The organism is Apibacter sp. B3546 (assembly GCF_009827885.1).
Taxonomy (GTDB): domain Bacteria; phylum Bacteroidota; class Bacteroidia; order Flavobacteriales; family Weeksellaceae; genus Apibacter.
Map to the genome: position 1 here is coordinate 1 of NZ_WINW01000032.1, position 57,671 is coordinate 57,671.

Annotated in this window: 46 protein-coding genes, 1 tRNA gene and 1 riboswitch (1 of these 48 running past the window's edge); of the genes, 29 read left to right on the plus strand and 18 right to left on the minus strand. The window is 30.6% G+C overall.

The annotated features are described in order from the left end of the window. The coding region (locus tag GFU93_RS05620; RefSeq protein WP_221411558.1) for a toxin TcdB middle/N-terminal domain-containing protein at positions 1-6,502 on the minus strand (6,502 nt) is incomplete at its 3' end. A 23-nt stretch (positions 6,503-6,525) separates the two neighbouring features. Then, positions 6,526-9,603: a T9SS type A sorting domain-containing protein gene (locus tag GFU93_RS05625; protein WP_160567913.1), complete on the minus strand. Its 3,078-nt coding sequence runs from the start codon at positions 9,601-9,603 to the stop codon at positions 6,526-6,528. A gap of 310 nt (positions 9,604-9,913) precedes the next feature. Between GFU93_RS05625 and GFU93_RS05630 the strand changes: the two genes are divergently transcribed. Next, positions 9,914-10,549, plus strand: coding sequence for a DUF6348 family protein (locus tag GFU93_RS05630; protein ID WP_160567915.1), 636 nt, complete (start codon positions 9,914-9,916; stop codon positions 10,547-10,549). A gap of 137 nt (positions 10,550-10,686) precedes the next feature. Then, complete coding sequence (gene leuS, locus GFU93_RS05635; RefSeq protein WP_160568045.1) at positions 10,687-13,542, plus strand: leucine--tRNA ligase; 2,856 nt, start codon at positions 10,687-10,689, stop codon at positions 13,540-13,542. 69 nt (positions 13,543-13,611) lie between these two features. Here the strand turns inward: leuS and GFU93_RS05640 are convergent, their stop codons facing one another. Then, positions 13,612-14,379, minus strand: a complete 768-nt coding sequence (locus GFU93_RS05640) for an SDR family NAD(P)-dependent oxidoreductase (RefSeq protein WP_160567917.1) — start codon at positions 14,377-14,379, stop codon at positions 13,612-13,614. A gap of 121 nt (positions 14,380-14,500) precedes the next feature. On the opposite strand from GFU93_RS05640, the gene GFU93_RS05645 reads away from it, so the two are divergent. From GFU93_RS05645 to GFU93_RS05655, 3 genes are all read left to right on the plus strand, one after another. After that, entirely contained in the window at positions 14,501-14,809 is a 309-nt protein-coding gene (locus GFU93_RS05645; RefSeq protein ID WP_160567919.1) for a MerR family transcriptional regulator, read from the plus strand. A gap of 319 nt (positions 14,810-15,128) precedes the next feature. Further along, positions 15,129-15,226, plus strand: a riboswitch (SAM riboswitch). Between the two features lie 158 nt (positions 15,227-15,384). After that, the gene (locus GFU93_RS05650; protein WP_160567921.1) at positions 15,385-16,521 is read left to right on the plus strand and encodes a PLP-dependent aspartate aminotransferase family protein; all 1,137 of its coding nucleotides are present in this window, start codon (positions 15,385-15,387) and stop codon (positions 16,519-16,521) included. Between the two features lie 28 nt (positions 16,522-16,549). Beyond that, positions 16,550-17,731, plus strand: coding sequence for a homoserine dehydrogenase (locus GFU93_RS05655; RefSeq protein ID WP_185150471.1), 1,182 nt, complete (start codon positions 16,550-16,552; stop codon positions 17,729-17,731). 30 nt (positions 17,732-17,761) lie between these two features. On the opposite strand, the gene bshA is transcribed toward GFU93_RS05655, so the two are convergent. The 4 genes from bshA to GFU93_RS05675 all read right to left on the minus strand — a co-directional run bounded on the left by bshA (position 17,762) and on the right by GFU93_RS05675 (position 21,484). Then, positions 17,762-18,886, minus strand: a complete 1,125-nt coding sequence (gene bshA / locus GFU93_RS05660) for an N-acetyl-alpha-D-glucosaminyl L-malate synthase BshA (RefSeq protein WP_160567923.1) — start codon at positions 18,884-18,886, stop codon at positions 17,762-17,764. A gap of 1 nt (position 18,887) precedes the next feature. Next, positions 18,888-19,517 carry an alpha/beta hydrolase gene (locus tag GFU93_RS05665; protein WP_160567925.1) on the minus strand — a complete coding sequence of 210 codons (630 nt, stop codon included), beginning with the start codon at positions 19,515-19,517 and terminating at the stop codon, positions 18,888-18,890. 248 nt (positions 19,518-19,765) lie between these two features. Continuing rightward, positions 19,766-20,416: a protein-L-isoaspartate(D-aspartate) O-methyltransferase gene (locus GFU93_RS05670; RefSeq protein WP_105297009.1), complete on the minus strand. Its 651-nt coding sequence runs from the start codon at positions 20,414-20,416 to the stop codon at positions 19,766-19,768. 153 nt (positions 20,417-20,569) lie between these two features. Further along, a complete protein-coding gene (locus GFU93_RS05675) occupies positions 20,570-21,484 on the minus strand; it encodes a DMT family transporter (RefSeq protein WP_160567927.1) in 915 nt (304 codons plus the stop codon). Between the two features lie 237 nt (positions 21,485-21,721). On the opposite strand from GFU93_RS05675, the gene rpsL reads away from it, so the two are divergent. Genes rpsL through rpsJ form a run of 4 tightly spaced genes read left to right on the plus strand, consistent with a single transcriptional unit; the run spans position 21,722 to position 25,058 of the window. Then, positions 21,722-22,102, plus strand: a complete 381-nt coding sequence (rpsL, locus tag GFU93_RS05680; RefSeq protein WP_055425682.1) for a 30S ribosomal protein S12 — start codon at positions 21,722-21,724, stop codon at positions 22,100-22,102. Between the two features lie 25 nt (positions 22,103-22,127). Continuing rightward, the gene (rpsG, locus tag GFU93_RS05685) at positions 22,128-22,604 is read left to right on the plus strand and encodes a 30S ribosomal protein S7 (protein ID WP_055425681.1); all 477 of its coding nucleotides are present in this window, start codon (positions 22,128-22,130) and stop codon (positions 22,602-22,604) included. 7 nt (positions 22,605-22,611) lie between these two features. Continuing rightward, positions 22,612-24,741, plus strand: coding sequence for an elongation factor G (gene fusA / locus GFU93_RS05690; RefSeq protein WP_105297011.1), 2,130 nt, complete (start codon positions 22,612-22,614; stop codon positions 24,739-24,741). An 11-nt stretch (positions 24,742-24,752) separates the two neighbouring features. Beyond that, the gene (gene rpsJ / locus GFU93_RS05695; RefSeq protein ID WP_055425679.1) at positions 24,753-25,058 is read left to right on the plus strand and encodes a 30S ribosomal protein S10; all 306 of its coding nucleotides are present in this window, start codon (positions 24,753-24,755) and stop codon (positions 25,056-25,058) included. Between the two features lie 678 nt (positions 25,059-25,736). Here the strand turns inward: rpsJ and GFU93_RS05700 are convergent. From GFU93_RS05700 to GFU93_RS05715, 4 genes are all read right to left on the minus strand, one after another. Next, positions 25,737-26,432 (minus strand): formyltransferase family protein, encoded by a 696-nt coding sequence (locus GFU93_RS05700; protein ID WP_160567929.1) that lies wholly within the window; start codon positions 26,430-26,432, stop codon positions 25,737-25,739. Between the two features lie 142 nt (positions 26,433-26,574). Next, positions 26,575-27,702 (minus strand): metallophosphoesterase, encoded by a 1,128-nt coding sequence (locus GFU93_RS05705; RefSeq protein ID WP_160567931.1) that lies wholly within the window; start codon positions 27,700-27,702, stop codon positions 26,575-26,577. Between the two features lie 227 nt (positions 27,703-27,929). Then, on the minus strand, positions 27,930-29,315 hold the full coding sequence (gene glmM, locus GFU93_RS05710) for a phosphoglucosamine mutase (RefSeq protein WP_160567933.1): 1,386 nt from the start codon (positions 29,313-29,315) through the stop codon (positions 27,930-27,932). A 24-nt stretch (positions 29,316-29,339) separates the two neighbouring features. Then, positions 29,340-29,894 (minus strand): TlpA disulfide reductase family protein, encoded by a 555-nt coding sequence (locus tag GFU93_RS05715; RefSeq protein WP_160567934.1) that lies wholly within the window; start codon positions 29,892-29,894, stop codon positions 29,340-29,342. A 213-nt stretch (positions 29,895-30,107) separates the two neighbouring features. Here GFU93_RS05715 and GFU93_RS05720 point away from each other — a divergent pair, with 213 nt between their 5' ends. The 3 genes from GFU93_RS05720 to GFU93_RS05730 all read left to right on the plus strand — a co-directional run bounded on the left by GFU93_RS05720 (position 30,108) and on the right by GFU93_RS05730 (position 31,453). Then, the gene (locus GFU93_RS05720) at positions 30,108-30,368 is read left to right on the plus strand and encodes a hypothetical protein (protein ID WP_160567936.1); all 261 of its coding nucleotides are present in this window, start codon (positions 30,108-30,110) and stop codon (positions 30,366-30,368) included. Between the two features lie 48 nt (positions 30,369-30,416). Further along, complete coding sequence (locus GFU93_RS05725) at positions 30,417-31,046, plus strand: YceI family protein (protein ID WP_160567938.1); 630 nt, start codon at positions 30,417-30,419, stop codon at positions 31,044-31,046. A 333-nt stretch (positions 31,047-31,379) separates the two neighbouring features. Continuing rightward, positions 31,380-31,453, plus strand: a tRNA-Asp gene (locus GFU93_RS05730). Between the two features lie 182 nt (positions 31,454-31,635). Here the strand turns inward: GFU93_RS05730 and GFU93_RS05735 are convergent. Both GFU93_RS05735 and GFU93_RS05740 read right to left on the minus strand, forming a co-directional pair. Next, positions 31,636-31,785 carry a hypothetical protein gene (locus GFU93_RS05735; RefSeq protein ID WP_160567940.1) on the minus strand — a complete coding sequence of 50 codons (150 nt, stop codon included), beginning with the start codon at positions 31,783-31,785 and terminating at the stop codon, positions 31,636-31,638. A 482-nt stretch (positions 31,786-32,267) separates the two neighbouring features. Next, a complete protein-coding gene (locus GFU93_RS05740) occupies positions 32,268-34,298 on the minus strand; it encodes a dihydrofolate reductase (protein ID WP_160567942.1) in 2,031 nt (676 codons plus the stop codon). A gap of 487 nt (positions 34,299-34,785) precedes the next feature. Between GFU93_RS05740 and rlmH the strand changes: the two genes are divergently transcribed. The 5 genes from rlmH to asnB all read left to right on the plus strand — a co-directional run bounded on the left by rlmH (position 34,786) and on the right by asnB (position 39,619). Continuing rightward, the gene (gene rlmH, locus GFU93_RS05745; RefSeq protein ID WP_160567944.1) at positions 34,786-35,259 is read left to right on the plus strand and encodes a 23S rRNA (pseudouridine(1915)-N(3))-methyltransferase RlmH; all 474 of its coding nucleotides are present in this window, start codon (positions 34,786-34,788) and stop codon (positions 35,257-35,259) included. After that, the gene (locus tag GFU93_RS05750) at positions 35,252-36,061 is read left to right on the plus strand and encodes a CPBP family intramembrane glutamic endopeptidase (protein ID WP_160567946.1); all 810 of its coding nucleotides are present in this window, start codon (positions 35,252-35,254) and stop codon (positions 36,059-36,061) included. Before rlmH ends, GFU93_RS05750 begins: the two co-directional genes overlap by 8 nt. Then, complete coding sequence (rdgB, locus tag GFU93_RS05755; protein ID WP_160556342.1) at positions 36,046-36,618, plus strand: RdgB/HAM1 family non-canonical purine NTP pyrophosphatase; 573 nt, start codon at positions 36,046-36,048, stop codon at positions 36,616-36,618. The genes GFU93_RS05750 and rdgB overlap by 16 nt, the downstream gene beginning before the upstream one ends. A gap of 161 nt (positions 36,619-36,779) precedes the next feature. Further along, positions 36,780-37,724 carry an MBL fold metallo-hydrolase gene (locus GFU93_RS05760; protein WP_160567948.1) on the plus strand — a complete coding sequence of 315 codons (945 nt, stop codon included), beginning with the start codon at positions 36,780-36,782 and terminating at the stop codon, positions 37,722-37,724. 230 nt (positions 37,725-37,954) lie between these two features. Further along, a complete protein-coding gene (asnB, locus tag GFU93_RS05765; RefSeq protein ID WP_160567950.1) occupies positions 37,955-39,619 on the plus strand; it encodes an asparagine synthase B in 1,665 nt (554 codons plus the stop codon). 48 nt (positions 39,620-39,667) lie between these two features. On the opposite strand, the gene GFU93_RS05770 is transcribed toward asnB, so the two are convergent. Then, entirely contained in the window at positions 39,668-40,510 is an 843-nt protein-coding gene (locus GFU93_RS05770; protein WP_160567951.1) for a glycosyltransferase, read from the minus strand. A gap of 428 nt (positions 40,511-40,938) precedes the next feature. After that, positions 40,939-42,225 carry an N-acetylmuramoyl-L-alanine amidase gene (locus GFU93_RS05775; protein WP_160567953.1) on the minus strand — a complete coding sequence of 429 codons (1,287 nt, stop codon included), beginning with the start codon at positions 42,223-42,225 and terminating at the stop codon, positions 40,939-40,941. A gap of 22 nt (positions 42,226-42,247) precedes the next feature. On the opposite strand from GFU93_RS05775, the gene GFU93_RS05780 reads away from it, so the two are divergent. Genes GFU93_RS05780 through GFU93_RS05790 form a run of 3 tightly spaced genes read left to right on the plus strand, consistent with a single transcriptional unit; the run spans position 42,248 to position 45,699 of the window. Further along, positions 42,248-44,860: a putative LPS assembly protein LptD gene (locus tag GFU93_RS05780; protein WP_160567955.1), complete on the plus strand. Its 2,613-nt coding sequence runs from the start codon at positions 42,248-42,250 to the stop codon at positions 44,858-44,860. A 23-nt stretch (positions 44,861-44,883) separates the two neighbouring features. Next, positions 44,884-45,261 (plus strand): RidA family protein, encoded by a 378-nt coding sequence (locus GFU93_RS05785; protein ID WP_370456881.1) that lies wholly within the window; start codon positions 44,884-44,886, stop codon positions 45,259-45,261. Between the two features lie 6 nt (positions 45,262-45,267). Beyond that, entirely contained in the window at positions 45,268-45,699 is a 432-nt protein-coding gene (locus tag GFU93_RS05790; protein ID WP_160567959.1) for a hypothetical protein, read from the plus strand. Between the two features lie 3 nt (positions 45,700-45,702). Here GFU93_RS05790 and GFU93_RS05795 read toward each other — a convergent pair whose 3' ends face one another. Continuing rightward, entirely contained in the window at positions 45,703-46,191 is a 489-nt protein-coding gene (locus GFU93_RS05795; RefSeq protein WP_160567961.1) for a YkgJ family cysteine cluster protein, read from the minus strand. 38 nt (positions 46,192-46,229) lie between these two features. Continuing rightward, on the minus strand, positions 46,230-47,138 hold the full coding sequence (gene xerD / locus GFU93_RS05800; RefSeq protein ID WP_160567963.1) for a site-specific tyrosine recombinase XerD: 909 nt from the start codon (positions 47,136-47,138) through the stop codon (positions 46,230-46,232). A 451-nt stretch (positions 47,139-47,589) separates the two neighbouring features. On the opposite strand from xerD, the gene GFU93_RS05805 reads away from it, so the two are divergent. From GFU93_RS05805 to GFU93_RS05825, 5 genes are all read left to right on the plus strand, one after another. Further along, positions 47,590-47,916, plus strand: coding sequence for a nucleotide pyrophosphohydrolase (locus GFU93_RS05805; RefSeq protein WP_160567965.1), 327 nt, complete (start codon positions 47,590-47,592; stop codon positions 47,914-47,916). Beyond that, positions 47,913-49,106: a 3-phosphoshikimate 1-carboxyvinyltransferase gene (locus tag GFU93_RS05810; protein WP_160567967.1), complete on the plus strand. Its 1,194-nt coding sequence runs from the start codon at positions 47,913-47,915 to the stop codon at positions 49,104-49,106. The genes GFU93_RS05805 and GFU93_RS05810 overlap by 4 nt, the downstream gene beginning before the upstream one ends. Positions 49,107-49,194: 88 nt before the next feature. Then, positions 49,195-50,160 (plus strand): glycosyltransferase family 2 protein, encoded by a 966-nt coding sequence (locus tag GFU93_RS05815; RefSeq protein ID WP_160567969.1) that lies wholly within the window; start codon positions 49,195-49,197, stop codon positions 50,158-50,160. Positions 50,161-50,164: 4 nt separating this feature from the next. Continuing rightward, the gene (locus GFU93_RS05820) at positions 50,165-51,313 is read left to right on the plus strand and encodes an EpsG family protein (protein ID WP_160567971.1); all 1,149 of its coding nucleotides are present in this window, start codon (positions 50,165-50,167) and stop codon (positions 51,311-51,313) included. A gap of 265 nt (positions 51,314-51,578) precedes the next feature. After that, the gene (locus GFU93_RS05825) at positions 51,579-52,745 is read left to right on the plus strand and encodes a glycosyltransferase (protein ID WP_160567973.1); all 1,167 of its coding nucleotides are present in this window, start codon (positions 51,579-51,581) and stop codon (positions 52,743-52,745) included. 84 nt (positions 52,746-52,829) lie between these two features. Here GFU93_RS05825 and GFU93_RS05830 read toward each other — a convergent pair whose 3' ends face one another. Next, positions 52,830-53,714 carry a T9SS type A sorting domain-containing protein gene (locus GFU93_RS05830; RefSeq protein ID WP_160567975.1) on the minus strand — a complete coding sequence of 295 codons (885 nt, stop codon included), beginning with the start codon at positions 53,712-53,714 and terminating at the stop codon, positions 52,830-52,832. A gap of 373 nt (positions 53,715-54,087) precedes the next feature. Between GFU93_RS05830 and GFU93_RS05835 the strand changes: the two genes are divergently transcribed. The 4 genes in view from GFU93_RS05835 to GFU93_RS05850 are tightly spaced (at most 25 nt apart) and all read left to right on the plus strand, a layout consistent with a single transcriptional unit that may run on beyond the window. Next, the gene (locus GFU93_RS05835; protein ID WP_105297037.1) at positions 54,088-55,209 is read left to right on the plus strand and encodes a glycosyltransferase family 4 protein; all 1,122 of its coding nucleotides are present in this window, start codon (positions 54,088-54,090) and stop codon (positions 55,207-55,209) included. Then, positions 55,202-56,320 carry an aminotransferase class I/II-fold pyridoxal phosphate-dependent enzyme gene (locus tag GFU93_RS05840; protein ID WP_160567977.1) on the plus strand — a complete coding sequence of 373 codons (1,119 nt, stop codon included), beginning with the start codon at positions 55,202-55,204 and terminating at the stop codon, positions 56,318-56,320. Before GFU93_RS05835 ends, GFU93_RS05840 begins: the two co-directional genes overlap by 8 nt. A 6-nt stretch (positions 56,321-56,326) precedes the next feature. After that, the gene (locus GFU93_RS05845) at positions 56,327-57,373 is read left to right on the plus strand and encodes a polysaccharide biosynthesis protein (protein ID WP_160567979.1); all 1,047 of its coding nucleotides are present in this window, start codon (positions 56,327-56,329) and stop codon (positions 57,371-57,373) included. Between the two features lie 25 nt (positions 57,374-57,398). Continuing rightward, positions 57,399-57,671 carry the 5' portion of a polysaccharide biosynthesis/export family protein gene (locus GFU93_RS05850; RefSeq protein WP_105297040.1) on the plus strand. 534 nt of this gene lie beyond the right edge of the window, so 273 of the gene's 807 nt are visible here — the first part of the coding sequence; it begins with the start codon at positions 57,399-57,401; the stop codon falls past the right edge of the window.

Sequence of the window (57,671 nt, forward strand, 5' to 3'; positions counted from 1 at the left end):
TGAAATATCCGTTGATATCTTTACTAGTTAACGGTATTCCATAACGATAATCATAATTTTCCAATAAACCGGTATATCCATAAGCATCATCAATACGCTCTACATACATATGGTAATCTTTATCGTATCGATATTTATACCACATTCTTTGGCCTTTAGTATTGGCCGGTAAAGTTTTTTGGGTAATATTTCCGTACTTGTCATAAGTAATATCAGTTACCGATTCTTCTTTATCATTGAGTTTTTGACGAACTCGGGTAATATGATTAGCATAGTTTAGATCATATTCTGCCGTTACTTCTCTTTGAACATTTCCACCGGATCCTTTGACTTGAACTTTTACCGGTAATCCGAAAATGTTCTTATTAGGATTAGAGGTATAGGAAATGGATGTTTGATAGTTATAGCTTCCTGCTCCGTTTTCGCCTAAGTTTCCGCTATCACTGTATCGGTAGTTGGAAAGTTCACCGTATTGATCTGCCAAGTCATATGAATACCAGATTTCATTGGTTATAATCCCTTGATCTTTACCTTCAAACACCATATTGCGGGTATATTGTAGTGGAGTAAAGGAAGCTTGGTCATCAGAACATACTATGTTGGAAGAAATGCTATAGTTGTTTCTATCCTTTTGTTTTACTTCGTATTGATAGTATTTGTTTTCAGTTTGGGCATATTTTTTCCCTTGAGCATCGGTGATGGTTGTTTTTAATAAATTACCTGAAGTATAGTAATTCGTAACATCATATTCTTCAATGGTTTTCCTATATACTTGATTGTTATTTTCGGTATTTATATTAATTTTTTCAACTTTTCCAAAACCTAAAAACTCTCTTTCATGTCTGTCTTGTTTTCCTTCCAGGTAGCGATATTCCGTACGCATATTCGCACCATCATCATGAATTCCGTCATCAATTTCTACGGATGATAACACCCATTTTCCTCCCGGATGTTCATAAGTAGCTTCGGAACGGTTATAATCAAGCATGAATTTTCCCCCTATGGAATTGGATACTTTGCTCAATTTATTGGTTCTTCCAATGGTAGAGCGCTTCACTTTTATACTTCCCGAATTATCCGTCCATACCATATCAGGATATCCGTCACCGTCAACATCTTTGATTTCGAATGTTGTGTGACCGGTGGAATTGGAAGAGTTTACTCCGGGATTTAAAGATATCTTTATTGGTGGTGCCACAAATAGAGGGATCACTATATTCATGGTATAGGATACATTGGTAGAAATACTTACGGAAGAATTTTTATTTATACGATTCATCTCTTTCCACTCTTGTTCCGGAGCAAAAGAGGCTCCTTTATTTAGTGATACCCATGTTTTTCCCTCGTTAACGCGCACTTTATCTATTAAACCATCGCTGTTTACATCCATTAACTTAAAGTTGGATGTATTGGTTACAGTTGTTACATTAACTCCCCCTGAAAAACTGGATGAAGCTTTATCAAAAGATTTTATAGGCATATCCGCACCACCAGTAAAAGTTTCAGATTTTCCGGTTTGTATTTCGTTTATATCCCAATCTACTTCAGGAGTAAAGCTGTAACCTAAATTAAAACGTACTTTACCATTCTTATATACTTTATCCGGCAAACCGTCTCCATTAATATCCATTAAAGTATGTTCAACCTTTTCTTTCATTTTTGGAGGATTATCTACGGAAAGACTTAGAGCCCCTATACCCAATTGAGCCGATTTAATATCTATAGCGTTTTTCTTTGCTCCTAACGTTAGTTTGGTATCAATTGAAGAAGCTGTAATCGGAATTGATCCCAAAACATTCGCTTGACTACTACTGGTACTTCGATGATTTCCTTCAAATCCGTTACGTGAATCAATCACTTCACCGTCAAATCCTCCTCGGGTATTGGTGAATTGTATCTTATTTTTGGTTATAATATCCGGATATCCGTCTCCGTTCATATCGGAAAAAGATAATGTGGTTTCATCGCTACCCTCAGATTCATTGTAGTTTACTCCAATACCAAATGAGGCTCCCACTTGTTTAGTCGTATTTTTTGACTTGCTGGTTAATTTTATCCCTATAGCCGAAGATCCTTGTAAACAGTTTCCTGATGAAGACGGATTGTTACTTAAACCTTCCAATGGATTGGTAAGTTTAACCTCTTTTTCACCTAATCGGGATGCACTCATACTTGAATCTTTAGTATATACATAGCGGTCTGCTCCCGTCCAATAACTCTTGGTCTCATTATCTAATCCCATCGGAATAAAAATCATGGTACGAGGATCCATATCAGCATTTTCATTCTGCGGCAATTGTAATTCCTTTTCATCTATAGGACGTGCATAACGTCCGGCATTGGCATTGTAGATAAATTGACCCCAACCGCGATACATAGGTCCAAAACCTTTGTCTGAATCTTTTACAAAAATATTTGCATATCCATTAGACGACAATCCGTTTTCGGTTTGCAAAGTAAAAGTTAAAGCTTTCAAATTTTTGATGATCGTTGCATCCTTGGTAAATGCTTCCACCCAAATATGTTCAGATAAAGACCCATTTTCCTCAACTTTCAAATCCGTTAAAGGTGGAGTAACAACAATTCCATTTTCAACTCTGATTTTATATCTTCCCAATAACCCGGTTTTTTTCTTAATGGTAATCGCAAGATCTCCATTCAAAACGGAAGAATTCATAGGATCATTTGCCAGCGCTTGAAATGTAAGCGATATATTTTTAGTTTGGCCGGCATTTTCAAAAGTTAATGGATAGTAACTTCCTTCCCATTTTTGATGGTAAATGCTGTAATTAACACTTCCCGTTTCAGCCTCTTGCCCGTTATCTAATTTTATTTGCGGTTTCCAACTAATTTTTTTCCAATTCACTTGACTGGGTGAACTCAAAGTAAAATAAAAGTTTTTCCAATTATTTCCCTCAGGTACAGGTATTTCTAAATTTCCTTGATGAGTTTCGTTCCAATTAAACGTTTTTTCATAAACTATAACTTCTTCGGAACGACTGTCATTGGTTTGAATAACTTTTACCGTAACATCATCAGATGTGATCGGTTTTTCAAAAGTTCCAAATATTAAGGCTTTTTTAAAATCACCGACACTGGTTGCTACATCCTGTGAAGCTATGTGGGATTCTGAGGATGAAAAACGATACATTTTTTGCCCGTCTGGATTTATACTGTTTAAGTCTGCTTCAGCAAGGGCGGTTTGTTCGTAGGTTATAACAGGATTCCATTGTACTTGATCAAAGCTTCCATTAGACATTTCCTGGTTTCCGGATTGTACTCGGAAATAAATTTTATCTCCTTTTTTTATAGTCTCGGATAATTTAATATTTGCAGGATAATTAGTAAAATCACCTTTATTTATACTCTTATTCCATTTTTCTTTTCCTTTATATTGGATAGCTACCCTCACCCCGTCGGCTTTTTCATACTCTTCAGTGTCGTAATCTCCCGTTGGTGCTTGTAATTGTACATTTCCTTCTATTCTTATTTTCCCGTCAAAAGGCGCTTCCCATACTTTTACAACATCATAAAGTGGAGAATTATAAATAAGATCTTTTTGTTCCTGAGGATCTATCGCAGTATCGGAACTGTCAATAGTTCCTCCACCCATAATCGGGCTTGGAGTTAATGAACTTTCTAATGTAAAGGAAGGAATCAAATTACCATCACTATCTCGGGTAATACGATTAAAATATACTTTTCCATTAGATACTACATCGATCAATCCATCACTATTTACGTCTGCAAAATAGACGGTTGTAGTTGTATTAGTTGTCCCTCCGTTGATGCCGACAGTTGCAGTAGCCAATCCAATTCCTGCCCGGGCAGAACCACCTCCATTAGAACTGGTTGACTTGGTTTTAGAAAATTTATTTATACCCTTTATAGCTATTGGCTTACCAAATTTTTCCCCCTTTAAAGGTGTTAATAAATGAGGTTCATAATATAATACTCCATTTTTTTGATATACTTTATCCGTTAATCCATCACCGTTGATGTCTATAAAAGTCGATTTACCTTCTGTAACACTAGTGGAATAGCTGTAACTTCCTCCCAAGGTTCCACTGCTAAATATGGGATCTCCATTAAAAATACCCACTCCGGTATAGAAAGATCCTCCATAGGATGTTGTGGAACTTTCGTTAATCTTTTCTCCTTTTTTTGCCCAAGTTTCTTCATTTTGACTAAAGGCTATATATCCCTCTTGAGATTTAACATCATCATAATATTCAAAACGATTGGAAGTAAATTCTTTTCCTTGATCGTCTTTGTGCGTTATTTGGTCTAAAAGATCTGTATAAAATGCTCCGGATTTATATTTTAATTCATATTCTCTTAATTTACTTCCTTCAAAGTCTATCTCAACATGGGTAAGTAAGCGATTAGAAGAGGTAAAAAATCCATATCGAGCTGAATTTGTTTCTTTTTGCTTAGTTTTAGCAGAAGTAAATTTAACTACTGTATGCGCATTTTGTCCTTTGTTACCGGCATGTACTTCTTTAAGATATAAAGCTTTGGATTTCAAACCTCCTTTTACCGGTTCTTCCACTTGTTCATAAATATATTCAATCCAATCTCCGTGAAGTTCTTCTACTCTGGAAACTTTCCATTCCGTAATTACGTCTTTGCTCTTTCCGGATATATCGGTAACAGTTCCTTTAAGTATTCCTCCATTTCCTCCGTAAGTATATTTAACCCCTTTTCTATTGGTTACTTCCCAGGTATAATTTCCCGGATTAGTTCCTTTCCTTTGAATGGTAGCAAAGCTCCCTTCTTTTCTGGAATAAAATAATCGGTCTGATTTTCTGGCTATTTTTTCTCCTCTGTGGGCTAAGGACGTATTTCCATCGGCTCCCAGGGTTACCAACTGGGTTCCATCCATCGTATAGGTTTCGGTTTCTTTTGAAGTATCGTATCTCGGTACCCCCCAACGAGTATCTACTGTTATACTCGGAATATTCATATCCCAGCCTTCGCCTAACCATCCGCTACCTCCATCACTGTTATACTGAATACCTAGAGACGGACTCATTCCATTACGAGCGGGAGGCATTTCAAAGGTATAACTTAACGCTGCGGATCCACGATTATTGGCAGTCGGTGCGCTTATTAAATTCACCTTTGACAACGGATCGGCAACTTTAATATCGCTCATGGTTGTGGGTGTAAAACCATTAGTTTCCGGCGATTCCGGTACTTGTATCACCCCGTTAATCATATCGGTGAAATGTGTAGTTCGGGATATAATTACTTGATTTTTGGTATCTATACTGTCTCGTTCCAAAGCTACCCAATGATGGCTTTCCAAATCAAAATAGAAAGTTCGGATATCTTTTTCGGTATAGCCGTTCGGAATTTTGGAGCGGTCGTAAGCCAACTTGAGTATTGCCCCTTCATTAAAATGCTCTCCATGAGGTAAAAATTTATACCCGTCTGCTTTTCCCGTCACATTTTTCATACCCATATCCAGTGCGGGAATATCAATACTTCTTAATCCACGGATCAGTATTTGCTTGTCACTTAACAGATTCTTACCATTTACACTCAATTCAGCTCCTAAAAGATGTATTATATTATTTGTCTTATCTTTTTTAAACCAAATTTGCTCTTGTGCTGTGTTTGATTGCAAGGAATACGAGTAATCTTGTTTTCCGGTTACAATTTTGGTTTCTCTGACATTTTTAATTCCTTCGGTAACCAATTCAACGGTAGAAACTTTACCGGAAAGTACAGCTTCAAATTCACCTTGACAGGTAGAAATTTCTGTATTGTTAATAACTAATTTGCGATCTTTTCCGTCTGCAAAATATCCTTTTACATAGGTATCTCCTCCTTCAAAAGCAAATGCCTCCCAGGTAATAGTACCTACAGGAGATTTTTGTTTTTCTACTTCAATTTTTAAGTTCTTTATTTTATATCCGTATCCGGCATCCTGCGGAATAGCAAATTGAATCGTGTTATCACCGGTTTTCAGCCAATCTGAATTTATTTCTTCTTTTTGATGAGTCCATCCGGAATATTTTTTCACTAAATATCCTCCTCTGCTCATTCGGTCGTTGATACTTTTGGAAATTCCGTTTTTATCGGAAACTCCATACAACTCATAAGTCAAATATACTTTTTGATCTTGCTGCGGTTTTTGATCCAGATATATCGTGAAAATATTATCTTCCGGATTATCAAAAATTTTATTTTCTAAAGTACCGATTACTCCTTCTGAAATATTAGCACTGTAAAGAATAGAGCTTGAAGTAATTAATTTTTCTGATTTACTATTTTTTTGGGTTTCCTCACCTTTATTCATTACCGATTTTTGAGGGTTTCCAGATTCAGAATTCTCATCAACGGTTTTAGAATGCTTAGTAAGTACTAAACGTTTCTCCCTTAATTCATACTTCTTATGTTCAATTAAAGGAATATATGGGGAAAAGCTCTGTAATGCCATCGTGGATAGTAACACGAGTGAAACAAAACGGGCTTGCTTTGAATTTAATTTCATAATGATGTACTTATTTTAGTAATTTAGTTTATTGAAATCTTCTTGGTAAATTCACCTTCATCGGAAAATATTTTCACTATATACACACCTTTGGAAAGTCCGGTAAGATCGAAGGTATGTTCCGTATCGATTTTGTTCATATGTTTATTCAAAACCATATTTCCTGAAAAGTCGAAAACTGAAATCATAATTCCGGATGGCTGTTTTAACTTAATAGTACCGGTTATTTCAGATTTGTTTTTAAAATCTTTATAATAAAATTGAACATTCTTATTGGTTTTATCCGGTATGTCTTGATTTTCTGTTTCTTCCTCTTTTTTCGTACAATCATCTTTCAAAATGATTGTTTGTTCCAAAATACTCTTAGATAGATTTTCAGATTTAGGATAGGAATGAGTCCCTTGATACTTCCAATAATTAGGTTGAGATTCATTAAATCCGTCTGTGTTTCTTATATTATAAACACCTCCCACATTATTGTTTAATTTAATTGCAAAGAAATGGTAAAGGGTAATATATTCCGTATAAAAGGTTTCACCGTTTATTTTATAGTATACTTTATACGGCGATTGTCTTTCGTTAAAGTCTTTATATATTTGAACCCGATCTCCTTCCTTAAGCACAACATTTGCTAATGGAGTGTTGCTTTTTTCATAGTCTTTTATTATATATATGCGTCCTTGATTGATTTCAAATCCTGCATGGATTGCAATGTCGGCTACTGAATTCGATCTTGGATTTAGAGTTAATCCCATCTGGAAATTTTGATTGGTACCTTTGATAGTTGTTTCAAAAAATCCTCCTCTATCCCAATCGATACTTTGTATACTATGTGCTTTTGCTTCCACACCGGTAGAATCGGATAGAATATTGAAACCGCCCAATTCTTTTAATCTCAAGGTGTATTCACCGGTTGAAAGTCCGCTTAAATTTAAATCTTTACCATAAAATACTCCGGATTTTTTTACTTCCTTATCACTTTTATCAACTAATTCATATTCAAATCCTTCATCTCCTCTAAGAATTTTCACTTGTACGGATCCGTCATTATTACTATGAGAGGAAGCATCACAAGTTGGATTGCTTTTATTTATTTTAGCAATTATATTGGTTGGCCGGTATCCGAAAGTAAATACATCTTTTCCGTTGTAATCCGTATCAAAGAATACATTATTAAATATTATTTTTTGTCTGTATGGGTCGTATTCATCCGATAAATAAAAATCGGTATTTTCTAATTTAAAATCTCCTTTTCCGGATCGGTCAATTAAAAGATACGTTCTTCCGTCTTTATACTCCGAGAATTCTTCAGCCCGATGTTGAATATATCCTAATTCAACTTTGTTACCGCTATTCACAAATCCTCCGGTCCTTACATCTTTGACTAACGATTCTAAATTCCACTTATACATGACCAGACTGACATGGAATGGTTGATCTATATCTTCCTTATCCAAAGGTATATTGGGAGAATCTAACCCGGGAATAGGGGGGGCATATCCGTTAAATCGTATTATAAAATCATCTTTAGTTTTATCGATTTGTACCCGATCTCCAACATTTACTTTGTGATTGATATAATGTGTTACTATACCTCTAATAATGGTAAATACTTTTCCTTGATGGTCTATGAATACTCCATAATCAGCACTTGGTTTTTGTTGATTTGTAACCTCTTTTGTACCGAACTTTAACATAACTCCTCCAAAAGGATTGCCTAAGGTTAAAGAGGCATGACCTTCATATCCTTTCAAGGGATCTTGAGTATACATGATCGCTGTCTCAGAATCTTTGCTGCGCTCATTAACCATCTTTACTTGGGAAAATTTATATTTTTCTTTTACTGCATCTAAATTTTCTGGCAATTTCCAAATTACGTCTTTTTCTTCTGTATTACTGATATTACCGGTATTTACTAACCAACGACGATTCATAATATTCATTCCGGCAATGCTTTCAATCTGAGATGTTTTAATATCATTATTATTATCACCCCAAATCACATATTCAGAATCAGACATGGAATTAGCCGGGAATTTTTCAATAACCAATAATTTATTTTTATTGGGTAAATTGTAATTATTGGACTCATCATAGGAGTCTCCTTGTGCTGAATAAGTAAAATAAGGACTTTCTTCGTAGGATGTGGTACTTCTTCGTTGATATAATCCACTTATATCATCTCTGTAAATACCTGTAACTCGATGATTATACTTTATATTCTCATCTTTGTCCCAAAGTAATTTATCATAACTATTTATCAAGGAATTTTCTAACATAAAACCGTATTTTAAGGCTAAATACGATTCTACTTTAATTTTTTCAAGCGGATTTAATATACGATCGTACATGATTAATTCCGGCATATACGCTCTGTATATCGAATTAGGATCAAAAAGATCTGTATTATAAGTCGAATTGTTATATTTATTGAATGAATAAAATTTTTCTCCTATGGATAAGGTAGAACTCATTCTTTCACCCCATACGTTAGTTGCTCGTTTATTTGCACGAAAATAAGTGAACAAACGCATGGTCTTTTCTTGATAAGCCGTTAAATCTGAATTTGAATTCCCGTTCGGGTGATACATTAAATCATAGCCTTCTTCAGAACCATAGTCTAAAATTCCTTTGTTGCTTTCATTACTGTGTATAATTTTATCTTTATTTAAGACAAATCCTTTTCCTTCAACCCCGTTAAGTGTAAAAATATAATCCGGATATTCAAATTTACTTCCAAGTATACTAGCTTCAGCATAAGTACCCAGAATAGTGGCTGTAGATAAATTTCCACTTTTAATTTGAATTTCTTTACTGGAGCTTGGATTAGTTAGGAGTATCGATGGATTAAAATTAATGGATCTACCGAATGGATTCCATTCAACTATATACTCTCCTCCACTATCATAGTAATTTAGCCGTAAAGAATCTCCAGAAAAATCTTTCCAAAGATATCTACCGTTAAGATTCTTTGTTTCAGGGACTGTTTTCATCCATAAAACAGCACCGGGAATACCTCCCGGCCCGATTACCCTACCTTTTTGCGCAGATGTAAATATGGAATTAGCCCCTATAAGAAATATTAAGTATAATTTTCTCATAGTAATATGATTATTTTTTAATTAAAGCAACAAATATATTATTTTATTTTTATTAAATATACACATTATGGTTTTACAACTAAAAAAATTAATATTTTTAATTAATTATATTGTAGAATTGATAATTTTAAATTTAATAGACATAATAGACATAATATAAATTTTTGGTTATTTAAATTTTGTATCAAAATATTTTTATAGTATCAACGCGATTTATAATAAATATATGAAGCGGTATTCATGAGTTACGTACTTGTACTAGTTGTAGTATTAAATAAAGATATTATGTAATTTTGAAGAAAAATAATCTATGTCACCTCAAGAAATTCTCGCTAATATGCTTCTTGCTCATGACCTACCCAGCATTGAATATAAAGACTGGCTTTTGGTTGATGAACAACTTCCTGCCATGCGTGCTGAAACATTTGATTTTAAAGAATATGAAAACGGAGCCGGCATACGTTTAGATATAACCTTACTTTTAGCCAATAAAAAAACTATCTCGGAAAGCTACTTAGGTATTGGTAAAAATAAAATTAGTGCCATACAAAATGCTTTTCAAAATTTTGTCGCTAATTCATTTCATGTGTTTTTATCTGCTTTTTGGCAAATTACTAATGATGATCAAATCGGAATTGAAGAATGGGAGATCAAAGGCAACAAATGGAAGGTATATATCGGTAATTTTGGGTGCAAAGGCGATTTCAATATTCCCGAGAATTTATTTAAAATCATAGAGGAACAAATTCAAGAGGAAAATCTAGAGGAAGATTTATATTGGCTACGCATCTATTATGCTAATGTAAACAGCCGAGAGATTATGATTGAAACTTTAAAAAATAATGAAGTATGGCCGGAAATGGAAAATAAATTGAAAACAGTTGCATGGGACAATTCCGATAAATTTTACAGTCTAAGAAATTTTATAATACTAAAGCGTAAGTAAGTTTGAAAGAATTATTATATATATTTCTTATAATATATCTTTTACAATTGTAATTAATACATATGCTTTGAGCTGAAATACAATTTTAAAAATTGAATAAATCATTACCTTTGCAAAAAATTAATTCAATTTTACCCATGCAATATAATTTTCAGGAAATCGAAAAAAAATGGCAAAAAAAATGGAAAGAGCAACAAACATTTGCTGCTTCAAACCATACAGATAAACCCAAGTTTTATGTATTGGATATGTTTCCGTATCCTTCGGGAGCAGGTTTACATGTAGGTCATCCACTGGGTTATATTGCCTCTGATATTTATGCAAGGTTTAAACGCCACCAAGGTTTTAATGTACTTCATCCCATTGGTTATGACAGTTTCGGGCTACCTGCTGAACAATATGCTATTCAAACAGGCCAACATCCGGCGATAACCACAGAAGTTAATATCAACGGGGGTATAGATAATAAAGACAATGTTATAGCAGGATATAACAATCAGTTGAAAAAATTGGGATTTTCTTTTGACTGGAATCGTGAAGTGAGAACATCTGATCCCGACTATTATAAATGGACCCAATGGATTTTCATCCAACTTTTTAACTCATATTACAATACTTCTTCGCAAGAGGCTCGTCCTATTACTGAATTAGTAGATATTTTTTCAAAGAAAGGTAATGCTAAAATAAATGCCTGTACCTCACCAATTGAAATATTTTCGGCTGAAGATTGGAAACGTTTTTCAGATGAAAAAAAACAACATATCCTTTTAAATTACCGATTGGCATATCGTGCAGAAACAACCGTTAACTGGTGTCCCGCCTTAGGTACGGTTCTGGCAAATGATGAAGTAGTAAACGGAGTTTCTGAACGAGGAGGATATCCTGTTTATCAAAAAAGCATGATGCAATGGTCCATGCGGATCACGGCTTATGCTGAAAGACTTCTTTCCGGATTGGAAACCATCGATTGGAGTGAATCAATCAAAGAAAGTCAACGTAATTGGATCGGTAAATCTTTAGGAGCAGAAATCAATTTTGCTGTTGCTGATTCCGAAGCAACCGTTACAATTTTCACCACTCGTCCGGATACAATATTTGGTGCAACTTATATGGTTATGGCTCCTGAACATCCTCTTGTGGATCAAATTACTACCGGCACCTATTACGAAGCCGTAAACCAATATAAAGATCAAAGCACCAAACGATCGGAAAGGGAGCGAATCGCAGATGCTAAAACTGTTTCAGGACAATTTACCGGTGCTTATGCTATAAATCCTTTTACTCATAAAAAAATTCCTATTTATATTGCAGATTACGTATTATATGGATACGGAACAGGTGCCATAATGGCTGTTCCTGCTCATGATGAGCGTGATCATCGATTTGCTAAACATTTTGGACTTCCAATTGTTGAAGTAATTAAAGGAGGAACCGATGTTCAAGAAGAGGCTTTTTCTTCTAAAGAAGGAATCTGTATCAATTCCCAAATTTTAGACGGATTGACTGTTAAAGATGCTCAAGCTAAAATTATTGAGGAAATAGAAAAAATGAAAATCGGGCACGGAACCACCAACTACCGATTACGAGATGCCGTTTTTTCTCGTCAACGATATTGGGGGGAACCTATTCCTATATATTATAAAAATGATATTCCCTATGCTTTACCGGAATCTGCATTACCTTTACTTCTTCCGGAGGTTGAAAAATATTTGCCCACTGAAGACGGAGATCCTCCGTTGGGACGTGCTGCACAATGGGCTTGGGATACTGAAAATGAACAAGTTGTAAGTAACGACCGTATTAATCATACCACGATTTTTCCTTTAGATTTGAATACAATGCCCGGTTGGGCCGGAAGTTCCTGGTATTTTCTCAGATACACAGATCCAACTAACCATTCTTGCTTTGCGGATACTAAAAAAATAAATTATTGGGAAAATGTAGATTTATATATTGGAGGAAGTGAACATGCTACGGGACATTTATTGTATTCACGTTTTTGGAATAAATTTTTAAAAGATTATGGATACTGTGCCCAAGAAGAACCGTTCCAAAAATTAATTAATCAAGGGATGATTTTAGGTCAAAGTGCTTATATCTACCGAATTAACGGAACTAATAACTTCATCTCTTACAATTTATTACATGAAGTACAAGATACCACTCCGTTGCATATTGATGTAAAACTTCTTAAAGGAACTACAGATGAAATTGATTTAGAAAAATTAAGAAATTGGAGAGATGAATTCAAAAATGCAGAGTTTATTCTTGAAGAAGGTAAATTTATATGCGGGAGAGAAGTAGAAAAGATGTCAAAATCTTACTACAATGTTATTAATCCGGATGATGTTTGTGATGAATACGGAGCCGACAGCTTACGTATGTATGAGATGTTTTTAGGACCTATTGAACAGGCTAAACCTTGGAATACTCAAGGACTTAGCGGAGTTCATGGATTCTTAAAAAAATTCTGGAAACTGTATCATTCCGGTGAAGGAGAAACTTTCTTTGTATCAGATGAAAAACCTACTAAAGAAGAACAAAAAATAATTCATCAATTAATAAAAAAAGTTAAAGAGGATTTGGATAACTTTTCTTTCAATACATCCATAAGTTCTTTTATGATTGCTACCAATGATTTGGTAAAAATAAAATGCTATAAAAGAGAAATTTTAGAATCCTTGTGCATTTTAATCTCTCCTTATGCTCCACATATTGCAGAAGAACTATGGGAAAAATTAGAACATGAAAACAGCATTGAATTTCAAGCATTCCCTGAATTTAACGCTGAATATCTTGTTTCCGAAATACATGAATATCCGGTTAGTTTTAATGGAAAAGTACGTTTTAAAATTGAAATGCCTATTTCCGCTACTCCTAAAGAAATTGAAGAAGCAGTAATGGCCCATGAAAAAACACCGAATTATCTTGACGGCAAACAACCTAAAAAGATTATTGTAGTGCCTAAACGAATTGTCAATATTGTACTATAAATAGACTTGAAAAACCAATCCCAAAACGGATTGGTTTTTTTTATATTCCTTTATGCTATCTTTTATTAACTAATTAGTTGTTAATCCACCATCAACTGATAAAATCGCTCCGGTAATCCATCGGGCTTGATCGGAAGCCAGGAAAACAGCCGCCGCCCCAATATCTTCTACCGTTCCAATACTTCCCATCGGATATATAGTTTTAATCATTGTATGAAAATTTGTTTTCCCTTCTTCGCTAAGTTGTTCTAAATTATATCGAAGAAGAGGCGTATCGATACTTCCCGGAGCAATAGCATTAACCCGAATTCCATCTTTTCCTGCCTCAAAAGCCAATGATTTAGTAAATGAATCTATACCGCCCTTAGTCATGGAGTAAGCAGTAGATTCTCTTCCCGGTAACATTCTGTGTGAAAAATAAGATGAAATATTAATTATATTTCCTTTGGATTTTTTCAAAGATTGATACAAATTTTGAGTCAGTATATAAGGTGCTTTCATATTAAGATTAATGTGTTTATCTAATAAATCTTTAGATGTTTTTTCAAAAGGATTAAAACGACCGATTCCTGCATTATTGATTAACACATCAACTGTCTTTACTTTTTCTAAAATTAGTTTACCAACTGAAGGTAATTTATCAATTTCCGTTAAATCCGCAGAAATCAGAAAAACAGTTACGTGATACGACGAAAATTCTTCTTTGATGTTGTTTAATCTTTGAGGATCTCTGGCAATTAGAACAAGATTTGCTCTTTGTTGGGCGAAAGCACGAGCAATTCCCAAGCCTATTCCTTCTGTAGCGCCGGTTATAATAACATTTTTGTCTTTGAACATAGTGTTTAAATTTTAATTATATTTTATTGTTAAATATTTACATTTTATGCAAATTATTTACAATTACAAATTTAACTTTTATTTTGTATATTTACTTCAAACAATGTAAATAATTTACAAAATGAATGAAACCAATCATTTATCTTTCGATTTTAAGTTTTTAGAGCAATTAATTGTGGGCATTGGCGAAGTTTCTCAAATAACGGGAATTCCTACCCGACAAATTAGGTATTGGGAAGATAAAGGAATTATCAAAAGTCTTACAGAACAGGAAGGAAAAAACAGAAGATACAATTATGAAAATATTAAAAAAATGATTCTAATAAAAGAATTATTGGAAGAAGGGTTTACATTAGATGCTGCGTCACAAAAATTAGACAGCCGAATGCAAATGATTGAAAATGTATTAAAAAAGTTTTCCAACAAATAAAATCAGTATTAAATAAATGGGTTGTTAAAATATCATTTACATTGCATAATATTATTATTGATCTTACTATAAATCATACTTTACAGTAAATTAATTACTATCACAAAAAATTGTATTTTTTCAACTTAAAATTAATTTCGTCGGTTATTAAAATGCTTCTTTTGATAAATTCATTTATATTTAGCATGCTTTATATCTTATATTATAATGATTACTAAAGATACATTACCTTTATAAATATTATAATAAAATCGTTTTTTATTGGAAATTAAAAAATAAAACGTATCTTTGTAATATATTTAACGATCATTAATAAAATTACTTATCAAGAAAGGTGGAGGGAATTGGCCCTATGATACCTTAGCAACCCTCTTATATGAGTAGGTGCTGCATCCAACCGTAAAGGAAAGATAAGTCGAAACAGCTTACATACAAATACAAATAATAGAGCTTCTTTCGACCTACATAAAGAAGCTAATTTATAATTTAGCATTTAAATGGGAATCTTGTATAAGTTGTTTTATGATGATTAATGAATTTTAAAGCATTTATTAATTAGAAAAAACAACCTAGTCATGAAATTAGAAACAAAATTAGTACATATTTCTACTCCTGATGTACTTACCGGAGCTATATCTACTCCTATTTACCAAACCTCTTCTTATGTTCAGGAAGAACCGGATGTGAATAAAGGATTTGCTTATACAAGAACGGCTAATCCTACCCGTAAAGTTGTAGAACAAGCCATTGCTGAATTAGAGGGTGGTATTTCCGGATTTGCTTTTTCATCGGGATTGGCTGCAACGGATTGTGTTTTAAAGTTATTAAAACAAGGGGATGAAATTATTGCTGTAAATGATGTTTACGGAGGTACTTATCGAATAGTTACTACAGTTTATAATAAATTTGGTGTAACCTCTAAATTTATTGATACTACTGATATTCAAAATGTCTTACAAGCAGTTTCAAATAAAACTCGCTTCATTTGGCTGGAAACCCCTACAAATCCTACTTTAAAAATATCAGACATTGAAGAAATCGCTAAAATTTCCAAGCAAGTGGGAGCACTATTAATTGTAGATAATACTTTTTTATCTCCTGCTTTACAACAACCGATACGTTTAGGAGCAGATATTGTTGTACACAGTGGAACTAAATATCTTTCAGGACATGGAGATGTTTTATCCGGATTTATAGTTGTGAAAGATCCTAAAATAGCCGAAGAATTAAAATATTTACAAAATACCTCAGGGGGTGTTCTCTCTCCTTTTGATAGTTGGTTAACCTTACGCGGAATTCAAACTCTATCTCTGCGTATGGAAAAACATTCACAAAATGCTCAAAAAATTGCTGAATTTTTAACTACACATCCCAAAGTAGACAAAGTATATTATCCAGGATTAAAAAATCATCCCAACCATCATATTGCGACCAAACAACAAAAAGGGTTTGGCGGAATGGTATCTTTTAGTTTAAAAGACGATACTTTAGAAGCGGCAAAAGATTTTTTAACCCGTACCAAAATTTTTCTTTTAGCTGAAAATTTAGGCGATGTTAGGAGTTTGGGTAGCCATCCAGCCACCATGACCCATAAATCAACCCCTCTTGAAGTTCGTAAAGAAACAGGAATTCAAGATTCTTTAATTCGTTTATCGGTAGGAATTGAAAATGTGGATGATCTGATTAATGATATCAAACAAGCTTTAGATTAACGGTTAATTTTATAAATTGAATAATTAAATGATAAGAAATAAACTTAAATTAGGAATTTTTGGATTTGGATGTGTGGGAACTGGATTGTATAAAGTGTTAGAAGAAGCCGAAAGTGTAGATGCAAATATTAAAAAAATATGTATCAAACATCCCGATAAACCGAGATCAATCGATAAAAAGTATTTTACTACCGATAAATACGAGTTATTATCGGACCCTGAAATTGAAGTTATTGTTGAATTAATTGATGATGCTGATGCTGCTTTTGAAATTGTTTCAGAGGCCATGAAAAACGGAAAAGCTGTAGTTTCGGCAAATAAAAAGATGATTGCTGAACATTTACCTGAACTTCTAAAGTTGGAAAAAGAATACCAAGTTCCCCTACTCTATGAAGCCTCTGTTTGCGCAAGTATTCCCATCATCAGAAATTTAGAAGAATATTATGACAATGATTTGTTAACATCGGTTTCGGGAATTTTTAATGGTTCTACCAATTTCATTTTAACCAAAATGATCCATGAAAAACTTTCTTATCCTGTGGTTTTAAAAGAAGCTCAAGACAAAGGATTCGCAGAATCAGATCCTACCTTAGATGTGGAAGGAATTGATCCTAAATATAAATTGTGTATTATTCTTTTTCATGCTTTTGGACTTATTACAAAACCGGAATCTATATTTAATTTCGGAATATCAAGAATTAGTGATTTCGACTTGGAATTTGCTCGTCAAAGAAATTTAACAATCAAGTTAATAGCAAGATGCAATAAAAATAATAATGAAATTACGGGTTTTTGTGCTCCTACTTTTATAGAAAAAGAAAATACGTTAGCTCATGTAAATTATGAATACAATGGAGTGGTTTTAGAAAGTGCTTTTTCAGAAAAGCAACTGATGATCGGTAAAGGTGCGGGAGATAAACCCACCGGATCTGCCGTGCTTTCTGATATTTCAGCTTTAACGTATGATTACAGATATGAAAACAAGAAATATATTCATCTAAATAAACAATTACAATTAGTCGATACTAAAATTTATAAGGTTTATGTGAGATATCACGATCAATTTTCCGGTTTTGATGATTTTGAATCCATCGAAGAGCAATACAGCAGCCATTCAGGTAATTATTTTATAGGTTTTATCTGTTTACATAAATTAGCGCATTCTACATGGATTAAAGATCCGAATATAAATGTTATTTTTTTCAGCTGATTGGGTTGATAAGTATGTAAGCTCAACTATTTAGCAATGATTGCCCAATGCTCTGTCATATAATTTTTTATATATAGGAATTATCTTAGAATTATCAAAAAGTAACGCTTGATCTTTCGCTTGTTTTTTGAAAAGTGAAAGCATTTTTTCATCTTTCAGCAGCCTAATGGCATTCTTTGCCATGGAAGGAACGTCACCAACAGGTGACACAAATCCTGAAAAACCGTCTTTATTAACTTCCGTAATTCCCCCGGCATTACTTGAAATAACAGGTATGCCACAGGCCATTGCTTCTAAGGCTGCCAATCCGAAACTTTCTTGTTCAGAAGGTAATAAAAATAGATCTGCAATGCTTAAAATTGAAGATACATCTACCATTTTTCCCAACGTTTTTATTTTATCCTCCAAATGATACACTTTAGTTAAATGCTCAATAGTTTCAGTCTCCGGTCCTTCTCCAACAATCAAAAGTTTCGATTTAACTTCTTTTTGTACCAGATTGAAAATCGACATTACATCATCAATGCGTTTAATTTTTCTCAAGTTAGATACATGGATAAGTAATTTTTCATCTTCAGCAGCAAAATTCTTTCGGATACACGGGCTTGACATTTTAACAGAATTATCAATAAAATTCGGAATTACTTCAATGTCTTTTTTAATAGTAAATGCCTCAAAAGTATCTTGTTTTAAACTTTGGGAAACAGAGGTTATATAATCGGATTTATTGATCGAAAATTCGACACCGGATTTATAAATGGGATGACTTCCTACCAAAGTAATATCTGTACCGTGTAAGGTAGTGATTACCGGTAAGTCAACACCCTTCTCTTTTAAAATTTGCTTGGCAAAATAGGCTGCATAGGCATGAGGTATTGCATAATGTACATGCAGCAAATCTAATCCGTAAGTTTCTGCAACATTTACAATGATTGTAGACAATGCTAAGGAAAAGGGTTGATATTCAAATAAAGGATATTGTTTAACGCAAACTTGATGAAAATATACATTAGGCAAAGTGACATCCAGCTTTGCCGGAATGCTATAGCTTATAAAATGAGCTTCATTACCTAATGCAGCCATCTCCATTCCTAATTGAGTGGCAACTATCCCGCTCCCACCGAACGTAGGATAACAAACAATTCCAATTTTCATCTTATTGCAAAAAATTTAAAAGATCATAATAGTTTTCAGAATTTATGCCATGACCTTCATTGTATTCATGATATTCATAATCTAAATCTAATTCTTCACATATTGATTTGAATTGACGAGACCATTGAATGGGAATAATAGGATCTTCTTTTCCATGTGAAAAGAAAAATTCCAATTGTGAAAAATCATCCCCCATGTTTACGTCTTTCAATAATTCCGGATCCGGATATCCACTTAAACAGGCTATTTTTTTAAACCTTTTAGAATGGTGTAATGCTAATGAAAAAGAAAGGATAGCTCCTTGACTAAAACCTAACAAGGTTATGGAATTAGTATCAAAAGGATATTTAGTTTGGATTTGATCCAAAAATTTCATAATAATTTTTTGCGATTCAATGGCCTGGTCGGAATTAATCATTTTGGCTCCTGAAGTAAAATCTAAATCGTACCAGGCATATCCCCCCATGCTAATTTCTCGTATGGCTCGTAAACTAATCACGTAGGCATCATCGGGTAATTCTTCTGCAAAACTGAACAAATCTTGCTCATTACTTCCATACCCATGCAGTAAAAGTATTAATGAAGGCGTCTCGGTAGCTGACTTAGGTTCTCTTAATAAATAATGGACCATATTTAGAAATTTAGTAAAACAAAGATACTCTTTTTTGTATAATACATTTTAGAGGATCAAGCGATCTAACGTTATCTATACGTTTCTTATGAAATTTATGCTTCTTGGTGAGTATCTTGAAAATGATTTTTTAGATCAATTGTTAATTAGAAAATTAGAGTAGATGATATTTTTTTAAATTATTAAAACATAATGCTTTTTAGTAAAATAGATACGGTTTAAAATTATTAATAGTAATCAATCGATTTTTATTCAATCACTCTATTTTCTAACATGGGAACAAATTGATAATCTCCAAACTCCATAGTCTCAAATGTATTTTCATCTAATTTTAGAACTGTATACATTTTTTGCTCTTTTTCTCCTATAGGAATAACCATGACCCCCCCAACTGCTAATTGCTCCAATAACTTTTTAGGCATGGTAGGAACCCCCGCTGTCACTATAATTTTATCAAAAGGAGCAAAAGAAGGAAGACCTAAATATCCATCTCCAAAAATTTGATGTTTAGGAGTGAAATTAATTTTTTTAAGTATTCTTTTGGAAAATTCAAATAATTCTTTTTGTCTTTCAATGGTAAAGACTTGTGCTCCTAAAGCTACTAAAACAGAAGTTTGATATCCGGAACCTGTTCCGATTTCTAAAACTTTTTCTCCTTTCTGAACGTGTAATAATTGAGTTTGAAAAGCTACTGTAAATGGATGGGAAATCGTTTGATTGGATAATATTGGAAAAGCTCGGTCTTCATAAGCCAGATCTTCAAATATTGAATCTATAAAAAGATGACGAGGAATTTTATTTAGGGCATTTAATACAATTTCATCATTTATTCCTTTTTGCTTAAGTAAATTAATTAGTTTATTTCTCTTTCCTTTATGTTTTAATGTATCCTGTTTCATTGTCCTGCAAGTTATTTAAAATATCAATGAGAAACAATATTTACCGGGACGCATAAAGGCGAAAATTAAGCGATAAAAAATATTTTTTACATAAAATTATTATAAGTTAAAAAGTTCCTTATTTTTATCTTATTTGTATTTTTTTTGAATTTTTTATTTTTTAAATCTTTTGGGAAGGATAAAAGTTAAATTAAGTAAAACAATAGCGATAAGGATAAGTACAATGCCCACCCATTGCAGGGAAGTTACTTTTTCGCTAAGCACAAATTTCGCCATCATAACAGAAACCGGAAGTTCCAAGGAAGCAATTATACTTCCTATTCCAATTCCAACCACCGGCATACCTTTGGTAAATAAAAATGGAGGAAGAATAGTACCGAAAACAGCTAATATAATACCCCATTTATAGAATATTGAAAAATGGAAGGGTTCAGTTATCAGCGCATGAGCCCAAATTAATGAAACCATAAGGGTGGCTCCCACTAACAGATAAACAGACCGCAAAGTAGAGGGCATAGATAAGGCTACTTTATTGGATGTAAACATTGAAAAAGTATAGGATAGTGCTGCTAAAATTCCAAAAATTACACCTGTTGCATTCAAATGAACGTGAGATTCATTGATAAGATTGGTTGCTAATAAAGTACCCAAAAGAATGGTTATAATGGCTACAATTTCAACAAGTGTAGGTTTCTTACGATTTACAATAAAATCCACTAATGCACCCATCCATACCGCTTGCATAAGTAAAACTATGCATATGGATACAGGGATTCCGTAATGAACGGCTAAGTAATAAAAGGTGCTGGTAAGACCAAAGGATGTTCCACACAAAACTAAATATACTTTGTCTTTTAAAGTGTATTTTTTTTCTTGACTTACCTGTTTATTTTTACTAAAACCATGAAGTATGATAAGACCTAGCAATCCGAGGACCGCTTGAGAAAAGGTAACCTCCGCTGTAGTATAACCGTCGTTATAAGACAGACGAACAAAAGTTGCCAATACTCCATAAGAAGCTGCTGCAAACGCCACAAAAAATAGCGATTTTAAGTAGTTCACGTTCATTTATTTGTATTTATATAATTTTAAGCAGGTTCAAAGTTAAAAACTTAAATTCAGATACTTGACGAAAAATTCATTCAATTGTTGATTTTTTTTAAATTTAGATTAAACAATTATCAATTAGAAAGATAAAATTTTAAATAAATAATCATATGAATCAGTGGATTATGAGCGTATTATTTTTTGCATTTATAAATAAAAAGCACTACATTTGCAAACTTAAAAATTAAAAGAGCATAAATGCCAACTATTCAACAATTAGTAAGAAAAGGAAGAGCCACACTTACCAAGAAGAGTAAATCGGCTGCTTTAGATTCTTGTCCACAAAGACGTGGAGTATGTACTCGTGTATATACCACTACACCAAAGAAACCGAATTCAGCACTTAGAAAAGTAGCCAGAGTTCGTTTAACTAATGGTAAAGAGGTCAATGCGTACATCCCGGGAGAAGGACATAATCTGCAAGAGCACTCGATAGTATTGGTGAGAGGCGGAAGGGTAAAAGATTTACCTGGTGTTCGTTATCACATTGTCAGAGGTGCTTTAGACACAGCCGGCGTTCAAGGACGTTTACAAAGAAGAAGTAAATACGGAGCTAAACGACCTAAAGAGAAAAAATAAGTAATAACGAAATTATTCAGGTAAAATGAGAAAAACGAAAGCAAAAAAACGTCCGCTTTTACCGGATCCTAAGTTTAACGATCAGTTAGTAACTCGTTTCGTTAATAACTTAATGAAAGACGGTAAAAAAAGCATAGCTTTTAAAATTTTTTACGATGCGTTGGAAATCGTAGAAACTAAAAAAGAAAATCAGGAAAAAACATCTCTGGAAATTTGGAAAGATGCTTTAGAAAACGTAATGCCTCACGTTGAAGTACGCAGCAGAAGAGTTGGGGGAGCTAACTTCCAGATTCCAATGCCTATTCGTCCGGATAGAAAAATTTCTATGGCGATGAAATGGTTAATAAAATATTCAAGAGATAGAAATGAAAAGTCCATGTCTCAAAAGTTAGCTGCTGAAATTATTGCCGCTGCTAAAGAGGAAGGTGCTGCAGTTAAAAAGAAAACCGATACGCATCGTATGGCTGAAGCTAATAAAGCATTCTCACATTTCAAATTCTAAAGAAAATATGTCTAGAGATTTAAAATATACACGTAATATAGGTATTGCTGCTCACATTGATGCAGGAAAGACAACTACAACGGAAAGAATTTTATTTTATACCGGAGTAAACCATAAAATCGGAGAAGTTCATGACGGAGCTTCAACGATGGACTGGATGGTTCAAGAAGCTGAAAGAGGGATCACAATTACTTCTGCAGCTACTACATGTAATTGGAATTTCCCATTAACTGATGACGGTAAAAAACTACCGGATACACAGTCTTACCACTTTAATATTATCGACACTCCGGGACACGTTGACTTTACTGTTGAGGTGAACCGTTCATTAAGGGTATTAGACGGATTAGTTTTCTTATTTAGTGCGGTTGACGGTGTTGAGCCTCAATCTGAAACTAACTGGAGACTTGCGGATAATTACAAAGTTCCTAGAATGGGATTTGTAAACAAAATGGACAGACAAGGTTCTGACTTCCTTAATGTATGTCGTCAAGTTAAAGAAATGTTAGGATCTAATGCGGTTCCTATCGTATTACCTATCGGATCTGAAGAAGATTTCAAAGGGGTAGTTGACTTAGTTAAAAACCGTGCTATTGTATGGCATAATGATAACTTTGGTTCTACTTTTGATATTGTAGATATCCCTGAAGATATGAAAGAGGAGGTAATGGAATATCGCCAAAACCTTATCGAAGCAGTTGCTGAATATGATGAAACTTTAATGGAAAAATTCTTTGAAGATCCGGATTCTATTTCGGAAGAAGAAATTCATGAAGCGCTTCGTAAAGCAACTATAGATATCAGCATTATACCTATGGTTTGCGGATCATCTTTCAAAAATAAAGGGGTTCAGTTTATGTTAGATGCTGTTTGCCGTTATCTTCCTTCTCCACTGGACAAAGAAGCTATTGAAGGTACAGATCCTAAAACTGATGAACCGATCGCAAGAAAACCGGATGCAAAAGAACCGTTTGCAGCTTTAGCGTTTAAAATTGCTACCGATCCTTATGTTGGTCGTTTGGCTTTCTTTAGAGCTTATTCCGGTCATTTAGATGCCGGATCTTATGTATTAAACACTCGATCCGGTGATAAAGAAAGAATTTCCAGAATCTATCAAATGCATGCCAATAAACAAAATCCTATCGAATATATCGAAGCCGGAGATATTGGTGCAGCAGTTGGATTTAAAGATATTAAAACAGGAGATACACTTTGTGATGAAAAATCTCCGATTATTTTGGAAAGCATGGTATTCCCTGATCCGGTTATCGGTATCGCTGTAGAACCTAAAACTAAAGCGGATGTTGATAAATTGGGTATGGCTTTATCAAAATTAGCGGAAGAAGATCCAACTTTCCAAGTAAAAACAGATGAAGCTTCAGGACAAACTGTAATTTCAGGAATGGGTGAGCTTCACCTTGACATCATTGTAGACCGTTTAAGAAGAGAATTTAAAGTTGAAGTAAACCAAGGACAACCTCAGGTTGAGTATAAAGAAGCTTTAATGGGATCTGCTGATCACAGAGAAGTTTACAAAAAACAAACCGGTGGTCGTGGTAAATTTGCTGATATTGTATTCCAAATCGGACCTGCTGATGAAGGAAAAACCGGATTAGAATTCGTAAACGAAATCAAAGGTGGTAACATTCCTAGAGAATTTATCCCATCTGTTGAAAAAGGTTTCAAAGAAGCTATGAAAAATGGTCCTTTAGCAGGATATGAGATTGACGGTATGAAGATCACATTGAAAGACGGATCTTACCATGCGGTTGACTCTGACCAGTTATCTTTCGAATTGGCAGCTAAACTTGGATTCAAAGAAGCAGCTAAAAAAGCAAAACCGGTTATTATGGAACCTATTATGAAATTGGAAGTTTTAACTCCGGAAGAATATATGGGGGACATTGTAGGAGACTTAAACCGTCGTAGAGCAACAGTAAGCGGAATGGATGACAGAAATAATGCCAAAGTTATTAAAGCATTTGTTCCATTATCTGAAATGTTCGGATACGTAACTTCCTTAAGAACTTTATCTTCAGGACGTGCTACTTCAACTATGGAATTTGACCACTATGAAGCAGCTCCTCAGAATATAGCTGATGAAGTAATTGCTAAAGCTAAGGGTACAAACGTTTAATTTTTAAAACAATGAGTCAAAAAATAAGAATAAAACTTAAATCTTACGATTATAATTTAGTTGATAAATCAGCTGAAAAAATCGTAAAAACCGTGAAAGCAACCGGTGCTGTAGTTAATGGTCCTATTCCATTACCTACTCATAAGAGAATTTTTACCGTATTGCGTTCTCCACACGTTAACAAAAAATCTCGTGAACAATTCCAATTAAACTCTCATAAAAGATTAATGGATATCTACAGTTCTTCTTCTAAAACTGTTGATGCATTAATGAAATTAGAGCTTCCTAGCGGTGTTGAAGTAGAGATTAAAGTATAAGTTTTTAAACGAAACTTTAGATATAAAAAACCTTCTGAATTATAAATTCAGAAGGTTTTTTTCTTTTATATAGTATAACAAAAACGCACATTACCACTTAAATTTAATATTTATTTATACAGTATTCGGAATATATTTTAAGTATTTACTTTATTATTATATAAATTTTGGCACGAAATTAGTGTTTAATAAAAGCATAAATAAATCTATTATGAAAAATAATTTGGCTTATTTTTTTAAAAGTATATTGTTCTCAACTGAAAAAAGTAGTATTAGTCATTCTAACTTATTGCCAATTGTAACTTTCAGCACATTTATAATTCCATTTTCAATAGTAAAATTAACTAGCTTAGTATATCTATCTAACTTTCTAAGATATTTTTTAAAAGAATTCGGATTTATATTTTTTAGAAATCCAAATATATATTTTTCAAGATCACAATCAGTAATCTACTGCGATTGTTGCTATAAAAATTAATTAAAATATTATTGAATATTTTGAATGGTTTAGAATTTTAATTATGAATGAATTATAAGATAAAAAAGAATAGAATTAGAAAATTTAAAGACTAATTATAAGTATATGTATAAATTCACCAATTAAATTTGTAAACTCATTTAATTTAAATTCAATAACATGTTAAATTCTATTTAGTGATGCAGGCTTTTTAAGCCTGCTTATTTTATATTTTTATTTTTATATTCTTCAAATTTTAAATATAATTTTTCTTCTTTAACTCGAGGCATTCTTCGATGAGGCTCTGTCACATCCGTTGGTAAGGAAATAAAATCTTTAATGGTATCGACCTTTTCAATAGAATCAACCAAAAGTTGCATTTCTAAATTCCAAAGTTTAAAGCATAGGGTATGAAACGTATCTTCTAAAGCTATATCTAATTTTTCTTGTATAATTAAAAGACCAGCGTCTGCCTCTTTGTCTACAAAATGAACTGTTACTCCAATGGGTAAATTTTCATATACTGCCCATTTCAAAGCATCTAAACCACGAACAAAGGGAAGATATCCCGGATGAGAATTTATAATTTTATGGTTGGAAACTAATTGTTCGGGCAATAAACCCGCTCCCGCTATTAAGATAGAATGATAGGAATTTTCTGTAAAACAGTTATCCAACTCTCCTATTTCTTTTTTTATATAGGTATAGTCTAAATTTTTAGTTAATTGATCATTTTCCAGGGTAAGAAGTAATTCGGTGGGACGATGTGTAATAAGTGCTTGTATAGGCTTTCTGGGAACAAATGGTATTGCATATACATCAACTTTATGATATCCTTTCCCTTTTAATCGCAACAATACTTCTTGTATTTTCCTTGTGGGATGGTCATAACAAATAACAGCTATTTTTTTATTCATAATAAATATTTTAAAAATTAACTAGTTCAAGTGAGATTTACTAAAGTGTGTTATTTTAAAGCATTATATAAATAATAATATAATGAACGGGAAAAGGACGTTCTATTGTTTAAAACTTTAAAAATAACACTTAAATTTAAAATTAATATTTGGTTGAATCTTGTAAAAAATCTATGACCACATATTCAGAATTGGTTCCTATTCTGAACCTTCCACCCCAAATTCCGATTCCTGAACTTACATAGATATGAGTATTTCCTTTTTTTAAATAACCGTGAGATTTTTCGAATATGGATTTAGTAATTAAAGAAATCGGCCAAACTTGTCCTTGATGGGTATGTCCTGAAAATTGTACGTCTATTTGATTAAGCTCGGATTCTTCCAGATGATAGGGCTGATGATCTAAAACGATTATAGGTTTAGAGGAATCAATATCTTTAATTAATTCATTAAGAGGCTTTCTAAAGCTATTGGTACGATCATCTCTTCCCACAATATAAAAACTATTTTCAATTAAAATTGAAGAGTCTCTAAGTAAATGAATATCGGCATTTTTAATAAAATCTATACTTTCAGTAATTCCACTTATATATTCATGATTTCCTAAACAACTGTAAATACCTAAACGGGATTTTATTTTTTTTAAATGCTTTTCCAATAAAAAATGCTGTAAAGGCTTAACATTAATGTCAATGATATCTCCTACTATAAGAACTAAGTCAGGTTGTTCCTTATTAATTTTATTAATCCAGCTTTTCAGTTCATTTCCCTTAATGGCATAACCCAAATGAAGGTCGCTGATCATTACAATTTTTAAAGGTTTAATTAACTTTTTATTAGTTGATAATTTTAAATAAATTCTCCTTTTATTAAAATAATTTCTATATCCATAGAAACCTATACAAACCACTAAGCATAAAATCAAGATAATACCATAATTGTTATTAAAGAAATTTTCAGGTATAAATTCACCAAACTTATTTAATAAAAGCAATCCATCATAAACAAGAAAAAGTAAAAAAGAGTATAAAAGAACAACCGGCCAACTAGTAGAAATTTTATATAAAATCGTTGCAGATGCTAAAGATAATTTTTTTGAGAAAAGTAAAAATAATATAAAAGATGAGGGAAGAAAAAATACCAGTAAGAAAAAAATGCTTTTTAGTATAATTGATTGTTCAGATAATAAGGAATATATATGATAAAAAATATAAAAGTTAGCTAAAAAGTATAAAAATATGGTAAACGAAAATAAAAAAATTTTTTTCATAGAATCTTTTTTTTCTAATTTTTATAAAGATAGCTAACTTCCATTTCAATCAAATTTAATTTTTAAGGATCAAAAATATTTTACTTTACTTAACTAAAGCAGATTAAATGATTTTTATTGATTAAAAAAATTATATAAATCAGAATAAATTAAACGGTTTGTTTAGTATATTTTATTTTAAAATTGATTTCTACTTTAATTTTTTAATCACCTGGATAATCATTATCTTAGTCAGATACCTGCTTTATTTCTTCTATAAACCTATCTGCCAATTGATCGGCTTCTTGTTGCGTAGGAGCTTCAGTATATATACGGATGATAGGTTCTGTATTTGATTTTCTTAAGTGTACCCAATTATCGGAAAAATCGATTTTCAATCCATCATAAGTTTTTATATCTTCATTTTTATATTTTTCGGTTAGTTTTTGTAAAATAACATCTGTATTAATTTCCGGACTTAAATCAATTTTTTTCTTTCCCATAAAATAGGAAGGATACGTATTTCTAAGTTGTTTTATTGTAATCTTTCTTTCAGCAAGATAGGATAGAAAAAGGGCAATTCCAACTAAAGAATCACGACCATAGTGTAATTCCGGATATATAATACCTCCATTACCTTCGCCTCCGATACGCGCGTTGATATCCTTCATCTTTGTTACTACATTAACTTCTCCAACTGCCGAAGCATGATATTCTTGATTGTATTTTTCTGAAATATCTCGTAATGCCCGTGAAGATGATAAATTAGAAACCGTAGCTGAAGGAGTTTTACTTAAAACGTAATCTGCAACAGCAACTAATGTATATTCTTCTCCAAACATGGTTCCATCTTCGCATATAAATGCTAAGCGATCTACATCCGGATCCACAACTATTCCTAAATCTGCTTGTTCTTTAGGAACTCTTTTCATTATTTCGCCTAAATTACCTTCCAACGGTTCAGGATTATGTGGAAAATGGCCGTTGGGTGTACAATACATTTCGATTACTTCAACTCCTAATTTTTCTAATAAGGGAAGAACCGATATACCTCCTGTAGAATTTACGGCATCAACCACCACTTTAAATCCTGCTTTTTTTATTAAATCAACGTTCACTAAAGGCAGTTCCAATATTTTGTTTATATGATGCTCTATTGCTTTGTCTTCTTTTAGATACGATCCTAAATAATCTACTTCAACAAAATCAAAATCTTCCGTATCAGCTATGTTTAATAATTCTTTACCTTCTTTATCGGATATAAATTCACCTTTAGCATTCAGTAGTTTTAACGCATTCCATTGTTTAGGATTATGACTTGCCGTTAAAATAATTCCTCCGTCTGCTTGTAAATATGGAACCATAATTTCCACCGTAGGAGTTGTCGAAAGTCCTAAATCAACAACATCTATTCCTACTCCCTGTAAAGTGGATGAAACTAACTCGGAGATCATTTGACCGGAAATCCGTGCATCTCTCCCAAGTACTACTTTAATTTTTTCTTTATTTAATTTTCTTTTTAACCAAGTTCCATAAGCCGAAGCAAATTTTACGGTATCAATGGGTGTAAGATTTTCTCCTATTTTACCCCCTATTGTCCCTCGAATTCCTGATATACTTTTAATTAACGGCATAGATATTTTCTTTTATTCTTATAATTATTTTGAATATTCTTCAATTTTACTTAAAATGAACTCTTTGGAAAGATTTCCTAAAAATCCTTCTTTTTTATTTCCTTTTTGTATAACTGTTACCGGTATACCCCCTTCTAGATCAGGACTAATCGTACCAATATGGTCTCTCATTTCTTTAGAGGATATATTGTATACGTTTTTCATTTTATTTTTTTGCACAAATGATTGTAATGTACTTTGGGTATCTATTTGATCGATGCTTACAAAGATAAATTTTACTTTTTCATGGGTGTATTTCTCTTGAAGAGCCACAAAATCAGGTATTTCTTTAACACAAGGAGGACACCAAGTTGCCCAGTAATTGGTAATATATATAGTATCACTTTTTGTATTTAATAAACTTTGAATTTTTGAAAAATCAGACTTGATTATTTTAGTTTCTTGATTACTTACTTCAATTTCGGAATGATCTACAGTAGTTTCATGAGTTTGTTTTGAAATCAGCTCTTTACTAGTATTTTTTTCTTTACAGGAAACTAGTAAGGCAAGGCTGAATAGTACTACATATATTTTTTTCATTTAACTATTTTATTTACAAAAGTAATCATTTAAAAGTTCAAATTTTTATTTTATAAAATCAATCATATAGTTTACGTACAAAAAAACGTATTTTTTTAAAGTGTTTTTACACGTATTGTTTATAAATTATATCACAAAATACTAATCTTTATTTTTATAAATAAAAGAGACCGTAATTGCTATTTTTTTTATATTTGATAAAATTAAATGTTTATGAAAAAAAATTTTTATGTTATAGCAATCCTTACTTGTGGATTGATTTCATGTGATAAATATTCAAGCGGTAATAAAAATATTATTCCTGCCGATATTGAACAAAATGTAAATTCACAATCTCAATCAAATGATACCCTAAAAAAATCTTCTATTGTTATTGATTCTTTAAAAAGTGAATCTACAAAAGATTCCTTAACGAAAAAAAATCTTACCCAAGATTCATTGCATCCTACGAAAACAGTTATAAAAAGTAACTAATTATTTGATTTATTAAATAATTTTTTACTAACAATTAAAACTTTTAAGATGTTATATAATAAATATATTAGTTTAATTTTATCCGTTCAACTTATTTTGTTTTCTTGCGGAGATAATAAGAGTAATAAATCTACCTCGACTTCTGAAGTAAAAAGCGTTGAAACTACAACACAACAAATTAAACCTCAAGGAAAAGAATCCGGTTTCAAAAAAGAATTAGTATGGACGGCTTATAAAACTCCCAAAAAAGTACCTGTAAGTGGTAGTTTTAAAAATATTTCTTTAATCAACACTAAAGAAGATAAACCGTTGGATGAATCATTGGAAGGAGCAAAATTTTATATTGATGGAACAACGGTTTCTACCGGTGACACTTCAAGAGATGGAAACTTAACTTTATTTTTTTTTAAAAGATTATCCTCTCCTGAAATTTATGGATCATTTGGGAAATTTGAAAACAATAAGGTGAAGATCTCCTTAACTTTAAATGGAAAAACAATAACCAAAGAATTTTCATATAAACTTGACAAAAAAATGATGATGATTCAAGGTTCAATCGACGTATTAAAAGATTTTAATTCTGAAAAAGCATATACCAGCTTGCATAGAGCTTGTTTTGATCTGCATGAAGGTAAAACTTGGACAGAAGTTGATTTAATGGTTTTTATTTCTAAATAATACTTGTTATCTACAATTAAATTTGTTTGCGACAAGTTAAACCTAAAATAGTATCAATCACAATTAAACAATACGTAATTAATTTAGATACATTAGATGATTGATTCAGTACCTATTAATCGATAAAGAATAATATTTAAAAAAAATCAGTGTTTATTTCATTTATTATTTTATTGAAATTCATAGATTTAATAGTATTAAATGAGATTAATTACTTTAAAAATCGTTATTTGTAGCAAAAAATATGAATTTTTCAATCAAAAAAGTTTGTGAAATTGAAAAATGAGTTTATCTTTGCACCACTGAAATTATTAAAAATAAGTCTTCAGAAAAGATCCGGTAGTTCAGTTGGTTAGAATACCTGCCTGTCACGCAGGTGGTCGCGGGTTCGAGTCCCGTCCGGATCGCTAAAATTTATACTTAATTTTCATATTAATTCCTATTAATCTCCTTTTTTATTTATTAGTATTTTATATATGAAGACTCTTAATATAGATCTCTAAAGATCTTATTTTGTTTAGAATTTAATTATTATAAGAGTTGTTTGCATGAATATCTACCCTATTATACTAATTACTATAGCAAAGCATTAATTCAATTTTTTTTCTTTTAACCACTTTTGTATATGATCCGCAATTTCAACATTATTAAGGTCTGACATAATAAAATGCGTATTTCCATTTATTCCAATGTCCGGCAAATGAATAACAGTGACATCTCCACCGCTTTCATTTACCAATTTCGCCCATTCTTTAGCAGAAATCAGTACTTCTCTCCAAAAATTTTGCGAATAAGCAGTAGTTTTTTCTTTGGGAATAAAATCTCCATAAATAATATGAGTATAGGCATACGGGTTAATTTCATAAATTGATTCATGGGTATACTTTCCCCCTATTTCTTTCGAAAAACTAAATGCAACCTTTTTTTAGAATAGCAACAAAATTTTCAATTTGTTAATTTATATAAAAAAAAACCGGAATGATATTTATTTAGCAAATCTAAGAATGAAATTTATTTCAGGATAAATTATTTTAAAAATATTTTATCTCTAATCCGAATATTATACTTATTAATTGAAAAACTTTATATATAATTTGCCTGAAGATTAAATAGGATTTCTATTTTATAAATTAGTGTATAAAATAAAGTTTACCATAAAATAAAACGACTTTACTTCCAGTCGGTAAGTAGAGTCGTTTTGTATGGTAAGTAATTTAATTTTTAGTTTTCAAGAGGAAGGAATCCATAATTTTTAGAGTAGAACAACATTTCTACTGCAAATGATTCCGGATAAGTAACTTCAATGTCAGTTATTTCTCCTTGTTCATTGGTTTTAGGAACTAAAATAGGATTGATGAAACCTTTATAAGCAGCGGTATTAAATTTAGAGTTTCTTTTTAAAACTTCTGCATGTAATTCTTTATCCACTTTTACTCCATACGTTTCCACTAAATTTTTTGCAGCATTATAATCTCCTTCAGATTTAATTCTTTGAGTTTCTTTCAATAATTCTCCAAATAAATTATGAAGCTTTTCGTAATCATTAATTTTAAAATAGGTTTTACCATCTTTAACCACTTTTTCAATTACATTATCTTTTTTACCTTTTTCATACGCCCACGCACTAACCCATTGGCGATTTCTCATATGTGCTTCTTCTATATCTCTTCCCGGTTCAATTCTAACTAATTGAGTCATTAATCCGTTTCGTATATAATCATTATAGGCTGTCATTCCTACTTTCTTCCAGTCATCTACTAATCCAAGCTTTTGTAATTCCGGATCATATAAATAATACAATCCTACTAAATCTGCTCTTCCCTCTTCCATAGTAGATGCATAGCTTTTTAAAGTTTCCTTAGGGGTTCCGACTCCTTGATTAATTTGTCCAGAAGCATGACCCACAACTTCATGTAAAGCTGTATGCAGTTTATCTGCTAATTCTCCGTATTTTTCTGATAATTCTATTTCTTCTTGATTGTATGCAAATTCTTTTAATTTTTCACTTCCTCCGGCTAAATTATAAGCGTCTATAATATTACCTAAAGAAACCGACTTTGAGCCATATTCCGCACGGATCCAATCCGCATTAGGTAAATTTACTCCAATCGGAGTACTGGGTGAAGAATCCCCCGCTTCTGATGCTACATTAACTGTTTTATACGATATCCCTACAACATTTTTCTTTTTATGTTCCGGCATTAAAGGAGAATGATCTTCAAACCATTGTGCATTTTTGGATATAACTTCCATTTTTGCCGACATGTCAAAATCTTTGATTTGAACGATATTTTCATAAGATCCTTTATGACCAAGGGGATCATTATACACCTCTACAAATCCGTTTATATAATCTATATTTCCTTTAGTTGCTTTAAGCCATGCTATGTTATAATCATCCCAAGTTTTTAAATCTCCTGTTCTGTAATATTCAATTAAAAGTTTCAAGGCATCTCCCTGTTCTTTATTTTCAGCTACGGTAACAGCCTTATCCAACCAATAGATTATTTGATCAATAGCTGAACCGTACATTCCCCCGCTTTTCCAAATCTTTTCTTCTAAAGTACCTTTACTGTCTTTAACTAATTGAGAGTTTAAACCAAAAGATAAGGGACGAGAAGCATCCGGACTTTTTTTAGCTGAATAATATTTCTCCACTTCCTTTTCGGTAATTCCTTCTCCATAAAAATTTACTGCAGATCCTGAAATTAACCCTTTGGATTCATCAAGATTTACTTTTTTAGAATCTTTTTCATTGAATAAAATGGAAACGATCTGAGAATCCAATGAAGTTTGAGTTTCTTTCAATAAATCCTCAAAATATGCTTGGGTAAATTCAGGCATAATTTTATCGTTAGAATAATGATGATGAATCCCATTTGAAAACCAAACCCTTTTTATATATACTTCAAAATTGTTCCAATCTTTAGAGGTTTTATCTCCTTTATAATTTTGATAGATAGATTCTAATGCTTTTCTTATTTTCAAATTATATTTATAGTTTTGGTCCCAAAGGATATCTCTACCTGCTAATCCGGCTTGAGAAAGATAATAGACCAATTTTTTTTCATTTAAAGACAACTTATCCCATTCAGGTATTCGATATCTTAAAACTTCAATATCGGCAAAACGATCGACTTTATAATTAAAATCTTCTTCACTAATTTTTTCGGTTTGCTCTGAATGTTTTGATTCACAAGACCCCAAAATTATTGAGGCAGCAAGAATACCCGCAACAATATTAATTTTCATCTTTATAATGTTTATATGTTAATTATGTTAACAAAGATAAAAAACTATATGATAAGGAGAGTATAGTTCTCAAATTTATTATAAAATGAATGAGACAAGTTTATAATTAAAAAAATAATACTCAATATGTTATATAGAAACCTTTAAAGAATATTACTTTTTAATAAAACTGATATAAGAACCTTCTATAAAACTATTTACCACTACAATTGGGATTTATATCTAAATTCTCTAAACGGGTAAAAACCGGTATACTCTTCTAAATTTAGGACGAAAGATATTTTAAAAATGAAAGTTATTATCTCAATCAAGAAAAATATATTACAAACGAGTATTCATAAACTGAATTTAATTTTTTTAAACGTTTAAAACTTATATTATATGGAAGTGAGTAAGTATATTATTACTAAATTTTTTTATTAAATACAGGCTTAACAAAAAGAAGACTTTATTTATAAATAATCTTCTATTTTTGCAGTTATTAATCATGAAAATTACATTATTATCGATTGGCAAAACCAATTCTAAAGAATTAGTAATTCTAATGGAAAATTTAGAAAAACGCTTACCCGCTTTCATAAAATTTGAACGCAAAGAATTGCCGGATGTAAAAAATTCCAAGAATCTTTCAGAAAATGAATTAAAAAATGCGGAAGCAGAGTCCATTCTTTCTTTTTTGGATTCGGGAGATACACTCATAATTTTAGATGAAAAAGGCAAAGAGTTTACTTCGACTGAATTTTCATCATTTCTGGAAAAGCAAATGAATAATTCTGTTAAACATTTAGTTTTTTGTATCGGAGGAGCTTATGGATTTTCTGACAAAATTTATAATCTAAATCCTCAAAAATTAGCATTATCCAAAATGACATTTACGCATCAGATGGTGCGTTTGTTTTTCGTTGAACAATTATATCGCGGCTTTAGTATTTTACAAGGTAAACCTTATCACAATGAATAATTATCTTAAATTAAAATGGTATGACATAGTTTTAGCTCTTATCTTATTTTTTTTGGGAGCTTTAGTACTAAGTCCTCTATTTTCATTTCTAGCTAAAAAACTACATACCAATCCCTACGTTTTTACCCCGATTCTAACCATTGGAAATTATCTTATCGTATTTTTAGTCTATTATTTAGTGGGATTGAAACCCAGAAAAGAACGTTTTATAATCAGTTACTCTCTAAAGAATAGTAAACTCTTCCCAATTGCCCTTTTGTTATTTTTTGGACAATATCTAGTTTCAGAATTTTTAACCGGATTAATACCTACTCAAGGCGGAATATTCGAAAAAATGTATAAAACCATGTCGTATGCCTTATTGGGTAATGCCGGTAATTATCCTATAATTACCTTTATATCGGTATGTATCGTTGCTCCAATTTTTGAAGAATTATTTTTCAGGGGATTTATTTTAAAGGGAATGCTCAATAATCAAATTAAACCACAAAAAGCTATATTAATATCAGCCTTAATTTTTGGAGGAATCCATATATTTCCTTGGCAAGCAGTTGGTGGAATTTTAGCCGGAATTGTCTTGGGAATTACTTTCTATAAAACAGGATCCCTGCTTACCTGCACACTGCTTCATTGCATTAATAATACGATAGGTTTTATATTTTTTATACGATATAAATCATTGGAATCACCCGAATTAGGTTTTAGTAATTTTACTCTGTTTATTGTTGGTATTATTATAATAGCTATATTTGGATGCATTTATATGAAATTAACAAAAAATCAATCATGGAAATCCTATTAGCTACACAAAACGAACATAAAAAAGCTGAAATAATTGAAATTTTACCCGAAAATTTTCAACTTAAAACCTTTGCTGATTATAATTTTGAAGGCGAAATCGAAGAAACAGGGACCACTTTCCGTGAAAATGCTTTTATTAAAGCTAAATTCGGATATGATTTAACTCATATACCTTGTTTTGCTGATGACAGCGGATTAGTAGTTGAAGCATTAAATGGAGAACCCGGAATCTATTCTGCGCGTTATGCAGGAACCGGATCTTTTGATGATAATATTTCTAAAGTGCTAAAAAGTATGCAAAATAATACCAATAGAAAAGCTTATTTTATAAGCGTAATCTGTTGGGTAAACAATGAAGAGGTTAAATATTTTGAAGGTAAAATTTTTGGTACTATTACTACTGAAATTAAGGGTGATGGTGGATTCGGATATGATCCTATATTCATTCCTGACGGATATTTGAAAAGTTTTGCAGAATTTTCACCTAAAGAAAAGAATATGATAAGTCACAGAGCTATTGCTTTACGAAGATTTACTAATTTTTTAAAGTTATATTAGTTAACTTCATACTGTAAATGATCCGTTAAATTTTTTACTTTAATTTAAGCAATTATTGAATTTCATTTTCTTAGCATACGTTGATATTTCAATTAATGGAAAGATGCACAAGTCTTATGAAAAAATATTTCAATTATAATTTGATTTAAAAAAGTAGGATCATGAAAAAATATTTTCTGAAAATATGTCTTGCGGTATCTATAATTACCTCGGCTCAGAATTTAGAGATCGTTCCATTAGGAGTTTACGGAGGAAGTAATGAGAGTAATCTTTCTTCTTATCTAATTGCTGAAGAAAAAACATTCAATTATTTAGCTTTGGATGCCGGAACTATTTATAGTGGTATTAATAAGGCAATTGAAAAAGGAACCTTTACCAATACTACAATTGAAAATGTATTAAAAGATAACATCAAAGGATATTTTATATCTCATGGCCATTTAGACCATTTATCAGGAATGTTGATTAACTCTCCCGAAGATTCCTCCAAGCCAATTTACGCAAGTAAAGAAACCATAGAAGTTTTAAAAAATAAATATTTTACCAATGCTGCTTGGATCAATTTTGCCAATGAAGGCGAAAGTCCGATTCTAAATAAATATCAATATGTATACACAGAAATAGGAAATGCATTCCCTATTCTTAATACCCATTTAACAGGTACAGTTTATGAATTAAGCCATGTAAAACCTCTTAAAAGCTCCGCCATATTAGTAGAAAATAATACCCGGGCAGTTTTATATTTTGGCGATACCGGAGCAGACAGAATTGAAAAATCCAATAAACTAAAAAAAATTTGGAATCTCATAGCTCCTAAAATTAAATCAGGAAAGTTAAAAACCTTTCTGATTGAAGTTTCATTTCCTAATTCTCAACCTGAAGAATTATTGTTTGGTCATTTAACGCCCAACTTACTAAATGAAGAAATGAAAAAATTAGCTCAATTAGTAGGAAAAAAAAATATGAAAAAACTTACAATTATTGTTACCCATATCAAACCCAAAGGAAATCATGAACAAATAATTAAGGAACAATTAGTAAACAATAATCCATATTCTATCAATTATATATTTCCTAAACAAGGAGAGCGTATTATTTTGAAATAGTTGATAAAAATAAGAACCTCTTACATCTTTCTGAAAAAAATTTTTACAGTTTATTACTTCAAACATTTCACATTCTTAATCTAAACTTATTTTTGTGTTTTACCATCAAAAAGTTTATAAAATAAATTAAAATCAATAAATAAATTTATTTTAAAAATAAAAATTACAAATTATATTTACATTTAAGCTAATTTACTTTAATTTTACAAAAATTAATAAACAAAAAAAAAATGTGTGGATTTGTAGGAATTTTCGATTTAAAAGAAGCCGGTGAAACATTAAGACCTCAGGCTTTAAAAATGGCAAAAAAAATTCGTCATAGAGGTCCGGATTGGTCCGGAATCCATTGCGATAAAAATGCAATCCTTGCTCATGAAAGATTATCCATCGTTGACATTGCTTCCGGTGGTCAACCCTTATATAGCAGCGATAAAAAATTGATATTAGCCGTAAACGGTGAAATTTATAATCATAAAGAAATTAGAAAAAAATTTGAAGGAAAATACGATTTCCAAACTTTATCTGACTGTGAGGTTATTTTAGCTTTATACAAAGAAAAAGGGGTCAAATTATTTGAAGATATTACAGGAATTTATGCCTTCGTTTTATATGATCAAGAAAAAGATGCCTATTTAGTTGGAAGGGATCATATGGGAATTATGCCTTTATATATGGGATATGATGAAAAAGGGCAATTTTATGTAGCCAGTGAACTCAAATCGTTGGAAGGAGTTTGTCCGGATATCAAAGAATTTGAACCGGGAAAATACTTATACAGTCCGGACGGAGAAATAAAAACTTGGTATCATAGAGATTGGATGAATTTTGATTCTGTGAAAGACAACATTTCTGACATTCAAAAATTAAGAAAAGGATTAGAAGATTCTGTACACAGACAGTTGATGTCTGATGTTCCTTACGGGGTTCTTCTATCCGGTGGATTAGACTCATCCATTATTTCAGCTATTGCAAAAAAATATGCAAGTAAACGAGTGGAAGATAACAATAATTCGGATGCTTGGTGGCCTCAACTGCATTCCTTTGCTGTCGGACTTAAAGGTGCTCCGGATTTGTTGGCAGCCAGAAAAGTGGCAGACCATATCGGGACCGTACATCATGAAATTCATTTTACCATTGAAGAAGCTTTAGATGCGATCAGTGATGTCATTTATCATATTGAAACCTACGATGTTACAACAGTTCGGGCTTCTACCCCCATGTATTTATTAGCCAGATATATAAAATCCATGGGAGTAAAAATGGTATTATCGGGAGAAGGATCCGATGAACTTTTCGGCGGATATTTATATTTCCACAAGGCACCTGATGCTCAAGCATTTCATGAAGAAACCGTCAGAAAATTAGATAAACTCCACCTTTACGACTGTCTTCGTGCCAATAAATCTTTAATGGCTTGGGGCGTTGAAGGGCGGGTTCCTTTCTTGGACAGAGAGTTCATGGATATTGCTATGACATTAAACCCTAAAGATAAAATGTGCGGAAACGGAAAAATTGAAAAGCATATTTTAAGAGAGGCATTTGAAGATTATTTACCAGAAGAAGTTGCTTGGAGACAAAAAGAACAATTTTCAGACGGGGTGGGTTACTCCTGGATTGATACATTAAAAGAAACGGCTGATAAAAAAGTTTCTGATAAACAAATGGAAAGAGCATCTGAACGCTTTCCAATAAATCCACCGATGTCAAAAGAAGAATATTGGTTCAGAAGCATATTTGAAGAACATTTCCCTTCTCAAGCAGCAGCACAAACGGTTCCTTCTGTACCTTCTGTAGCCTGTAGTTCTGCCGTAGCTTTAGAATGGGATGAAGCATTTAAAAATAACCCTGATCCATCAGGTAGAGCCGTAAAAACGGTGCATACTGATGCTATTTAGATCAAAATTTCTCTTTCATGGCTTTTATTATGAATAATAAAAGCCATTTTATTCTACTACTATCCCATTTGGAAATAGGTTTTTCTTTTTTAGATAATTAAATATTTTTGGAAAAAATATGCGTAAAAAGAGTTTTATCTTTAATTTTCTATTTTCTCTTACAGATTGTACAACATAATCACTTATGGTTTCTTGATTAAACACAGAAGCAGGAATTTTACTTTTTAAAGTTTTAATGGCTTCATTATAATTGGTTACCTTGCTTTGACTTAATGATTTTCCGTCATGAATTCTTCTATATTTGTATAAGGGTTGATTGAAATAATAAAAGCTATAATTTTTTACTGCAGATCTTGACCAGAAATCCCAATCTTCTGCATACGATAAAGTTACATCATAGCCTCCATTATCCTCCCATACCTTTTTTTTATAGATACTTGAATTGGGTAAAAAACATCCGCTATTTATTAACCGTAAACGATTATATTTTCCTGATTTATTGTACCTGTTCTCACTTCCGAAAATTATATAATCTCCATAGAGAATGTCAATAGTTGGATCATTAATAATCTTATGTAAAGCTTGATCATAATAATTTCCATTCATTATATCGTCCGAATCGAAAGGTAATATATATTGACCTTTTGCATTTTCAATACCCGTATTTCTTGCCCTGGCCACTCCTCCATTTTCTTGATTTATAATTGTATATTTTTCATTGTAATCTTCCAATATTTTTAAAGTCCCCGAATCTGTTGATCCGTCATTTACTAATATGACTTCATAAGGATATGAAAAATTTACCTCTTCAATACTTTTAATAGTTTCCTTCAAATAAATTCCTGAATTAAAAACCGGAACAACTATAGATAAAATAGGATTTTCTTTCATATTACAAAAGTAATTTTTTTATGGGATTGAATTTTATATTCCAAAAAAATAAAATTAAGATCATTACCAAGATGATAAATTATCTGTTTTAGTGACCCTTAATTTTACTAGTTTTAAACACAATATACGTATGAATATTTTTACAATTGATTCATATACTTTATACTATCTTTTAGATTGTGCAATTGGTAAATTAAGGATAATCGGAACCAAGCTTTATTTAAAAAATTAGTTGAATGAACCATTTGACAAGACTTGGTTTTTAAGAAATTTGATCAACGTTATAAATTTAAATAATTATCAATAAGCTCAATAAACGGGATCTATTGGGAAACTTTTGACATTTTTTATAATGGATATTTTTTAACTCATGTCATGAATTTATGAGTAGAAAAAGTTTATATCTTATGTTAATATACTGATTTAAATTACGATAAAGTTTTCGAAATGATAGCATCTGAAAATCCTATTTTTTTATAGATTTCCAATAATTTTTTGGCTGAATCGTAATTACTCACTTTCCCGCTGGTATATATGTACAAATTGTTATCCGTTTTTTGTCTTATTACATTATTTAATCCTTTGAAAATAGCATCTCTTTCTCTGTATTTTTTTGGGGATACAAATAATTCAATGGTATAGTACAGACCGGTTACCACTTCTTTTTCATTAAATTCAACTATAGAAGCATCTGTAAACCCGGCTTCTTTGGCAATTTTTAATGTCGCTTCACTTTCAGATCGTAAATTTGTACTTCCTGCATAATATATATACTTACCGTTTGATTTAACAATTTCAACATTTCTCATACCTCTAAGTTGCAAGGAATTAGGACTGTATCTGTTGAATGATGCTAAGAATTGTACCTTTAGTGATAAGTTACTGTCCACCGGATTTTCAACAACTTGTTGAATTTCTTCCTCCGCTTTTTTCTCTGATTTTTTATCGTATTCTTTTTTATAGCTTAAAAAAGCTTCGTATATATCTTTAGCTATAGTATTTTGTCCTTCTTCTGAAGCTAAATATTGCCCTTCTTGAGGATTAGAGATAAATCCGGTTTCAATTAACACTGAAGGCATGGCTGTTTGAACTAAAACCAAAAAACCGGCTTGTTTTACTCCTCTGGAAAATCGATTTTCTTTTTTAAAATTATTTTCCACATAGCTGGCCATTTTTAAGCTGTTTTCTAAATATATGTTTTGCATCAATGTGAGACCTATTACCGATTCGGGTGATGAGGGGTTGAATCCTTCATAAGTCGTTTGATAATCTTTTTCCATATAAATAACCTCATTTTCCCTTTTTGCAACATCAAAATTATCTCTATTTCGATGAGCTCCCAGAACAAAGGTCTCCGTACCGTACGGGGCACTTTTAGGGCTTGAATTACAGTGTATGGAAATAAATAAGTTGGCTTTTCCTTTATTGGCAATATCTGCGCGGGTCATTAATGGAATAAATTCATCTGTCTTTCGAGTATAAATAACTTCTACATCTTTATTATTATTTTCAATCATGGCTCCAACTTTTAAAACCAATGAAAGATTTACATCTTTTTCATTGGCATAGGCTCCTCTGGCACCATTATCATGTCCGCCATGTCCGGCATCCAAAACTAAGGTAAAATCTTTTTTTTGTGAAGATAAAGAGCCGGTGAAAAAAATTAAAGTTATTAGAAGTATATTTTTTAAGTTAAATATTGTTAAAACTCTCATTAATTCTTTTTTTTGATTAATTTTGACAGCAAAATTTTTTCTGAATTTATATGCTTTGATCAATTCAAGTTTCAAATATAATATACTTTATTTATTTTTTCTAATTTTTAACATTCTCTTAGCACAGGAAAAAAGAGTTAAAACCCTTTCTGACACTGTAAAAATCCCTACTGATTCTATATCAGTTAATAAAGAAAAGCTTGAAAATATTGTGGACACTAAAGGGGATGAAATTCGTAATGTTTTTTCAAAAAAATTAACCTATCTGATCCATAATGCACAAGTCAGCTATCAGGATATGACCATTAAGGCAGATTATATTGTTATGGATTGGAACACCGGAGACATTTTAGCTCGTGGAAAAGTGGACAGTTTAGGAAGAATTATTGATAATATAAAATTTATTCAGGGAGGAAAAGAGTATGAATATACAGAAGCCCAATTTAATATGAATACCAAACAAGGTACGGCTTTTAATATTCGAACGGAAGAAGATGAAATGGCAATTATTGCCAAGAAAGCCAAAAGAATGAATGATGAAGAATATTATATGAGGGGGGGATTTATGACTACGGATGAATATTTTAAAGCAAAAAAAGATTCTATTCCTGATTATGGATTATCGACTAATAAAATGAAAGTTATTACGGGTAAAAATCAAAAAACCATCATTGCAGGACCTACCACGATGTATATTGAGCAAGTACCGACTCCGTTCATTTTACCCTTTTTATATTTGCCTTCTACGGGCAGCAATCGACAGGCGGGAATTTTAATCGGAACGTTCGGTGAACGGCAAAATAAAGGATTTTATTTGGAAAGATGGGGAATTTATGTTCCCATTGGTGAATATTTGGACTTAGAAAGCCGTTTTGGGTTTTACACAAAAGGAAGCTGGATGATTGATAATCGATTAAGGTATTTGAATCGTTACAAATATTCCGGTAATTTAAATTTTATTTATGAAAAAAATATAAACAGTACCAAAGGACTGGATGATTATTCAGAAATTGAAAATTATCGTATTACCTGGTCTCATTTACAAGATGCCAAAGCCAATCCAAATTTGTCCTTTAACGCATCGGTAAATTTTATGAGTCAGAATTACTACAACAACAGTATATATAATCAAAATGCTTTACATGGTAATGTAAATAATAATCAAACATCATCATCAATTTCTTTGGTTAAAAGATTTAATAATAATCCTTTAACTATTTCACTTAATACCTCAGCTTCGCAAAATATTTCAACCGGCGATGTAACCATGGTGCTTCCTAATGTAACGGTTACTATGCCTCAAATTTATCCTTTTAAACCTAAATCAGGACCTAAGAAAACCATTTGGCACAATATCTATATGGATTATAAAATGAATCTTCAAAATTCATTGAATACGTCTACTGATAATATGTTTACGTCAAAAATGTTTAAAAACTCTAATAACGGAATGAAAAATTCCACCAGTATTGGTACTACTTCCACACTTTTTAATTATTTTCAATTAGGTATCAATGGTAATTATAGAGAAATCTGGACTACAAAGACTATTAGAAGGGACTATAATGATTCTACGGATAAGGTTGAAACATTTAATAAAGATGGATTTAAAACTTTCAGAACTTTTGACGGGTCCCTTAATTTAACAACGACTTTGTATGGTATCGCCAACTTTAAAAAAGGAAGTATGATTCAGGCAATTCGTCATATGATATCTCCTACGGTCAGTTACGGATATATGCCTGACTTTTCTAAAGATTCCTGGGGATATTACGGTACGTATTCAGATAAAGATGGAAAAAAAGTAAAATATTCTTATTTTGAAGGAAATGTCATGGGTAATCCTTCCAATTATGAAAACAGTGCCATAAATATTTCCCTTGCTAACAATCTTGAAATGAAGGTTAGAAATAAAAAAGAATCCAACGGTTTTAAAAAGATAAAAATATTCGAATCTTTAAATATCAATACATCTTATAATTTTGCTGCAGATTCTTTGAAATGGAGTCCTATTAATGCTTCGGGTTCATCTTCTTTATTTAATTCTAAATTACGTGTTAATTATGCCATGAGGGTAAATCCTTATAAAATAGTATTTGATACTCCCGAATCAACAGTAGGTCATGCTATTGATAAGTTTGGATATTTCACTATTGCCAGTTATACGATGGGATTGAATTTTTCTTTGGATGAATCATTATTTGGTGAAAAGAAAGTAATTAAATATAAGAAGCAAGGAACGGTTAGATATGAAAAATACTACTTTGATGATGAAAATTACGCCCATTTCGATATGCCTTGGAAATTGGACGTAGGATTGAATTATGCTTCTACGAAAGAATATAATAGAAATACTAATGTTACTGCTACGGTAAATCTTTCGGGAGAAATCTCCCCTTCTCCGTATTGGAAAATTACTGCATCTACTAATTACGATTTGGAAAGTAAAGAATTCGGATACACTCGACTAGGATTTATGAGAGATTTGAGAAGTTTTAATATTAATTTCAATTGGGTTCCCATTTCTTCAAGTTATAACAAGACATGGAGTTTTTATATAGGAGTGAAAGCGGCCATATTAAAAGATGCGGTAAAATACGAGGCTAAAAATTTCAATGACAATGCAAGTTTTTAAAAAATTTGTATATTTAATTCATGATTAAAAAAATAATTAATACTGAAAAAGCTCCTGCAGCTATTGGACCTTATTCTCAAGCGATTAAGGTTAACAACTTTTTATTTGTTTCCGGACAAATACCGGTAAATCCACAAACCGGCGAAATTCCTGCTTCCATTGATGATCAAACTCATCAGGTTATGAAAAATATTGAAGCAATTTTAAGTAAAACTAATTTAAATTGGAATAATTTGGTTAAAACTACCATCTTTCTTCAAAATTTATCTGATTTTGCCACGGTTAATGAAATATATGCTTCTTATTTTTCTGATGCATATCCGGCCCGTGAATGTGTACAAGTCTCAGCCTTACCCAAAAATGTTTTAATTGAAATTTCAGTTATTGCTACAGAATTATAAAACGAAATGATAAGAAATACTCTTGCAGTTATATCCGGGCTTTTAGTAGCCATTACAATAATTACTCTTTCTGTTATGATAAATTCTTATTGGATACCTTATAATTATAAAGGTCTTCCTATAGAATATTGGAGATCCATTGTTCGTACTGCCAAAGGCGAATTCTTTATAGCCTTATTAATTTCTTCCGGGATTGGTTCTCTCTTAGGTGGAATAGTTTGCGCTTTATTAGTAAAAACCGCAAAAACCGCTTATGCTATGTTGATCGGATTTATACTTTTACTAACTGCTATTATTTCTGTTTTTACATTTAAAGGACATCCCACCTGGTATATAATAAGTATGTTTTTTATATTTTTTCCATTCTCTTGGCTGGGGGCTAAAATAGTGGAATGGTTACAAAATAAAAAAATAATTGATTCACAAAAAAGCAAGTAATTACTACATTCGTATAGTTTTCATCAACAGCTCCACTACTTCATAAGCAGCCGGACATATGACTGTATTTTTTAACGTTAATTTATTTATCTGATAGAATTTTTTACGATCCGTATGGGGATATTCTTTACATGCTTTCGGACGTACTTCATAGATGGAACAATAATTGGAACTGTCTAAAAACGGGCAAGGCAATTGTTTAAATATCCAGTCATTATCTTCATCTTTATACAAATATTGATCTATAAAATCAATCGGTTTCATTCGTAAAAATTTAGATATTCTTTCAATGTCTTTTTCTAAAAACAAGGGTCCGGTAGTTTTACAACAATTAGCACATTGTAGGCAATCTATATGTGAGAAAACTTTATCATGAATTTCGATTAATTCTTGATCCAATTTTTTGGGCTTCTTATTTTTGAGTTTTTCTAAATATTTTTTGTGTTCTGAAGCTTTTTTTAATGCTTCGTTTTTATATTTATCTAAATTCATTATACTTTTAAAGTGTGTATATTATTTAACTTAAAATATTAGCCCTTTTTAATTGAAAAAGGATGAAATTTTTCTATCGTATCTCTTAGTTGTTGATTATCTAAATGGGTATATATTTCTGTTGTGGTAATACTTTCATGTCCAAGCATTTGCTGAATTGAACGTAAATCGGCACCATTTTTCAGTAATACCGTTGCAAAAGAATGCCTGAATGTATGGGGGGAAACTTTCTTTTTAATTCCGGCCTTTTCTGCAATATTTTTTATTATTATAAAAATCATTTCACGTGTTAGCTGCCCTCCTCTTCTATTTAGAAAAAGTATATCTTCACATTTAGGTTTCGGGTTTAAATGAATACGAATTGAGTCTTTATAAAGATTTATATATTTAATCGTCCAATCCGATACAGGTACTAATCTTTGTTTATTCCCTTTTCCGATAACTCTAATAAAATTTTCATCTAAATATAAATCGGAAAGTCGTAAATTAATTAATTCTGAAACACGAAGGCCACATCCATATAATGTTTCAATAATGGTACGGTTTCTCTCTCCTTCGGATTGGGATAAGTCTATTGACTGTATTATAGTTAATACTTCTTCATGGCTTAGCACGTCAGGAAGATATAGGCCAATTTTAGGACTTTCGAGCAATTCTGCCGGATTATCTTGCCTTTTTTCTTCTATTTGCAAAAATTTAAAAAAAGATTTTAATGATGATATTACTCGAGCTTGAGACTTGGCTGAGGAAGATTTTTTTGCAAAATCATAAATAAAATCTTGAATTAAAAATCTATCTATAGTATATGGGGTAATGGACGTATCATGTTCGGCAAATTTTATTAGTTTTTTAATATCTCTTATATAAGCTAATTGTGTATTTTGAGAAAGGCCTTTTTCTAATAATAAATATTCTTGAAAATTATTTATTGCTAAATTCCACTCCATGATAACAAAATTAAAATTTTATAAAAAAACTCTAATTTAATTTATTTAAATATTTTTCCTTATAACACAAAAAGAAAATAATTAAATAAATTATTTATATCTAAGAATATCAAATCAAAAAAATTAAAAATTCTATAATTTATTATTCAATGCGTAATGATTTACATTTCTAAAATTTATTTAATTTAGCTATTTAAAATATTGAATTATTTAGAGACTTTTAAAGTCTTTACCCTTTGGTTTAGATAAATTTTTTTTAGCCATTATTTATATTGTTTAAATACATAACTATTTTAAAATATAATATTGTAAATATTCATATACTTAATGCTCTTTTAATTAAGGATTTTTTTTATACTAAATACCTAAGTTTTATAAGTTACAAATAAAAAAGATAAAGCTTTAAATAATCAATTATTTTATTAATTATAATTATTCTAAAAGTTTAAAAATGAGCTTAAAAGATATACAATTTCAAGTTGACCAATGGATTCAATCCTATGGTGTAAGGTATTTTAACGAATTAACCAATATGGCTCAACTAACTGAAGAAGTGGGAGAAGTTGCCAGAATTATATCCAGAAGATATGGCGAACAATCTGAAAAAGAGTCTGATAAAAGCAAAGATTTAGGAGAAGAATTAGCTGATGTTATTTTCGTAGTAGCTTGTTTAGCCAATCAAACAGGAATTGATTTAGAAAAAGCTTTTCAAAAAAAATTAAAGGCGACTACTCAACGCGACAGTGAAAGACATCATAATAATAAAAAATTACAATGAGGGAAATTTCAATCAATCTTTCCGGTTCAAAAAGTATTACCAATCGTGTATTAATACTAAATTCATTGTTCAATAATTCTCTACAACTACAAAACCTATCGAAAAGCCAAGATAGCCAAATGATGAAAGATGCTCTTTCTTCTAAAAAGCATTGCATTGATATACATCATGCCGGTACAGCTATGAGGTTTTTAACTGCATTTTTTTCAATTCAAGAAAATAGAGAAACTATCCTTACCGGTTCTCATCGAATGAAAGAACGCCCTATAAAAATTTTAGTGGATGCGTTAAGTCAGTTAGGAGCGAATATTTCATATGTTGAAAATGAAGGATATCCTCCCTTAAAAATTAAAGGGAAAGAAATCAAAAGTAATATCATTAATTTACCATCAAATATCAGTAGTCAATATATAACTGCCTTATGCTTGATAGGAACTAAATTAGAAAAAGGTTTGGTTATAGAGTTGGAAGGTAAAATTACTTCAAGACCTTACATTACTATGACTCTCCAGATTTTGAATAAAATAGGAATTAAAACCTTATTTAACCAAAATAAAATTACAATATATCCTGTAAGTGAAATAAGAAAACAACAATATATAATTGAAAGTGATTGGTCCTCGGCTTCTTATCATTATTCTATATGTGCTTTAAGCGATAATTTAACTATTAAGTTAAAATATTTATTTGAAGATTCATTACAGGCGGATAGAAGAGCAGTGGATATTTATCAAAAATTCTTTGGCATTAATACTACTTTTAATATAAACGAAATAACCTTATGTAAGCAACCCAGTTTTGAATACCCTAATTATATAGAATTGGACATGAATGATTGTCCTGATATTGCGCAAACGGTTGCTTTAACTGCCTTTGGTCTACGTATTCCTATAAAAATTACGGGACTTGAAACATTGAAGATTAAAGAAACCGATCGTTTAGTTGCTTTAAAAAATGAATTAGAAAAATGTGGAGGAAAGGTAGAAATTACTGATAATTCTTTTACACTTCTTAAAGTCAATTCTTTTAATGCTAATCAAAAAATTGAAACTTATAATGATCATCGAATGGCAATGAGTTTTGCTCCTTTAAAATTACTGTTTCCTTTAGAAATTACAAATCCTGATGTAGTTGTAAAGTCCTATGTTGAATTTTGGAATGATATGAAATTTTATGGAATTAAAGTTTAAGACTCTTTTTTAAAGAATAATTTTTTAAATTTTTAATATTTTACTAATATTAAATTAAAATAGTACCTTTGACGTTTTTATATCATCTATGATTTATAAAGTTTCTGTGATTGTACCTGTATATAATGTTGAACATTATCTTCGTAAATGTCTAGATTCTCTCATAAATCAAACATGTAAAAAAATTGAGATAATTATTGTTAACGATGGGTCTACAGATAATTCACAATTAATTATTGATGAATATGCGTTAAAATATGATAATATAAAAACTATTGTTCAAAGTAATAAAGGGTTAAGCGAAGCTAGAAATACCGGTATTAAAAATGCATCCGGTGAGTTTTTAGCATTTGTTGATAGTGACGATTGGATTGAAAAAGAAATGCTACATGAAATGTATAATCTAGCCAAAAAACATTCAGCAGACATAGTTTTATGCAGCCTTCAAAATATAGATGATCAAGGCCAAATAATAAAAAAATTACCTGAATTACATCAACTTCCTGAAAAAATTGATCTCACACATGATTTCACAATTTTTGGTGAAATGTCTTGTTTTGCATGTAATAAAATTTTTAAAAGGGAACTATTTAATGACATCTCTTTTCCTTTAAATATGCATTTTGAAGATGTGGCAACTATTCCTAGATTATTTCTAAAAGCTAAAACAATAGCCAAATCCAATAAATATTTTTATCAATATTTAATCAGAAGCGGTTCTATAACAAGAAATTATTCTATTAAAGGAATTAATATGTTTGATGCCATCGAAATAGTTAAACATGATTTTTTTAAAAGCATTTACTTTAAAAATCTTCATGACTGGCATAAATTTACTATCTTTCAAGGATTTTATTGTTTTCTGGCTTATTATGCATATGTAAGTGATTATAGCAGTAGAAAAAAAATGTTCTCTAAACTTAAAGAAACGTTAAAAAGTGAACATATTTCCAAAAAACAAATTTATACCTATAATAGATTTGGAAAAAATTATCTTAGTACTTTAAATTTAAAAAAAATAATATTTTATGTATTACAACTAATCAAACTATAATTTAATGCTTCATCCAGTATATTATATTATTTTATTTGTAATAACCTTTTTTTCTTATATAGAAATATTTAATAACGGTTCTAAAGCTAGGATAAAAGTTCCTTATATCATTATATCTTCGCTTTTAATATTTCTCTGTGGAATACGTATTGCTCAAGGTGCTGATTATTGGCCTTATTATAAGCTATACATGGGTGTTAATAAATATGTAAAATGGGAGAATGTTTTTAATGCTGATATTGAGGTAACATATGTATTAATTTCGAAAATATTGGGATATTTTAAAATGCCCTTCTTCGTTTTATTATTTATTTTCGGACTTATTTCTATTTCCCTAAAAACTTATTCCTACTATAAGTATTCGCCATATCCCATGCTATCGCTAATGTATTTTTTTATGCCAAATTACTTTTTTAGTGATTCCGGACATATTAGACAAGCAGTTTCAATAGCGCTTTGTTTATATTCTTATCAATATATTGAACAAAGAAAATTATTTAAATTTTTAATATGCGTTTTTATTGGTTATTATTTTCATAAAACAGCATTGATATTTATTCCGGCATATTGGATTACAAGGTTGAATTTATCGACCTTTACCTGTTTTTTAATAATAATTTTTGCAATAATAATTTCTCCCTTTAAGCCTTATTTATTTTTTGAAAATTTATTTTCAAATATATCTTCTGATCTCATAGCAGAAGCTTCCGGGGGGTTTTATTCTTATAGAAATTTAGAAGGTGTCGGATGGAAAATGAATGATCTTGTAAAATTAATTTTTATAGCAATACTTTTAATAAACGACAAATATATTTGTAACAGAACTAACGATCCTAATTATAAAATGATAAGAAATTTGATAGTAACCTATTATTTCTTATACTATTCTTTTCGTGAAAATTCAATATTTTCAATTAGACTTCCTTCTGTATACGGTGATTTTTGGACTATTCTAATAGCCATGATTGTAAAATACTCTAATAAAAGTTATAGAATTTTTATATACTATTTTGTTGTTATATATATTTATTTAATGAGTTGGAGGATTTGGCCTAATTCAGTTGCATTAGGTTTTGATAAAATGTCTAATGTATTCAATACATCTTATGACATTAATTATTTCATACCTTATGAATATATCAATGAAAATTAAATTGTTATCAATATTTTCATATTTACATAATTTATTGTTGAAATAATATCATTTTTTTTCTTATCATATATCATTATATAAAATCATTAATCTAAATTTAGAAATATATAATACATTCTAAATTTCAAAACTATTATTTTTTTTAATTTAAATTGTTTTGTTTTTTAAAAATTCAGATTTTATTTAATAAAAACTAATTTATATAACTAAATTTACAACTAATGGTTTCTAAAAATTTATACCTTTTTATCTTAGTAAATATTTTATGAAAAAATGTCTACTTTTATTAACACGATATCCTTTCCCTATTATTGGTGGAGATAAAGTAAAAAGTTATAACTTAATAAAAATATTATCTAAAAATTTTAAACTTCGGGTAATAATTATTACTGATGAGCCTCATAATCATGATGGTGAAGAATTTTTAAAAAAGAATACAGATTCTTACACAGTATTCAGATATTCTCCCTTAAAGTTTAAATTGAATGCTATTAAAGGTTTGTTTAAAAAAATTCCTCTTCAAGTATCATATTATTATTTTTCAAACATTCATAAAAAAATACTTGAAGATATTGAAAACTCTGATCTTATCATCGCAAATTTAATTCGAACAACAAAATATTTAAACAATTCTAGTCACAAAAAAAAATTTTTAGATATTGTTGATGCTATTGGACCTCATTATATTGAAGCTACTCAAAAAGCAACTTCATTATTTTGGAAAATAATTTATTATATTGAGGGTAAAAGAGTATTAAATTATGAGATTCAATGTATAAGAAATTTTAACAGTACTTTTTTTGTTAATAAACAGGAAGCTGAATCTTATTCTAAATATGGCAAGTCGATTTGGATTCCTAATGGAGTTTCATCAAAATTAGTAAACTGTAAATTACCTTCTAAAATAAGTTCTCGAAAAATTGTTTTTTTTGGTAAAATGAACTATCAACCAAATATAGAGGCTGTCATTTGGTATATTGATCATATACATAATCATTTGCCTAAAGACTATGAATTTATTATTTTAGGAGCATCTCCTTCAAAAAAAATTCTTAATAAAACTAAAAAGTATAAAAATATAAATGTTACAGGATATTTAGACAATCCCTACGAAATTATTACAAATTGTTGTCTTGTAGTCTCTCCGATGCAAATTGGTGGGGGAATACAGAATAAGGTCTTAGAATCTATGGCCTTAGGCCAAATTAATGTTTTAACATCTAAAGTAGCCAATCCTATAACCGGAGCAAAAGTGAATACACATTTTTTAGTAGAAGATCAACCTTTGAAAATGATCCATTTATTAAAAGATATTCTAACTAATAGAGAGAAATATCTTCATATCGGAAAAAATGCTCGAGAATTTATTGCACATAATTATACCTGGGAGAATTATGAAAAAAAACTCTTAAGAATGCTATCAGATTCTTAAAAGTTATATTAAAATTTTTCTTAAATAAAAAAAACCAATCTAAAAGCAATAGATTGGTTTTTTATTAATTAAAAGTAATATAATTTAATTTATAATTATTTTCTTAGTTAAGGTTGTTTTATTTGATTGTATTTTTATAAAATAAATACCCGCAGGTTGTCCCTGAATATCAACATTAATTTCCTTTTCTTTTATTTCTTTAGTATATACTATATTTCCATTAGAATTCATTATATGTAGTACTCCTTCTATTTGACCATCTAAAGAAATGGTAAATAATCCATGGGTAGGATTGGGATAAATTGACACTGAGTTTTCTGATAACCTTGCTTTTTCTGATTCTATCTTATTAGTATTAGTATCGAGTCTAAATGCACTTTTATCCGAAGGAGAAATATAAACTTTTGAAGCTACGTTTATAGATTGTCTAGCTCTACTACTATTCACATACACCTTTACTTTTATGTGATAAGATCCCGGTTCTAATGCTTTTTCAATTAATGGATTTCTAGAATTAAACCATCCTTTAGCTCCGTCATTCATCCAGGTGGTTTGAGTAATTTGTGATTCTTCTTCATTACCATTGGAATTTTCTTTAACAATGTAAGTCCATTGCCTCATAAAAGCTAATGTCCTAATTTCAAGGTTTGCTTTTGAACCTTTAGGTACCACAAAGGATTTACTTTTATAAATAAAATATCCTTCTCCCGGATCACCAGGTGCACCAGTAATCCATCTTTCATTATAAGTATTATCTTTAAATTGGGGATAATACCAACCCGAGTAAGTATGCCTTGTGCGAGCAATGTGTTCTGAACCATCCGGACGAATACATTTCCAATCCGGGTCTTCAATCTCGATTGGCATAACGGAGCCATCATCGAAACGTCCAGTACTTAGGTCAATTACATTGACTTGGGCTTTTAATATTGAAAATAAAAAAATAAAAAGCCAGTAAATTTTTTTCATAAGTATATATTTTATAAATTGTATAATACAAATATATATTTATTTTTTTAATATTTTATTTTGTATATGTAAATAATATTGAATATTACAAAATTTAAATCAATAATTATATTTAATTTATACCGTATTATAAATTTAAATTATTTTTAAACAATAAATTATATCACGATTAACTTAATATTATCCCATATAAAGCTTTCAACTCAAATTTTTTAGAAGGATTTGACTTAATTCGTTTTATTTGAAAATAGTAAATAAAATTTATTTAATTCCACAAAAAAAACTTTATAAATATTAACTTTTTAAATATATCTTTGTTAGATTCATAATAATTGTACAATAACGCTAGTTATCAAATCGACTTAAAGTAAATATGGAAGAAGTTGATATAAGAAATATTAAGTATTTTTTGGGAATTGATAGTTTTTATCTAAAATGTATATTGGGTTTAATAGGATCATTCTTATTAACCTATTTGACTATTCCTAAAATTATTAGAGTTTCTTATAAAAAAAATTTAATGGCAAGACCTAAGGAAAGAAGTTCTCATCACACGGAAACTCCTAATTTAGGTGGAATTTCAATTTTTTATTCTGTTACAATTATGTCTTCCATATGTGCTTATGAGCTATTTTCTTCCTATATTTTTTTATTTTCCGGAATTATTGTTCTATTCTTCATTGGATTAATGGATGATATATTAGTTGTTGCACCTAATAAAAAATTTTATGCACAAATTGTTACCGCTCTAATGATTTCTGTAGGATCCAACGTTAGAATTGGTCATTTCTTTGGCATTTTCGGTATTAATCTACTCCCCTATTGGTTTAGTATTTTATTTACCGTTTTAATTTTTATTTTTTTAATAAATGCGTTCAATTTAATAGACGGAATCGATGGTTTAGCATCAGGTGTTGCAATCTTAGTTTGTTGTGCATTCATAATTACTTTTTGGAGATTGGGATCAATTAATTATCCTATGATTGTCTTAGCATTAACCATTATTGGAAGTCTTTTAGCTTTTCTCCATTATAATTTTTCCAAAAGGTATAAAATATTTATGGGTGACACCGGATCTATGATTATAGGATTTTTACTTTCATTTATGGGTATTAAATTCCTAAATTTATTTTTATTGCAATACCCATTCGGTACTCCGGTATACTGGATTCAAACAGCTCCAGTAATTGTTATTGCCATTTTAATTATTCCTATCATTGATACGTTAGGTGTTTTTATGATACGTATATATAAAAAACGCTCTCCTTTTAATGCAGATAAAAATCATATGCATCATAGATATTTACGTTTAGGTTTATCTCACAAACAAGTTACGTTAGTTATAGTTGCAGAAAATGCTATAGTTATATTAGTTGCTTACTTTTTAAGACATATTAATGTTCATCTACTACTTATCATAATTTTATTATTGGGAATCATATTTTCTTTTCTCCCCTTATTATTAACTAAAATTATACACAAAAAACGTGAATAAAAACACCAAAATATATTTATCTCCTCCCAACATTGATCATTCAGAAATAGAAAATGTAGTTCAAGCTCTAAAAAGTGGATGGATTTCACCTTTTGGATCTTACACAATTGATTTTACTAATAAATTATCTAAATATTTTAAAAAAAATATTTTATTAACAAATAGTGGAACGTCTTCGATTCACCTTGCTCTAAAAGTAACCGAAATTAAAGAAGGTGATTATGTTTTATGTTCTAATTTAACTTTTGCTGCTACTGCTTTTCCTATTTTATATGAAAAAGCTATTCCTGTATTTATAGGTTCTGAAAAAGAAACATGGAATATGTCTCCTGAATTTCTTCACTTCGCAATTGAAGATTTAAATAAAAAAGATATAAAACCTAAAGTTTTAATCATTGCACATATTTACGGAATGCCTGCACAAATGGATAAAATAATTGATATATGCAAGGATAATAACATCATAATCATTGAAGATGCAGCAGAGGCGTTAGGTTCCTTTTACCATAATAAGCCTTTAGGCTCGATGGGTAACTATGGAATTATTTCATTTAATGGAAATAAAATTATTACTACCTCTCAAGGGGGTGCTCTAATATTACCCAATAAAAAAAGTTATAACTATGCTGAAAAATTAGCTTTTCAAGCAAAAGAAAAAGTCGATTATTATAAACATAATGAATTAGGATATAACTACTCTACAAGTAATATTCTTGCCGCTTTAGGTAGTGCACAATTTGATAAATTGGAAATAAAAGTAAAAAGAAGAAGACTAATTTTCGATTATTATCTTTCAAATCTGGAAAAACGATTCACCATAGACTATCAAAAAGAATTAAATCACAGCTTTTCTAATCGTTGGTTAAGCTCTTTTATATTTCCAACCTCATTAAATAAAAAAATTAAAAGTTTGCTTGATAAAAACAATATTGAATCAAGATTTCTTTGGAATCCACTAAATAATCAGAAAGTTTTTAAAAATTTTTCATTTTATGGTGATTCTTTTTTTGAAAATAGCCTTTTCAAAAACGGACTGTGTCTACCCTCCGGAGATAATTTAAACGATGAAGATTTAAATAAGATTATTACTATTATCGATAAAAATATTTAAAATATAATGCCAAACAAAGAAGATATAATCAAAATTCAAAATCAAAATATTTCCTTTGAAGAATTGTTTAATAAAAAAATAGATTATTCTAATAAAGAATATAATTATTTAAATCATAAAGTAATTTTAGTTACCGGTGGTGGAGGTTCTATAGGAAGCGTATTAATTCAAAGATTATTGGAAAGTTCATGTAAAAAAATTATAATCTTAGATCATTCTGAATATGCAATTTTTAAAATCAAATTAAAATTTAAAGATGAAATTGAAGATAATCGTTTACAGTTATTTTTAGGAGATATTAGAAATAAAGAATTATTAAAAAAATTATTTTCTTTATTTTCTATTCAAATAATTTATCATGCCGCAGCTTATAAACACATTGATATTTTAGAGAATAACGTAGAAGAGTCTCAATCCGTAAATATAGATGCTACTTTAAACTTATTGGAAATTGCATTAACTAATCAAAATGTCGAACAGTTTATTTTTATTTCAACCGATAAAGCTGTTCAACCCATAAACATTATGGGAATATCTAAACGAATTGCGGAACTGAATCTTCTAAAAAAAATTATAATAAAAGAAATTCCTACGACGTTAGAAATTAAAATTATTCGATTTGGAAACGTTTTCAATAGTAGCGGATCGGTTTTCACTATCTTTAAATATCAAATTGAAAACCAACTGCCTATTACTATTACAAATAAAAACATGAATCGATATTTTATTTCCAAATATCAAGCCTCCAGAGGATTAATTGAAATAGCCTCTCCTATTAACTGTTCCGGGATATATATTTTAGATATGGGAAATTCTTATAATATTAATGATTTGTTAAACACATTTTTACAAAAATTAAATCTCGACTATAAGCCGAAAATTATTTATTTAAATAAGATTTCAAATTTTGAAAAATTTGAAGAACAATTATATTTTCCTTTTGAAGGAATTGAAAATAATATATCTATTTATAAAAAAATAATTTTAAATAATTATGATATAAGTAATATTGAAACAGAAATTACAAATCTTATGCAAATATTAAAAAATTAACTATTTTTGCAGTTTAAGTTATTATATGAAATTTAATCAAGCTATTTTTATTATTTCTTTTGCTTTATTATTATGTTCTTGCATCGGTGTTAAAGATTTAAAATATCTTCAACCTAGCGAAAACCTACATTATAATGAATATGGATTAGTTCCGGTAATCTATGAAAACTACAGGGTAAAAAAAGACGATATTTTAGCAATGACCCTTATCACTTCGGATAAAAACGCTTCTCGATTTTTAAGTGAAGAAAACACAACGGCATTTAAAGGAGGTGCTAACAGTGGAGATGGAAGATTA

What these genes read in the sequence shown, in the direction of transcription:
- GFU93_RS05625 (WP_160567913.1), bottom strand. Translation starts at nt 9,603, where the DNA reads ATGAGAAAATTATACTTAATATTTCTTATAGGGGCTAATTCCATATTT.
- GFU93_RS05630 (WP_160567915.1), top strand. Translation starts at nt 9,914, where the DNA reads ATGTCACCTCAAGAAATTCTCGCTAATATGCTTCTTGCTCATGACCTA.
- leuS (WP_160568045.1), top strand. Translation starts at nt 10,687, where the DNA reads ATGCAATATAATTTTCAGGAAATCGAAAAAAAATGGCAAAAAAAATGG.
- GFU93_RS05640 (WP_160567917.1), bottom strand. Translation starts at nt 14,379, where the DNA reads ATGTTCAAAGACAAAAATGTTATTATAACCGGCGCTACAGAAGGAATA.
- GFU93_RS05645 (WP_160567919.1), top strand. Translation starts at nt 14,501, where the DNA reads ATGAATGAAACCAATCATTTATCTTTCGATTTTAAGTTTTTAGAGCAA.
- GFU93_RS05650 (WP_160567921.1), top strand. Translation starts at nt 15,385, where the DNA reads ATGAAATTAGAAACAAAATTAGTACATATTTCTACTCCTGATGTACTT.
- GFU93_RS05655 (WP_185150471.1), top strand. Translation starts at nt 16,550, where the DNA reads ATGATAAGAAATAAACTTAAATTAGGAATTTTTGGATTTGGATGTGTG.
- bshA (WP_160567923.1), bottom strand. Translation starts at nt 18,886, where the DNA reads ATGAAAATTGGAATTGTTTGTTATCCTACGTTCGGTGGGAGCGGGATA.
- GFU93_RS05665 (WP_160567925.1), bottom strand. Translation starts at nt 19,517, where the DNA reads ATGGTCCATTATTTATTAAGAGAACCTAAGTCAGCTACCGAGACGCCT.
- GFU93_RS05670 (WP_105297009.1), bottom strand. Translation starts at nt 20,416, where the DNA reads ATGAAACAGGATACATTAAAACATAAAGGAAAGAGAAATAAACTAATT.
- GFU93_RS05675 (WP_160567927.1), bottom strand. Translation starts at nt 21,484, where the DNA reads ATGAACGTGAACTACTTAAAATCGCTATTTTTTGTGGCGTTTGCAGCA.
- rpsL (WP_055425682.1), top strand. Translation starts at nt 21,722, where the DNA reads ATGCCAACTATTCAACAATTAGTAAGAAAAGGAAGAGCCACACTTACC.
- rpsG (WP_055425681.1), top strand. Translation starts at nt 22,128, where the DNA reads ATGAGAAAAACGAAAGCAAAAAAACGTCCGCTTTTACCGGATCCTAAG.
- fusA (WP_105297011.1), top strand. Translation starts at nt 22,612, where the DNA reads ATGTCTAGAGATTTAAAATATACACGTAATATAGGTATTGCTGCTCAC.
- rpsJ (WP_055425679.1), top strand. Translation starts at nt 24,753, where the DNA reads ATGAGTCAAAAAATAAGAATAAAACTTAAATCTTACGATTATAATTTA.
- GFU93_RS05700 (WP_160567929.1), bottom strand. Translation starts at nt 26,432, where the DNA reads ATGAATAAAAAAATAGCTGTTATTTGTTATGACCATCCCACAAGGAAA.
- GFU93_RS05705 (WP_160567931.1), bottom strand. Translation starts at nt 27,702, where the DNA reads ATGAAAAAAATTTTTTTATTTTCGTTTACCATATTTTTATACTTTTTA.
- glmM (WP_160567933.1), bottom strand. Translation starts at nt 29,315, where the DNA reads ATGCCGTTAATTAAAAGTATATCAGGAATTCGAGGGACAATAGGGGGT.
- GFU93_RS05715 (WP_160567934.1), bottom strand. Translation starts at nt 29,894, where the DNA reads ATGAAAAAAATATATGTAGTACTATTCAGCCTTGCCTTACTAGTTTCC.
- GFU93_RS05720 (WP_160567936.1), top strand. Translation starts at nt 30,108, where the DNA reads ATGAAAAAAAATTTTTATGTTATAGCAATCCTTACTTGTGGATTGATT.
- GFU93_RS05725 (WP_160567938.1), top strand. Translation starts at nt 30,417, where the DNA reads ATGTTATATAATAAATATATTAGTTTAATTTTATCCGTTCAACTTATT.
- GFU93_RS05740 (WP_160567942.1), bottom strand. Translation starts at nt 34,298, where the DNA reads ATGAAAATTAATATTGTTGCGGGTATTCTTGCTGCCTCAATAATTTTG.
- rlmH (WP_160567944.1), top strand. Translation starts at nt 34,786, where the DNA reads ATGAAAATTACATTATTATCGATTGGCAAAACCAATTCTAAAGAATTA.
- GFU93_RS05750 (WP_160567946.1), top strand. Translation starts at nt 35,252, where the DNA reads ATGAATAATTATCTTAAATTAAAATGGTATGACATAGTTTTAGCTCTT.
- rdgB (WP_160556342.1), top strand. Translation starts at nt 36,046, where the DNA reads ATGGAAATCCTATTAGCTACACAAAACGAACATAAAAAAGCTGAAATA.
- GFU93_RS05760 (WP_160567948.1), top strand. Translation starts at nt 36,780, where the DNA reads ATGAAAAAATATTTTCTGAAAATATGTCTTGCGGTATCTATAATTACC.
- asnB (WP_160567950.1), top strand. Translation starts at nt 37,955, where the DNA reads ATGTGTGGATTTGTAGGAATTTTCGATTTAAAAGAAGCCGGTGAAACA.
- GFU93_RS05770 (WP_160567951.1), bottom strand. Translation starts at nt 40,510, where the DNA reads ATGAAAGAAAATCCTATTTTATCTATAGTTGTTCCGGTTTTTAATTCA.
- GFU93_RS05775 (WP_160567953.1), bottom strand. Translation starts at nt 42,225, where the DNA reads ATGAGAGTTTTAACAATATTTAACTTAAAAAATATACTTCTAATAACT.
- GFU93_RS05790 (WP_160567959.1), top strand. Translation starts at nt 45,268, where the DNA reads ATGATAAGAAATACTCTTGCAGTTATATCCGGGCTTTTAGTAGCCATT.
- GFU93_RS05795 (WP_160567961.1), bottom strand. Translation starts at nt 46,191, where the DNA reads ATGAATTTAGATAAATATAAAAACGAAGCATTAAAAAAAGCTTCAGAA.
- xerD (WP_160567963.1), bottom strand. Translation starts at nt 47,138, where the DNA reads ATGGAGTGGAATTTAGCAATAAATAATTTTCAAGAATATTTATTATTA.
- GFU93_RS05805 (WP_160567965.1), top strand. Translation starts at nt 47,590, where the DNA reads ATGAGCTTAAAAGATATACAATTTCAAGTTGACCAATGGATTCAATCC.
- GFU93_RS05810 (WP_160567967.1), top strand. Translation starts at nt 47,913, where the DNA reads ATGAGGGAAATTTCAATCAATCTTTCCGGTTCAAAAAGTATTACCAAT.
- GFU93_RS05815 (WP_160567969.1), top strand. Translation starts at nt 49,195, where the DNA reads ATGATTTATAAAGTTTCTGTGATTGTACCTGTATATAATGTTGAACAT.
- GFU93_RS05820 (WP_160567971.1), top strand. Translation starts at nt 50,165, where the DNA reads ATGCTTCATCCAGTATATTATATTATTTTATTTGTAATAACCTTTTTT.
- GFU93_RS05825 (WP_160567973.1), top strand. Translation starts at nt 51,579, where the DNA reads ATGAAAAAATGTCTACTTTTATTAACACGATATCCTTTCCCTATTATT.
- GFU93_RS05830 (WP_160567975.1), bottom strand. Translation starts at nt 53,714, where the DNA reads ATGAAAAAAATTTACTGGCTTTTTATTTTTTTATTTTCAATATTAAAA.
- GFU93_RS05835 (WP_105297037.1), top strand. Translation starts at nt 54,088, where the DNA reads ATGGAAGAAGTTGATATAAGAAATATTAAGTATTTTTTGGGAATTGAT.
- GFU93_RS05845 (WP_160567979.1), top strand. Translation starts at nt 56,327, where the DNA reads ATGCCAAACAAAGAAGATATAATCAAAATTCAAAATCAAAATATTTCC.